The organism is Minwuia sp. (genome assembly GCF_048007105.1).
In the GTDB taxonomy this organism is placed as follows: Bacteria; Pseudomonadota; Alphaproteobacteria; order Minwuiales; family Minwuiaceae; genus Minwuia.
In genome coordinates this window covers 390,982-446,654 of sequence record NZ_CP180352.1, presented here as the reverse complement: position 1 = coordinate 446,654, position 55,673 = coordinate 390,982, and the positions used below count along the sequence as shown (strand labels likewise).

Annotated in this window: 53 protein-coding genes, 1 tRNA gene and 3 pseudogenes (2 of these 57 only partly in view); 16 read left to right on the top strand and 41 right to left on the bottom strand. The window is 67.2% G+C overall.

The genetic code is table 11. The features are described 5' to 3' along the window. The 5 genes from pyrC to ACMVY4_RS02135 all read right to left on the bottom strand — a co-directional run. On the bottom strand, window positions 1-574 hold the 5' portion of the coding sequence (gene pyrC / locus ACMVY4_RS02155) for a dihydroorotase (protein WP_416898562.1). The gene continues 482 nt to the left of window position 1, outside the view; 574 of the gene's 1,056 nt are visible here — the first part of the coding sequence; the start codon lies at window positions 572-574; the stop codon falls past the left edge of the window. Beyond that, complete coding sequence (locus ACMVY4_RS02150) at window positions 459-797, bottom strand: hypothetical protein (protein ID WP_416898561.1); 339 nt, start codon at window positions 795-797, stop codon at window positions 459-461. Before ACMVY4_RS02150 ends, pyrC begins: the two co-directional genes overlap by 116 nt. A 31-nt stretch (window positions 798-828) precedes the next feature. Next, window positions 829-1,788: an aspartate carbamoyltransferase catalytic subunit gene (locus ACMVY4_RS02145; RefSeq protein WP_416898560.1), complete on the bottom strand. Its 960-nt coding sequence runs from the start codon at window positions 1,786-1,788 to the stop codon at window positions 829-831. A gap of 72 nt (window positions 1,789-1,860) precedes the next feature. Further along, entirely contained in the window at window positions 1,861-3,069 is a 1,209-nt protein-coding gene (locus tag ACMVY4_RS02140) for a serine hydrolase domain-containing protein (protein ID WP_416898559.1), read from the bottom strand. After that, a complete protein-coding gene (locus ACMVY4_RS02135) occupies window positions 3,066-3,281 on the bottom strand; it encodes a YdcH family protein (RefSeq protein WP_416898558.1) in 216 nt (71 codons plus the stop codon). The genes ACMVY4_RS02140 and ACMVY4_RS02135 overlap by 4 nt, the downstream gene beginning before the upstream one ends. 131 nt (window positions 3,282-3,412) lie before the next feature. Between ACMVY4_RS02135 and ACMVY4_RS02130 the strand changes: the two genes are divergently transcribed. The 4 genes and pseudogenes from ACMVY4_RS02130 (at window position 3,413) to ACMVY4_RS02115 (ending at window position 5,445) form a co-directional block, all read left to right on the top strand. Then, the gene (locus tag ACMVY4_RS02130) at window positions 3,413-4,027 is read left to right on the top strand and encodes a TIGR02444 family protein (protein ID WP_416898557.1); all 615 of its coding nucleotides are present in this window, start codon (window positions 3,413-3,415) and stop codon (window positions 4,025-4,027) included. 117 nt (window positions 4,028-4,144) lie between these two features. Continuing rightward, complete coding sequence (locus tag ACMVY4_RS02125) at window positions 4,145-4,318, top strand: DUF465 domain-containing protein (RefSeq protein ID WP_416898556.1); 174 nt, start codon at window positions 4,145-4,147, stop codon at window positions 4,316-4,318. A gap of 112 nt (window positions 4,319-4,430) precedes the next feature. Continuing rightward, a pseudogene (locus tag ACMVY4_RS02120) lies at window positions 4,431-4,973 on the top strand (phosphotransferase); the annotation flags it as partial. After that, window positions 4,882-5,445 (top strand): phosphotransferase, encoded by a 564-nt coding sequence (locus ACMVY4_RS02115; RefSeq protein WP_416898555.1) that lies wholly within the window; start codon window positions 4,882-4,884, stop codon window positions 5,443-5,445. The pseudogene ACMVY4_RS02120 and the gene ACMVY4_RS02115, both read left to right, overlap by 92 nt. Before the next feature lie 26 nt (window positions 5,446-5,471). Here ACMVY4_RS02115 and ACMVY4_RS02110 read toward each other — a convergent pair. The 7 genes from ACMVY4_RS02110 to ACMVY4_RS02080 form a co-directional block, all read right to left on the bottom strand. After that, window positions 5,472-5,547, bottom strand: a tRNA-Ala gene (locus tag ACMVY4_RS02110). Between the two features lie 122 nt (window positions 5,548-5,669). Next, window positions 5,670-6,140, bottom strand: a complete 471-nt coding sequence (locus tag ACMVY4_RS02105; protein ID WP_416898554.1) for a TIGR02300 family protein — start codon at window positions 6,138-6,140, stop codon at window positions 5,670-5,672. Between the two features lie 98 nt (window positions 6,141-6,238). Continuing rightward, window positions 6,239-7,005, bottom strand: a protein-coding gene (locus tag ACMVY4_RS02100; RefSeq protein WP_416898553.1) for an IS5 family transposase whose coding sequence is annotated in 2 segments (ribosomal slippage) — window positions 6,239-6,681 and window positions 6,681-7,005 — 768 coding nt in all. Because the reading frame shifts where the segments join, the coding sequence is not laid out codon by codon here. Between the two features lie 78 nt (window positions 7,006-7,083). Then, window positions 7,084-8,142 carry a sulfotransferase family protein gene (locus ACMVY4_RS02095; RefSeq protein ID WP_416898552.1) on the bottom strand — a complete coding sequence of 353 codons (1,059 nt, stop codon included), beginning with the start codon at window positions 8,140-8,142 and terminating at the stop codon, window positions 7,084-7,086. Further along, complete coding sequence (locus ACMVY4_RS02090; RefSeq protein WP_416900238.1) at window positions 8,139-9,407, bottom strand: lipopolysaccharide biosynthesis protein; 1,269 nt, start codon at window positions 9,405-9,407, stop codon at window positions 8,139-8,141. The genes ACMVY4_RS02095 and ACMVY4_RS02090 overlap by 4 nt, the downstream gene beginning before the upstream one ends. Before the next feature lie 131 nt (window positions 9,408-9,538). Next, entirely contained in the window at window positions 9,539-10,336 is a 798-nt protein-coding gene (locus ACMVY4_RS02085) for an ABC transporter permease (RefSeq protein WP_416898551.1), read from the bottom strand. Then, complete coding sequence (locus ACMVY4_RS02080; protein WP_416898550.1) at window positions 10,333-11,004, bottom strand: ABC transporter ATP-binding protein; 672 nt, start codon at window positions 11,002-11,004, stop codon at window positions 10,333-10,335. Before ACMVY4_RS02080 ends, ACMVY4_RS02085 begins: the two co-directional genes overlap by 4 nt. A gap of 88 nt (window positions 11,005-11,092) precedes the next feature. Here ACMVY4_RS02080 and ACMVY4_RS02075 point away from each other — a divergent pair, with 88 nt between their 5' ends. Further along, window positions 11,093-12,304 carry an argininosuccinate synthase gene (locus ACMVY4_RS02075; protein ID WP_416898549.1) on the top strand — a complete coding sequence of 404 codons (1,212 nt, stop codon included), beginning with the start codon at window positions 11,093-11,095 and terminating at the stop codon, window positions 12,302-12,304. A gap of 3 nt (window positions 12,305-12,307) precedes the next feature. On the opposite strand, the gene ACMVY4_RS02070 is transcribed toward ACMVY4_RS02075, so the two are convergent. Further along, window positions 12,308-12,991, bottom strand: coding sequence for an SDR family NAD(P)-dependent oxidoreductase (locus ACMVY4_RS02070; RefSeq protein WP_416898548.1), 684 nt, complete (start codon window positions 12,989-12,991; stop codon window positions 12,308-12,310). Window positions 12,992-13,112: 121 nt separating this feature from the next. Between ACMVY4_RS02070 and ACMVY4_RS02065 the strand changes: the two genes are divergently transcribed. Then, window positions 13,113-13,496: a PaaI family thioesterase gene (locus tag ACMVY4_RS02065; RefSeq protein ID WP_416898547.1), complete on the top strand. Its 384-nt coding sequence runs from the start codon at window positions 13,113-13,115 to the stop codon at window positions 13,494-13,496. A gap of 4 nt (window positions 13,497-13,500) precedes the next feature. On the opposite strand, the gene ACMVY4_RS02060 is transcribed toward ACMVY4_RS02065, so the two are convergent. After that, a complete protein-coding gene (locus ACMVY4_RS02060) occupies window positions 13,501-14,703 on the bottom strand; it encodes an acyl-CoA dehydrogenase family protein (RefSeq protein ID WP_416898546.1) in 1,203 nt (400 codons plus the stop codon). 98 nt (window positions 14,704-14,801) lie between these two features. Between ACMVY4_RS02060 and ACMVY4_RS02055 the strand changes: the two genes are divergently transcribed. Both ACMVY4_RS02055 and ACMVY4_RS02050 read left to right on the top strand, forming a co-directional pair. After that, window positions 14,802-15,767: a LysR family transcriptional regulator gene (locus ACMVY4_RS02055; protein WP_416898545.1), complete on the top strand. Its 966-nt coding sequence runs from the start codon at window positions 14,802-14,804 to the stop codon at window positions 15,765-15,767. Window positions 15,768-15,860: 93 nt separating this feature from the next. Further along, window positions 15,861-17,288, top strand: a complete 1,428-nt coding sequence (locus tag ACMVY4_RS02050) for an FAD/NAD(P)-binding protein (protein WP_416898544.1) — start codon at window positions 15,861-15,863, stop codon at window positions 17,286-17,288. 7 nt (window positions 17,289-17,295) lie between these two features. Here ACMVY4_RS02050 and ACMVY4_RS02045 read toward each other — a convergent pair whose 3' ends face one another. The 7 genes and pseudogenes from ACMVY4_RS02045 to mutY form a co-directional block, all read right to left on the bottom strand. After that, window positions 17,296-18,210, bottom strand: a complete 915-nt coding sequence (locus ACMVY4_RS02045) for a phosphorylase (RefSeq protein ID WP_416898543.1) — start codon at window positions 18,208-18,210, stop codon at window positions 17,296-17,298. 233 nt (window positions 18,211-18,443) lie between these two features. Then, entirely contained in the window at window positions 18,444-19,163 is a 720-nt protein-coding gene (locus ACMVY4_RS02040) for an alpha/beta fold hydrolase (RefSeq protein ID WP_416898542.1), read from the bottom strand. 231 nt (window positions 19,164-19,394) lie between these two features. Continuing rightward, the gene (locus tag ACMVY4_RS02035; protein WP_416898541.1) at window positions 19,395-20,117 is read right to left on the bottom strand and encodes a hypothetical protein; all 723 of its coding nucleotides are present in this window, start codon (window positions 20,115-20,117) and stop codon (window positions 19,395-19,397) included. Window positions 20,118-20,460: 343 nt separating this feature from the next. Then, on the bottom strand, window positions 20,461-21,018 hold the full coding sequence (locus ACMVY4_RS02030) for a pyridoxal-phosphate dependent enzyme (protein WP_416898540.1): 558 nt from the start codon (window positions 21,016-21,018) through the stop codon (window positions 20,461-20,463). Between the two features lie 61 nt (window positions 21,019-21,079). Next, window positions 21,080-21,478, bottom strand: a pseudogene (locus ACMVY4_RS02025) (pyridoxal-phosphate dependent enzyme); the annotation flags it as partial. After that, window positions 21,475-22,788: an alkyl sulfatase dimerization domain-containing protein gene (locus ACMVY4_RS02020; protein WP_416898539.1), complete on the bottom strand. Its 1,314-nt coding sequence runs from the start codon at window positions 22,786-22,788 to the stop codon at window positions 21,475-21,477. The gene ACMVY4_RS02020 and the pseudogene ACMVY4_RS02025, both read right to left, overlap by 4 nt. A gap of 162 nt (window positions 22,789-22,950) precedes the next feature. Then, the gene (mutY, locus tag ACMVY4_RS02015) at window positions 22,951-24,018 is read right to left on the bottom strand and encodes an A/G-specific adenine glycosylase (protein WP_416898538.1); all 1,068 of its coding nucleotides are present in this window, start codon (window positions 24,016-24,018) and stop codon (window positions 22,951-22,953) included. Here mutY and ACMVY4_RS02010 point away from each other — a divergent pair. From ACMVY4_RS02010 to ACMVY4_RS02000, 3 genes are all read left to right on the top strand, one after another. Beyond that, a complete protein-coding gene (locus ACMVY4_RS02010) occupies window positions 24,017-24,535 on the top strand; it encodes a DUF721 domain-containing protein (RefSeq protein WP_416898537.1) in 519 nt (172 codons plus the stop codon). The two genes, mutY and ACMVY4_RS02010, sit on opposite strands and share 2 nt — an antisense overlap. A 24-nt stretch (window positions 24,536-24,559) precedes the next feature. Beyond that, entirely contained in the window at window positions 24,560-25,345 is a 786-nt protein-coding gene (locus ACMVY4_RS02005) for a 2-keto-4-pentenoate hydratase (RefSeq protein WP_416898536.1), read from the top strand. A gap of 87 nt (window positions 25,346-25,432) precedes the next feature. Beyond that, entirely contained in the window at window positions 25,433-26,824 is a 1,392-nt protein-coding gene (locus ACMVY4_RS02000) for an adenylate/guanylate cyclase domain-containing protein (RefSeq protein ID WP_416898535.1), read from the top strand. Between the two features lie 8 nt (window positions 26,825-26,832). On the opposite strand, the gene ACMVY4_RS01995 is transcribed toward ACMVY4_RS02000, so the two are convergent. Both ACMVY4_RS01995 and ACMVY4_RS01990 read right to left on the bottom strand, forming a co-directional pair. After that, a complete protein-coding gene (locus ACMVY4_RS01995) occupies window positions 26,833-27,444 on the bottom strand; it encodes a LysE family translocator (protein WP_416898534.1) in 612 nt (203 codons plus the stop codon). 10 nt (window positions 27,445-27,454) lie between these two features. After that, window positions 27,455-28,714: a thiolase family protein gene (locus ACMVY4_RS01990; protein WP_416898533.1), complete on the bottom strand. Its 1,260-nt coding sequence runs from the start codon at window positions 28,712-28,714 to the stop codon at window positions 27,455-27,457. 164 nt (window positions 28,715-28,878) lie between these two features. On the opposite strand from ACMVY4_RS01990, the gene ACMVY4_RS01985 reads away from it, so the two are divergent. After that, window positions 28,879-29,448, top strand: a complete 570-nt coding sequence (locus ACMVY4_RS01985) for a bactofilin family protein (protein WP_416898532.1) — start codon at window positions 28,879-28,881, stop codon at window positions 29,446-29,448. 85 nt (window positions 29,449-29,533) lie between these two features. Then, complete coding sequence (locus ACMVY4_RS01980; RefSeq protein WP_416898531.1) at window positions 29,534-30,814, top strand: MFS transporter; 1,281 nt, start codon at window positions 29,534-29,536, stop codon at window positions 30,812-30,814. A 47-nt stretch (window positions 30,815-30,861) separates the two neighbouring features. Here ACMVY4_RS01980 and ACMVY4_RS01975 read toward each other — a convergent pair whose 3' ends face one another. The 12 genes and pseudogenes from ACMVY4_RS01975 to ACMVY4_RS01920 all read right to left on the bottom strand — a co-directional run bounded on the left by ACMVY4_RS01975 (window position 30,862) and on the right by ACMVY4_RS01920 (window position 45,786). After that, the gene (locus tag ACMVY4_RS01975; protein WP_416898530.1) at window positions 30,862-31,722 is read right to left on the bottom strand and encodes a M48 family metalloprotease; all 861 of its coding nucleotides are present in this window, start codon (window positions 31,720-31,722) and stop codon (window positions 30,862-30,864) included. Continuing rightward, window positions 31,719-32,225: an FG-GAP repeat domain-containing protein gene (locus tag ACMVY4_RS01970; RefSeq protein ID WP_416898529.1), complete on the bottom strand. Its 507-nt coding sequence runs from the start codon at window positions 32,223-32,225 to the stop codon at window positions 31,719-31,721. Before ACMVY4_RS01970 ends, ACMVY4_RS01975 begins: the two co-directional genes overlap by 4 nt. A gap of 318 nt (window positions 32,226-32,543) precedes the next feature. Further along, window positions 32,544-33,929: a leucyl aminopeptidase family protein gene (locus ACMVY4_RS01965; protein ID WP_416898528.1), complete on the bottom strand. Its 1,386-nt coding sequence runs from the start codon at window positions 33,927-33,929 to the stop codon at window positions 32,544-32,546. Further along, window positions 33,926-34,936 carry a TAXI family TRAP transporter solute-binding subunit gene (locus tag ACMVY4_RS01960; RefSeq protein ID WP_416898527.1) on the bottom strand — a complete coding sequence of 337 codons (1,011 nt, stop codon included), beginning with the start codon at window positions 34,934-34,936 and terminating at the stop codon, window positions 33,926-33,928. The genes ACMVY4_RS01965 and ACMVY4_RS01960 overlap by 4 nt, the downstream gene beginning before the upstream one ends. A gap of 79 nt (window positions 34,937-35,015) precedes the next feature. Next, complete coding sequence (locus tag ACMVY4_RS01955) at window positions 35,016-36,290, bottom strand: tetratricopeptide repeat protein (protein ID WP_416898526.1); 1,275 nt, start codon at window positions 36,288-36,290, stop codon at window positions 35,016-35,018. Window positions 36,291-36,371: 81 nt separating this feature from the next. Continuing rightward, the gene (locus tag ACMVY4_RS01950; RefSeq protein WP_416898525.1) at window positions 36,372-36,878 is read right to left on the bottom strand and encodes a hypothetical protein; all 507 of its coding nucleotides are present in this window, start codon (window positions 36,876-36,878) and stop codon (window positions 36,372-36,374) included. Then, window positions 36,875-38,542, bottom strand: a complete 1,668-nt coding sequence (locus ACMVY4_RS01945) for a hypothetical protein (RefSeq protein ID WP_416898524.1) — start codon at window positions 38,540-38,542, stop codon at window positions 36,875-36,877. The genes ACMVY4_RS01950 and ACMVY4_RS01945 overlap by 4 nt, the downstream gene beginning before the upstream one ends. Window positions 38,543-38,544: 2 nt before the next feature. After that, window positions 38,545-39,535: pseudogene (locus ACMVY4_RS01940) on the bottom strand (membrane dipeptidase). Between the two features lie 80 nt (window positions 39,536-39,615). Then, window positions 39,616-41,709, bottom strand: a complete 2,094-nt coding sequence (locus tag ACMVY4_RS01935; protein ID WP_416898523.1) for a dipeptide ABC transporter ATP-binding protein — start codon at window positions 41,707-41,709, stop codon at window positions 39,616-39,618. 9 nt (window positions 41,710-41,718) lie between these two features. After that, window positions 41,719-42,873, bottom strand: a complete 1,155-nt coding sequence (locus tag ACMVY4_RS01930) for an ABC transporter permease (protein WP_416898522.1) — start codon at window positions 42,871-42,873, stop codon at window positions 41,719-41,721. A 10-nt stretch (window positions 42,874-42,883) separates the two neighbouring features. Continuing rightward, on the bottom strand, window positions 42,884-43,930 hold the full coding sequence (locus tag ACMVY4_RS01925; protein WP_416898521.1) for an ABC transporter permease: 1,047 nt from the start codon (window positions 43,928-43,930) through the stop codon (window positions 42,884-42,886). Between the two features lie 179 nt (window positions 43,931-44,109). After that, entirely contained in the window at window positions 44,110-45,786 is a 1,677-nt protein-coding gene (locus ACMVY4_RS01920; RefSeq protein WP_416898520.1) for an ABC transporter substrate-binding protein, read from the bottom strand. A 343-nt stretch (window positions 45,787-46,129) separates the two neighbouring features. Here ACMVY4_RS01920 and ACMVY4_RS01915 point away from each other — a divergent pair, with 343 nt between their 5' ends. Next, window positions 46,130-47,998: a sensor histidine kinase gene (locus tag ACMVY4_RS01915; protein ID WP_416898519.1), complete on the top strand. Its 1,869-nt coding sequence runs from the start codon at window positions 46,130-46,132 to the stop codon at window positions 47,996-47,998. 9 nt (window positions 47,999-48,007) lie between these two features. Here ACMVY4_RS01915 and ACMVY4_RS01910 read toward each other — a convergent pair whose 3' ends face one another. Both ACMVY4_RS01910 and ACMVY4_RS01905 read right to left on the bottom strand, forming a co-directional pair. Further along, window positions 48,008-48,718 carry a glutamine amidotransferase-related protein gene (locus ACMVY4_RS01910; protein WP_416898518.1) on the bottom strand — a complete coding sequence of 237 codons (711 nt, stop codon included), beginning with the start codon at window positions 48,716-48,718 and terminating at the stop codon, window positions 48,008-48,010. Window positions 48,719-48,734: 16 nt separating this feature from the next. Further along, window positions 48,735-49,952: a pyridoxal-phosphate-dependent aminotransferase family protein gene (locus tag ACMVY4_RS01905; protein WP_416898517.1), complete on the bottom strand. Its 1,218-nt coding sequence runs from the start codon at window positions 49,950-49,952 to the stop codon at window positions 48,735-48,737. 201 nt (window positions 49,953-50,153) lie between these two features. Here ACMVY4_RS01905 and ACMVY4_RS01900 point away from each other — a divergent pair, with 201 nt between their 5' ends. Both ACMVY4_RS01900 and ACMVY4_RS01895 read left to right on the top strand, forming a co-directional pair. Beyond that, complete coding sequence (locus ACMVY4_RS01900; RefSeq protein ID WP_416898516.1) at window positions 50,154-50,519, top strand: hypothetical protein; 366 nt, start codon at window positions 50,154-50,156, stop codon at window positions 50,517-50,519. After that, a complete protein-coding gene (locus ACMVY4_RS01895; RefSeq protein ID WP_416898515.1) occupies window positions 50,519-52,039 on the top strand; it encodes a methyl-accepting chemotaxis protein in 1,521 nt (506 codons plus the stop codon). The genes ACMVY4_RS01900 and ACMVY4_RS01895 overlap by 1 nt, the downstream gene beginning before the upstream one ends. Window positions 52,040-52,045: 6 nt before the next feature. Here the strand turns inward: ACMVY4_RS01895 and ACMVY4_RS01890 are convergent, their stop codons facing one another. The 4 genes in view from ACMVY4_RS01890 to ACMVY4_RS01875 are tightly spaced (at most 5 nt apart) and all read right to left on the bottom strand, a layout consistent with a single transcriptional unit that may run on beyond the window. Next, window positions 52,046-53,032, bottom strand: a complete 987-nt coding sequence (locus ACMVY4_RS01890; protein ID WP_416898514.1) for a 4Fe-4S dicluster domain-containing protein — start codon at window positions 53,030-53,032, stop codon at window positions 52,046-52,048. Further along, a complete protein-coding gene (locus ACMVY4_RS01885) occupies window positions 53,029-53,961 on the bottom strand; it encodes an isopenicillin N synthase family dioxygenase (RefSeq protein WP_416898513.1) in 933 nt (310 codons plus the stop codon). Before ACMVY4_RS01885 ends, ACMVY4_RS01890 begins: the two co-directional genes overlap by 4 nt. Beyond that, complete coding sequence (locus ACMVY4_RS01880; protein WP_416898512.1) at window positions 53,958-55,010, bottom strand: alcohol dehydrogenase; 1,053 nt, start codon at window positions 55,008-55,010, stop codon at window positions 53,958-53,960. The genes ACMVY4_RS01885 and ACMVY4_RS01880 overlap by 4 nt, the downstream gene beginning before the upstream one ends. 5 nt (window positions 55,011-55,015) lie before the next feature. Beyond that, window positions 55,016-55,673, bottom strand: the 3' portion of a protein-coding gene (locus ACMVY4_RS01875; RefSeq protein ID WP_416898511.1) for an acyl-CoA dehydrogenase family protein. 581 nt of this gene lie beyond the right edge of the window; the window shows 658 of its 1,239 coding nt (coding positions 582-1,239); its start codon lies beyond the right edge, outside the window; it ends in the stop codon at window positions 55,016-55,018.

The window sequence follows — 55,673 nt, the reverse complement described above, 5'->3', positions numbered from 1 at the left end:
CCTCGTGCTCGTTCAGGGTGAAGTAGTGCGGGGCGGTCCCGCAGCTGACCTTCAGACCCATCTGCTTGGCGCGCCGCACGGCGTTGAGCGATTCGGCGGTGGTCAGGTGCGCGGCGTGGTAGCGCCCGCCGGTCAGCTCGACGAGCCTTATGTCCCGCTCGACCATGATGGTCTCGGCCGCCGACGGGATGCCGGTCAGCCCCAGCCGTGTGGCCAGCGCGCCGGCATTCATGACGCCGCCGGCCAGCGACGGCTCCTCGGCATGCTGGACGATCAGGGCGTCGAAGGCCGTGGCGTAGCTGAGCGCGCGGCGCATGACGTTGGCGTCGGCGATCGCACGGTCACCATCGGTGAAAGCGACGGCGCCTGCGGCCTTCAGCAGGCCGAACTCGGTGATCTGCCGCCCTTCCATATCCTGCGTCGCCGCCGCGAAGGGGCGGATATGAACGTCGGAGCCCTCATTGGCGCGGCGCAGCACGTATTCGACCAGGGCGACATTGTCGATCACCGGATCGGTGTTCGGCATGGTGCAGAGTGTTGTGACGCCGCCGGCCCGCGCGGCGGCGGCCGGCACTCTCGAAGCTTTCCTTGTGCTCCGCCCCGGGCTCGCCGATCACGGCGTGCATGTCGATAAGGCCGGGGGAAATGCAGAAACCGGCGATGTCGACCACCTCGGTGCGGTCCGGCGCGCCCTTGGGGAAGATGTTCGGCCCGACGGCGGCGATGCGGTCGTCCTCGATCAGTACGTGTCCGGTCTCGTCCCGGCCCGACTGCGGGTCCAGAACGCGGCCGTTCATGTATGCGATGCGGTGTTGCGGCATCTTCCGGCTACCCGTTGCCCTGTTGCGGCGTCAGCAGCTGCAGCACAGCCATGCGGACGGCAACGCCCATCTCGACCTGTTCGCGGATGACGCTGCGGTGGATGTCGTCGGCGACATCGGTGTCGATCTCGACGCCCCGGTTCATGGGGCCGGGATGCATGATCAGCGCATCCGGCTTGGCGCAGGCCAGCTTCTCGTGGTCCAGGCCGTAGTAGTGATAGTACTCGCGCACCGACGGCAGGAAGGCACCGGACATCCGCTCCCGTTGCAGCCGGAGCATCATCACGACATCGACGTCCTCGAGCCCTGCCCGCATGTCGGTATAGGCCTCGACGCCAAGCTGCGCGACGGCGGTCGGCAGCAGCGTCGGCGGCGCGATCACGCGCACACGGGCGCCCATCGTGTTCAGCAAATGGATATTCGACCGGGCCACGCGGCTGTGGGCGACATCGCCGCAGATCGCCACGGTCAGGCCCTCCAGCCGGTTCAGGCGGCGGCGGATGGTCAGCGCGTCCAGCAGTGCCTGGGTCGGGTGTTCGTGCTTGCCGTCGCCGGCATTGACCACGGCGCAGTCGACCTTCTGCGACAGCAGCGCCACCGCGCCGGAGTCCGGATGCCGCACCACCAGGATGTCGGGGTGCATGGCGTTCAGGGTCATCGCCGTGTCGATCAGGGTCTCGCCCTTCTTGGTCGACGAGACCTCGGTGTTCATGTTGATCACGTCGGCGCCGAGGCGCTTGCCGGCCAGCTCGAAGGAGGTCAGCGTCCGGGTCGAGTTCTCGAAGAAGAGGTTGATCTGCGTCCGCCCGGACAGCGCGTCGCGGCGCGGCCCGCCCTTGCGGTTGAAATCGACATAGCCTTCGGAGAGATCGAGGATGCGCTCGATGTCGCCACGGGAAAGAGACTGCATTCCCAGCAGATGCCGGTGCGGGAACGGCAGGTCATTGGACAGCGCGGCTTCGGTCATTAAAGCCGGCACAATAGGCAGCAGCGGCGGCAGTGCAAGCGCGTAAATGACGCGCCCGGCAAGCGGTCCGGATCAGGCCGCCGGACGCCAGCCGCCGCCCCGGATTTCCATGCCGCCGAGGCTCTTGTAGACCGCATCGACCAGCGCCTGTCCGCGGTCGTTCAGCAGCAGGCCGTCGCCCATCCGGTTCATCGTGTAGCCGAAGCTGATTCGATTCGCGGGATCGGCGAAACCGAGCGAGCCGCCGGCGCCGACATGGCCGAACGCCTCCGCGCCCATGATCGCGCCTTCCACGTTCAGCGCGCGATGGTCCATCGACTTCATGAAGCCCGGCCCGAAGCGGACCGGGATCTGAAGGGTGGCGTCGCGGTTGCTGGCGGCAGAGACCTCGGACATCGTGGCCAGCGTGTCCGCGCCGACCAGTTCGACGCCGTTCCAGGCGCCGCCATTGGCGAAGGGCCGGTACATCAGCGCCAGTCCCCGGCCATTGGTGATGCCGCCCGCCCCGCCCAGTTCGGCCGCATGGCCTTCCCGGGTGTTGCAGCCATGGGCCAGGAAACCGCCGGAATTGAACAGGAAGAGGTGCGGGATCGAACCCGGCTGGTTCATGCCGACTTCCAGAAAGAGCGGCTGCGGATCGCCCGGCTGATGGCGGCGGAAGATCATCGGCGCCACACGCGGCTCGATCTCCTCGGGCAGGCCGATCCAGAAATCGATACCCAGCGGCCCCGCGATCTCGTCGCGGAAATACGCGCCGAGCGACTTGCCGGAGGCCCGCCGAACCAGTTCGCCAACGGTCCAGCCGAAGGTCAGGCCGTGATAGCCGCCGCGTTCGCCCGGCTGCCAGAACGGTTCCTCGTCCGCCAGCCGCTGGCACATGTAGTCCCAGTCATAGATGCCGCCGGACTTCAGCTTCTCGCGGATCACCGGCACGCCGACGGTGTGATCCAGCATCATCCGCACCGTCGCTGACGCCTTGGCGCCCCGGCCGAATTCCGGCCAGATCTCCGATACCGGGGTGGCGAGGCTGAACGCGCCCTTCTCGATCAGGTGATGGGCGCAGATCGCCGTGGCGCCCTTGGTGGCGGAGAAGACGATGGAGACCGTGTCCTCGTCCCAGTCCCGGCCCGTCTTCTGGTCGGCCACGCCGCCCCAGAGATCGGCAACCACCTCTCCATCGACCGTGACGCAGCAACTGGCGCCGATCTCGCCGCGGCTCTCGAAATTCTCCCGGAACGCCTTCTCGACCGCCTCGAAGCCGGAACTGACCTGCCCCTTCACGCGATGATGTCCGGCGACAGCATGGCTTCCAGGCGGCAGATCTCGTCCTTCAACTGCAGTTTTCGCCGCTTCATGCGCTGCATCTGGAGATCGTCATAGGAACCCTTTTGTCCGAGGGCTTCGATGGCGGCATCCAGATCGTTGTGCGTCAGCTTGAGTTCCGCCACCCGTTGTTCAACGGCGTGCCGGCTCTCGCCCGAGACCTCGGTCATGCCCACTCTCCCGCTTTGCGTCATCCGGACCTTCTGGCATAGTCCCGCAACGCAATCCCGTCCGGCCGTCATGGTAGCACGGTGCGGGGGCGCATCAAATCGAACGACCGACGAAGGGCTGATCCCGTTCCATGGCCGTCTTTTCCGCCGGCGTGTTTCCCCCGAACGATCTCTGGGACTTTGCGACCCGGCTCTATGCCAGGGGGCGGGCCAAGGACGCCTGCCTGTCGTTGCAGGATCGCAACGGCCTCGACGTCAATGTCGTCCTGTTCTGCTGCTGGGTCGCCTCAAGCGGGCGCGGCACCTTCAGAAGCGGCGAACTGGAGGCGGCGCTGGAGGCCGTGAACCGCTGGCGCGGGCATGTCATCCAGGTCCTTCGCGACCTGCGTCATGAACTGAAGGACGGCGTTCCGCCGGCGCCGAAGCCATTGTCGGACGATCTCCGCCGCGTGGTCGTCGAGTGCGAACTGCATGCGGAGCATGTCGAGGTCCTGATGCTGCACAAGTCGATGGCGCGCTCGGGCACGGGCACCTTCGATCCCGTCCAGCAGCTGGAAGACAATGTCGCCAATCTGCTGCGGTATCTGACCCTGGTCGGCGTCAAGCCGGAAGCCGACGTGCTTGCCGATCTCTCCGCAGTCCTTGCGGCGGGCTTTCCGGACGAATCGATGCAGCGGATCGAGACCACGGCGGCCGGCATGGCCTTCCGTCTGGGCGCCGGAGATGCAGGCGTTCTGGGCGGCTGAAGGCTCGTTCCGCTTTCACCCTTGAAGTGACCCTGCGACAGGCGCAGGATTACAACTTGATGACAGCCTTCTCATGGCTGCCACGTCACCCGAAACCTATCTCAAGGGGAGAAAGACGTGAGTTCACAACCTTCACTGGAACAGCTGCAACGGAAACACGCCGACCTGGATGACAGGCTGCATCGCGAAGAGACGCGGCCCATGCCGGACGACGCACTGATTACCCGTTTGAAGAAGGAAAAGCTGCTGTTGAAGGACGCGATGGCCGAATTGATGCGTAAGGCTGCGTGACCGTCTGTCTGCGTAACGCGTGAAATCACGCCGGGAGGTCCAGGAGGCGCCCCGGCACAAGAAACGGCGAAGGCCCTGTCCCAATGGCGGGGCCTTCTGTATTTTCGGAACCATGATGGGGGAGGAAGAACTGGCCGCGGCTCTGGCGCGGGCGCTGTCGCGCCGCCGGAACGCGTATATTTCCGTCGAGGGGCTGACGCGGCTGTCCGCCGGCGCCTCGCGTGAGGCCTATGCGTTCGATGCGGTGGACGAGGATGGCGGTAGACGGCCGCTGATCCTGAAGCGCGACCCGCCGGGCGCCGAGGTGCCGGAGGATCCTGACGACAACCGGTTCGGCGCGAACCGGCCGACCGAGGCGGCGATACTCGACATCGCCTGGCACGCCGGCGTGCCCGCGCCGGAAATGATCTTCCTGGCCGATGAAGAAGACGGTATCGGCGCGGCCTTCGTTATGGAGGCCCTGAGCGGCGAGACCCTGCCGCAGAAGATACTCCGCGATCCGGAACTGGAGGCGGGGCGTGAGGCGCTGCCCCGGGATCTCGGCGCGGCCCTGGCGCGCCTGCATGCCATCCCGCTGGAGAAGGCCCCGTTTCTCAGGACCTTCACGCTGGACGATCACCTGGACGCCTTCCGCAAGGTGCTGGACGAATACGGCCATCCGCAGCCCGGATTCGAATACGGGCTGCGGTGGCTGGAGGCGCGCCGGCCTGGCCGACGAACCGCCGGTCTTCGCCCATGGCGACTACCGGATGGGCAACATCATGGTCGATGGGCGGGGCCTCGTGGGCATTCTGGACTGGGAGGTCGGCCACCGCGGCGACCGCTATGTCGATCTGTCATGGCCTTCGGTCCGGGCCTGGCGCTTCGGCCGCGACGCCACGCCGCTCGCGGGCGTCGGCCAGCGTGAGGACTTCTACCGCGCCTACGAGGAAGCCGGCGGTGCGCCGGTCGACCGCGCGGCCGTGCACTACTGGGAGGTTCTGGGCACGCTGCGCTGGGGAATCATGTGCATGACCATCGGCCAGCAGTTCACGTCAGGCCGCGAACGCTCGGTCGAGAAGGCCGTGATCGGGCGCCGGGTCGCCGAGACGGAGCTCGACTTCCTGTCGATGCTGGACCCGCTCTAGGGGATTTCCGGAACGTCCGGGGAAGGTGGTGGAGCCAGGCGGAATCGAACCGCCGACCTCTTGAATGCCATTCAAGCGCTCTCCCAACTGAGCTATGGCCCCGTCACCTTGTGCGATGACGCCGGACTTCTGAACGGGGCGTTGGGCCGCCCGTCCGGCTGCGGAGGCGGTTTGTATTCAAGCCTCCGGACGATTGCAAGTCCGCAATTCAGAGCGCCGCGAAACTACTTGTCGTCGTCCTCGTCGTCGTCTTCGTCATCATCGTCGTTGCTGTCGTCATCATCATCGTCGTCGTCTTCCGCGCCGGCCTTCCGCTTGTCGAGGATCTCGGCGTCGCCCTCGGAGAGGTCCATGGGCTCGTCATCGTCGTCCTCGTCGACGTCGGGCGTGCCGGTGTCGTCGTCATCATCATCATCGTCGTCATCGTCGTCGGCGAGCAGCGCATCATCGTCGTCGTCATCGTCGAGGAGCACGTCGTCGTCATCGTCGTCGACTTCGTCCTCCTTCTCCTCCTTCTTCTTCGGCGCGGCCTTCTTCACCTTCTCGTCCGGCGTCGGACGGCGCTGCTTGAAGACGACAACGGGCTCGTTCTCCTCGCCGCATTTCGGGCAGATGAGCTCAGACTTGCCCATGTCGTAGAACTTGATCCCGCAACTGGTGCAGGTGTGCTTGGTGCCCCATTCGGGTTTGGCCATGACCATCTGGCTCCGCAGAAAATGTGTCCCGGGTCGGGAGAACGTCGAAGGCGGGTGAATAGCCAAGGCCGCCCCTGCCTGTCAAAGCCTCTTTCGGCCTAGGACGCGGACTCATAAGCGCGCAGCCATATTCGGGTTGAAGCGATGAGGACGGCTGCGAGGTAGTTTCGGGCGGATTTCTCGTAGCGTGTTGCGATCTTCCGGAAGTGTTTGAGTTTGTTGAAGAAGCGCTCGACGACATTGCGTCGGCGGTAGAGCGCCGGATCGACGCTGCGCTGGACCTTGCGGTCGCGCTGGGTGGGAATGTGGCCGCGACCGCCCTGCGCCGCGATCAGGTCCAGCACGGCCCGGGCGTCATAGCCCCGGTCGGCCACCACGTCGCCCGTCGCCGGATGGGCGGCAAGGAGTTCCGCAACAGCCGCCTTGTCGGAGGCCTGGCCCGGGCTGAGCACCAGCGCGACCGGCAGGCCGCGCTCGTCGACCATGGCGTTGATCTTGGTGCTCAGTCCTCCACGAGAACGGCCAATGGCGTGATCCGCGCCCCCTTTTTGCCGGAGGCGGCGTGCTGGTGGGCGCGGATGATGGAGCTGTCGATGAACTGCATCGAATCCGGCGATTTCCTGGCCAGCGCTTCGAAGACCCGCACCCAGACGCCCGCCTTCGCCCAGCGGTTGAAGCGGTTGTAGACCGTGGTGTGCGGGCCATAGCGCTCCGGCAGGTCGCGCCAGGGCGAGCCGGTGCGCAGCACCCAGAAAATGCCGTTGAGAACCCTGCGGTCATCCACCCGGGGAACGCCCCGCGGCTTGTTCGGGAGCAGCGGCTCGATCAGCTCCCATTCGAAATCGGTCAGATCAAAGCGCGCCATTCCGGACCTCCTGCGATTCACCCACCAGAGTGAATCACCCAAAGAACCGAAACAGAATCCCCTTTATGGGTTCAGAACCTAGGCGCGCCATCGATAGAGCACGACGCGGATCCGCCAGAACAGCTTGCCCGAGCGTGCGTAGCGTACCACGTTGCCCAGCCGGCGGCCGGCGGTGCGCAAAGCCAGCCCGGCCCGCGCCATCGCGACGGCCATCCGCCCGGCCCGGCGGACCGCTTCACGGTCGGCGGCATATCCCTTCTTCTCCAGCATGTCGCCGGCGCCCTGCTGGGTCAGCGCGATCTCGATATCCGAGAGTTCCTCGCGCCACGCCTCGATACGGTCGGCTCGCGGCTTCTTCAGCAGGTTCTGGTGCAGGTGGCGCTGATCCTCGGGGATCTTCGAGAGATAGGCTTCGCCGTCGAGTTCACCCGGATCGGTCAGCGGCGGCAGATCCTTGCGCCTGACGAAGTCCCGGATCGACTGCATGGTGGCGTCGTGGTCGGTAATCAGGTCCTCGTAGCGGACTTCCATCAGATCGTCACCGGCCACACGGTCGACGCGCCCGGCATTCGCCGCCCAGCGCTTCGCGGCGTCATAGGGGTCCTCGTTCATCGCGCGGGCGGTGTAGCTGCCGATCGACTGCTTCTGGCTGCCGAAGACGCCCCGCGGGTCGCGGATGATGTGGAGATACTTCGCCGAGGGGATCTCCCGGCGCAGCCGCGCGATGTGATGGGTCAGCCGCGTGCCCTTGACCAGGTAGTAGGGCACATCCAGCCCGTCGAAATGCAGGTCGAGGACCTTGCGCAGGATCATCTCGAACTTCGCCGGGCGGGTGAGCACCTCCAGTCCGAAACGCAGCGTCTTCCGGTCGATGTTCCACCGAGCGAACTTGTCGTCGCCGAAGAAGGTGTCGACCACGCGGTCGATATCGGCTTCCTCCCGGATTTCCGGCCCGGTCTCCAGCAGATCGGCAAAGGCCTCGGTCTCGATGGTGACGGCGACTTCCTCGTGCAGGTCCAGCCGGCTGGCAAGGAAGGTCGAGCCCGAGCGGTTCTCGTACATCAGGAACACGATCTGCCGCTCGCCGAGCGGCAGCGGGAAGCTGTCGATCTTCTCGTTCGTGACGGGGTCCCTCATCGGCGGCGGAGCATAGCCATCAAAGCGCGCGGCGTCAGCGTCCGCGGGTCCGGCAGCGACAACGCGCCCGTCAGGCGCCAGGCCAGCAGCGTGTGCAGCGCCATGCGGCCGGTGATGGTCAGCGCGGTGACCATCGCCACGCCTGTCGCCCCGTGGTCCTCCACCACCAGGATATTGGCGACGACATTGATCACGACGGCACCGATGGTCAGCGCGCTCATCAGGTTCTGGTGCCCGGTCATCTGCAGCATCATGCCCGGACTGCCGACCACGGCGCTGACGGTCTGCCCGGCGGCGAGGATGATCAGGATCAGCGCGGCCTCGCCATAGGGCGCGCCGAACAGCAGGTCCAGCAGCGGCTCGGCGAACAGAAGGATCAGGATGAAGACCGGCACCGAGACGACGGTCGACCAGGTCGCCGCGGTGCGCGCCATGCGTTCGAAATCGGCCAGCCGGCCCTCGGCGTGCAGTGCGGCGAGCAGCTGCGGCAGCGCCAGATTGATCACCGACAGTGCAAAGATGACCAGGTTGGTCACCCGCATCGCCGCGCCGTAGAGCGCGACTTCCGTGGCCTCGCGGTAGGCCGACAGGACCCAGACATCGGTCGCCTTCAGCACCAGCGCGCCGGACGAATGCAGCAGCATCGGCGCAGACAGGATGGCGAGATGCTTTGGTCCGAAATCCTCGGTGTCCGGCGGTCCGCCGGCATTGTTCCGCACGAAGCGCAGGCAGATCGCCATTGCGACCAGCGCCATGAAGGCCGAGGCCGCGGCGTAGATCTCGACCACCGCCCAGGGCCCCGTATTGATCCCGGCGAGCAGGGCGCCGAACAGCGCGGCGAAGGCGAGGCCCTCGCGCGGCGCGCTGAGCAGCAACGCGCCGGCCCTGATGCGTCCGACGCCGCGCAGGAAGGCCGAGGCGATTTCCTCGGCCGAGCGGGTGAAGACGATCAGCAGGATCAGCCCCGCCATCAGCCAGCCCAGTTCGCGGCGGAACAGATCGGCTTCCATCCAGGACCAGAGCCCGAAGAAGACCGCCGCCATCACCAGCGCGACCAGGACGAAGATCAGCGCCGTCGCCTTCAGGATCGCGCGCGCCCGGTCCCATGCCCCCGCACCGCCGGCGATGCCGGCCAGCTTGGTAACGCCGGTCTGCATCCCGAAGCTCTGGATCATGGCGCCGACGGCGACGATCTGGGCGAAGACGGTGTAGAAGCCGAAATCCGCCGGGCTCAGCAGCCGCGTCAGCACCATGGCGACGGCGATGTTCAGAATCCCCAGCGATGCCCGGTTGATCAGGCCGAACAGGGCACCCAGTCTGAGGCGCCGGCCGTGACGGTCCGGAGGGGCTATGGCTGTGTCTCCCTGAACAGGCGTTGGCCGAAAGGCTTAAACCTTCAGTCCCCGCGCTTCAATCGGTCCAGGCGGATGCGGTGGCGGCTGTCCGTCAGCCGAAGCGCCGCGCCCATCAGTGCGATGACGAGGCCGATGCCGGTGGCGCCGCTGATCAGGAACATGACCAGCAACTGGTAGCGGACGGCCTGCGAGGGGTCGGCGCCGGCCAGGATCTGCCCCGTCATCATGCCGGGCAGGGAAACGACGCCGGTCGCGGCCATGGCGTTGATGATCGGGATCAGCCCGGCATTGGCGGACCGGCGCAGCGTCGCGGCCAGCGCCTGCCAGCGGGTCGCACCGGTCAGCAGATGCGCCTCGATGGCGGCACGGCGGGTCAGCAGGTCGTTCGACAGCGCGTTCAGGCCGACGGCGATGCCGGTCATCGCATTGCCCAGCATCATGCCGAACATCGGGATGGCGTAGCGCGGGTCGTACCAGGGGTCCTGCCGGATGACGACATTCAGCGCAAACATCATCACCAGCGCCGCGCCGAAAAGCATGGTCCCTGCGCCCAGCCCATAGCCCCAGATGCCGCGGATCGCATGTTCCTGGCGGGACATGATCTCGTAGCCCGCCACCGCGACCATCACCGTCGCGGCCAGCGCGGTCAGGCCCGGCGACTGGCTGGTGATCAGCACCTCCAGAACAAGACCGACAAGCGAGAGCTGGATGACCATGCGGATGGCGGCGATCGACATCTGACGCACGAATCCGAGGTCCAGCAGCAGCGACAGCACGGCGTTGGCGATCAGGAAGACCGCCGCAAGCGCGACCTCCCAGTTGGCGGGATCGATGGTCATGGCGTCGCATCCGGCGGCGTTATGCGCCCTTCGGCGATCCGCATGACCGGGAAGCCGAGCCGTTCGATCTGCTTCGGATCGTGGCTGGTCATCAGCACGCTGGCGCCCCGGTCCAGCCGCTCGCGGATCAGGGCCTCGACCCGGTCGCGGTTCTCCTCGTCCAGCGCCGAGGTCGGTTCGTCGAGCAGCAGCACCTGCGGTTCGCGGGCAAAGGTCATCGCCATGGCCAGCCGCTGGCGTTCACCCGTCGACAGCGTGTTCGAGGGCTTGCGGAACAGCTTCGCGTCCAGTCCCAGCCTGCCGGCCCCGGCGCGGCCGGCCTCGTCCAGATGATCGCCCGCATGCGGCAGCCACCAGGCAGGCTCGGCCGGGACGTAGGCGACGCGCCGCCGCCAGTCGCCGGGCTTCATGCTCTCGCGGCTCTGTCCATCGAGGGTCACGTCGCCCTCGTTCGGGTCGAGGTCGGCCAGCGCCCGGAACAGGCTGGTCTTGCCGCTGCCGGACGGGCCGGATAGCGCGATCCCCGTGCCGGGCGGCAGCGAGAAGGAGCAGCCGCGCACGACGCCTGACGTGAGGCCGCGGACCTCCAGGCCGGCCGCTGCCCCGTCGCGATCCCCATGGTTCATGGACCGACGATAGGCGCGCCCCGCGGCGCCATCAATCGGCACGGAAGGGACTCGCGGCAACGTGCGCCGCTTGACGGCTCCGCCCGGCGGCGATACGCGACGGGCTCGAACCTATCGAAGGGATCGCGACATGGCGAAAGACAAGATCAACAAGGTCGTGCTGGCCTTTTCCGGCGGCCTGGACACGTCCGTCATCCTGAAATGGCTGCAGACGACCTATGAGTGCGAGGTCGTCACCTTCACCGCCGACCTGGGACAGGGCGAGGAGCTGGAGCCGGCCCGCGCCAAGGCCGAACTGCTGGGCGTGAAGCAGATCTACATCGACGACCTGCGCGAGGAATTCGTCCGCGACTACGTCTTCCCGATGTTCCGCGCCAACGCGATCTACGAGGGCACCTATCTGCTGGGCACCTCGATCGCGCGGCCGCTGATCGCCAAGCGCCAGATCGAGATTGCGAAGGAAGTGGGCGCCGACGCCGTCGCCCATGGCGCGACCGGCAAGGGCAACGATCAGGTCCGCTTCGAGCTCGGCTACTACGCGCTGAAGCCGGACATCCATGTCATCAGCCCCTGGCGCGAGTGGGACCTGACCAGCCGGACCCGGCTGATCGAATTCGCCGAGCAGCACCAGATTCCGATCCCCCGCGACAAGCGCGGCGAGGCCCCGTTCAGCCAGGACGCCAACCTGCTGCACATCTCTTCGGAAGGAAACATCCTCGAGGACCCGTGGCAGGAGGCCGATCTGGACCTGATCCTGACCCGGATCGTGAAGCCGGAGGCCGCGCCCGACACGCCGACCGAGATCACCATCGCCTTCGAGAAGGGCGACCCGGTGGCCATCGACGGCAAGCGCATGAAGGCCGCCGAGATGCTGACCGAACTGAACCGCCTCGGCGGCGAGAACGGCATCGGCATCCTCGACATCGTCGAGAACCGCTTCATCGGCATGAAGTCGCGCGGCGTTTACGAGACGCCGGGCGGCACGGTGCTGTTCCATGCCCGCCGGGCGATGGAGTTGATCACCCTTGACCGCGGTGCGATGCACCAGAAGGACGAGTTGATGCCGCGCTACGCGGAACTGCTCTACAACGGCTTCTGGTTCAGCCCGGAGCGGGAGATGCTGCAGGCCGCCATCGACAAGGCCTCGGAGCGGGTCAATGGCGAGGTCCGGCTGAAGCTCTACAAGGGCAATGTCATGATCACCGGCCGCCGCTCGCCCAACAGCCTCTACGACGAGGCCATCGTCACCTTCGAGGACGACGCCGGCGCCTACGATCAGCGCGACGCGGAAGGCTTCATCAAGCTGAACGCCCTGCGCCTGCGCCTGCTCGGGCGGCAGTAGCGCCTACCAGGGGATCGTCTTCCCCGCATGGTCGAAGAAGCCGCCGCTCATCTCCGGGGTGGCGGCTTCCATGACGTCCAGCAGCTTCAACGTGCACTGTTCCGGCGTGAAGGTGTCGCGTCCGTCCGTGAAGCCGGCGGAGAGCCGGGTCTCGACCGTGCCCGGATGCAGCGCGAGCACCACGGTCTGTTTCCGCTTGCGGCCGATCTCGATCGCCGCGCCGCGCCAGAACTGGTTCAGCGCCGCCTTCGATGCGCGGTAGCCGTACCAGCCGCCCAGCCCGTTGTCGCCGATGGACCCGACACGTGCGGACAGCGCGGCGAGGACGCCTCTGTCGTCGCGAGGCAGCAGGCCGTGGAAGTGCTTGGCGACCAGCGCCGGACCGATGGCGTTGAGCGCGATCAGATCGGACAGCCGTTGCGGATGGAGCTGGCTGAGCGCCTTCTCCGGCCCCCTGTCGTCCGGCGCGAGTGCCCCGGTCGCGACGAAAATCAGGTCGTAGGGGCCGCCATCGCGCACCGCCTCCGCCGCCGCCTCGATGGCGGCTTCGTCGGTCACGTCGATGGCTGGATCCGTCGAGCGGGCGAGACGTGTCACGGCCGCGCCCCGATCCTCAAGTACTTCGGCCATGGCCGACCCGATGCCGCCCGTGGCGCCGATGACGATGGTGTTGCTGAACGCAGTCATGGCCTTGTCTACGCCCGCGCCGCCTGAGCGGTTCGCTGGCGTCGCTGTTGCGACGGACTTGGCCTTCTCCGGCATTTGACGCAGGCTGCCGCGGCAATGAGGGGCGAGCGGGAGGAAACAGGTGCGGCATCCCTACGCCGAACTGATCGGCTTCGAGGTCACCGGGCGTGACGCCGGCGAGAGCACGCTGACGCTGAAGATCCGGCCGGAGCACATGAACCCGCATGGCGTCGCCCATGGCGCAGTGCTCTATGCGCTGGCGGATACCGGCATGGGTGCGGCGCTCTACAGCCTGCTGGAAGAGGGGCAGGCCTGCGCCACGGTGACCTGCGCCATCAACTATTTCCGCCCGGTCGGCGGCGGCACGGTTACCTGCCGCACTTTCGTCAGAAACAAGGGCCGCACCATCGCGGCGCTGGAATCCGAGATCTGGAACGGGGAGAAACTGGCCGCCACGGCGCAGGGCCAGTTCTCCATCTTCGCCGTCCGTCCGCCGAAAGGCTGACCGCTCAGCCGTACTTTCTCAGTTCCAGCCGCCCGATCTGGTTGCGGTGCACCTCGTCGGGACCGTCGAAGATGCGCATCGCCCGCGCGTTTGCCGCCGCCTGGCCATGGCCGAAATCGTCGGTCATGCCGGCGCCGCCATGGGCCTGGATCGAATAGTCGATCACCCGCTGCAGCATGTTCGGCGCGGCGACCTTGATCATGGCGATCTCGGCGGCAGCAGCCTTGTTGCCGACCTTGTCCATGCGGTCGGCCGCCTTCAGCACCAGCAGGCGCGCCTGATCGATGGCGATGCGCGATTCCGCGATCCGCTCCAGCGTCACCGACTGCTCGGCCAGCGGGCGGCCGAAGGCGACGCGGGACTTCACGCGGCGGCACATGTTCTCCAGCGCGACCTCCGCCTGGCCGATGGCCCGCATGCAATGATGGATGCGGCCCGGGCCGAGGCGGCCCTGGGCGATCTCGAAACCGCGGCCCTCGCCCAGAAGGATGTTGTCGGCCGGCACGGTGACGTTCTCGAACGCGACCTCGGCATGGCCGTGCGGGGCGTCGTCATAGCCGAAGACCGGCAGCCAGCGGACGATGCGGACACCGGGCGTGTCCCGCGGCACCAGGATCATCGACTGCTGACGGTGCCGCTCGGCGTGATCCGGGTCGGTCTTGCCCATGACGATGAACAACTTGCAGCGCGGGTCCGTCGCGCCGGTCGACCACCACTTGCGGCCGTTGATCACGTAGTTGTCGCCCTGCCGCTCGATCCGGCACTCGATATTGGTCGCATCCGACGAGGCGACGGCGGGTTCGGTCATGGCGAAGCAGGACCGGATGTCGCCGGCAAGCAGCGGTTCCAGCCATGCCCGCTTCTGGGCCTCGGTGCCGTATTTCTCCAGCGTCTCCATGTTGCCGGTATCGGGCGCGGAGCAGTTGAAGACCTCCGGCGCCCAGCCGATGCGCCCCATGATCTCGCAGAGCGGCGCATATTCCATGTTGGTCAGGCCGGCCCCGGCCTCGCCCGGCAGGAACAGGTTCCAGAGACCCTGGGCCTTGGCCTTCGCCTTCAGTTCCTCCATCACGGGGATCGTCTTGAACCGCTCGCCGGTCTCGACCTCGGCGCGGTAGCGCTCGCTCGCGGGCTCCACCTCGGCGGCCATGAAGCCCTGCAGCCGCTCCATCAGCGCCACCACTTTCAGCGTGTGTTCGAAATCCATGATCCGCATCCTTTCGCAGCAGACTGTTCTGCCGCGAAAAATGCGGGCACCAAGACCATGTGACAAATGCATTGATAGGATGATATTGTATTCATCTAATGAATTTATCCCGCATCGATCTCAACCTGTTCGTCGTCATGGAGGCGATCTACGCCGAGGGCGGCGTCACGGCAGCCAGCCGGCGGCTGAACCTGTCGCAGCCGGCCGTGTCCCATGCGCTGGCGCGGCTCCGCGATCTGTTCGGAGACCCGTTGTTCCAGCGCAACGGTCACGTCATGTCGCCGACGCCGCTGGCGCGCCGCATCATCGAACAGGTGCGCGCCTCGCTGGACGGGTTCGAGGCGGCGCTGGGCGTGCCCGAGGCCTTCGACCCCGGCACCGCCACACGGCGGATCACCCTGGCGATGCGGGATGCGATGCAGGCCGCCGTGCTGCCGGAACTGATGGAGGATCTGGCGGTGCATGCGCCAGGGATCGACCTGATCGTCGTGCGCATCGACCGGCGCGACATCGAGCGCGAACTGAGTGCCGGCCGGATCGATCTCGCCGTTGACGTGCCGCTGCCGCTGACCGACGCGGTACGGCGCGAAAGGCTGGGCCGGGAGTGGATGTCGGTGGTGGTGCGGGCCGGGCATCCCGCCGCCGGCGCACCTCTGGATCTCGAGACCTATCTGGCGCAGGAACACATCGTCGTCTCCTCCCGCAGCCGCGGGCTCAGCGCCGAGGAGTACGAGCTCTCCCGCCGCAATCTGCGCCGGCGGGTCCGGATGCGGTGCCAGAACTACTGGGGCGCCTGCGCCGCGGTGGGGCGGACCGACCTGATGCTGACCATGCCGCAGAGCCATGCGCGGACCCTGAACGTCCATTTCGGTAACGTGCTGCTGCCGTTCCCGATCGAGACGCCGGCTCACGACACCTGTCTCTACTGGCATGCGGGCGCCGATCAGGACGCGGTCAACCTCTGGTTCCGCAACCGGCTGCGCGACGCGGTGGGCAGGGCCGGCATATGGTCCGCCGATCCGCCAGCCGTGCCGACCGGCGACTGGCGCGAACTGCCGGATTGACGGCGCAAGGCTGCCCCGCATTGCATTGGGGCGAGTGTCTGTCGGAAGATGCGCTCCCTTCCGGGCCGCCCGGCCCAAATTCTGGAGTCCCTGATGCCCCGTCGCATCGTCATCGCCGGCGGCGGCTATTCCGGCGCCGCGGCCGCCATCCGCCTCGCCAACAGCGCCACCGCGCCGCTCGAGATCACGGTGGTCGAGCCGCGCGCGCGGGCCGGCTGCGGCACGGCCTATGACGTGAGCGACCCGGCGGTCCGCCTGAACGTCGAGGACAGCCTGATGGTCGTCGACCGCGAGGACATCGGGAAGTTCGCCCGCTGGCTGGACGAAAGCGGGACCCGCGCCGCCGACCCGGACGGCGTCACCGACGAGGGCGAGTTCTTCGCGCAGCGCCAGGCCTTCGGCCGCTTCATGGCGGCGGCCTTCGCCGAGGCGCAGAAGGAGAACAGGTCGCTGTCGGCGATCCGGCATTACTGCGACGGCGTCTCGGCGCTGGTGCCAGCGGGCAGCGGATACCGCGTCCAACTCGGCAAGGGAGGCGCGATGGAGGCCGATCTGGTCATTCTCGCCTGCGGCAACGAGCGGCCGGCCAGCCTGCCGGTGCTGTCGGAGGCGTTCCGCCGGCATTCGGGCTATGCCGCAGACCCGTGGGGGCCGGGTACTCTGGATGCCATCGGCCCGGGTGAGCGGGTGCTGCTGGTCGGCAGCGGGCTGACGGCCGTCGACATGATCGCCTCGCTGACCCTGCGCGGTCACACCGGCCGGATCGACTCCGTCTCCCGGCGCGGACTTCTGCCGCGTCAGCAGGGCGAGTTTCCGGGCGTCGCCGAACTGCTCCGCCGCATCGCCGCGCCTGTCCCGGCGCTTGTCGAGAAGCACGGCCGCCCGTCGAGCGTGCTGGAGGTGCTGCGCTGGATTCGTGCCGATATGCGCGAGGACGCCGCCCGCGGCGTCGGCTGGCGCGAGGGCTTCGATTCCATCCGCGACGCCGCGCGGCACATCTGGCCGCACCTGCCGGTCGAGGAGAAGCGGAGGTTCTTCCGGCATCTGAAGCCCTGGTACGACTGCCACCGCTTCCGGGTCGCGCCGCAGATCAACCGCATTGTCCGGACCCGCCTCGACGACGGGTCGCTGACCGTCTCCGCCGCGCGCATCGTCGATGCCGCAGCCGGCGAACAGGGCCTCACGGTGACGCTACAGGACCGCGGACAGGCCGAAGTGCGGAAAGCAGTCTATGACCGGGTCATCAACTGCACGGGGCCGAATCCCGATCCCGCCCGTTCCGGGATCGGTTTCCTGCGCGAAGCCATGCAGTCCGGCCTGCTCGCGGGCGACCCGAGCGGCGTCGGGCTGGCGGTGAACGACCGCTACGAGACGCTGGCTCCGGACGGATCGGCCAACCCGGCGCTGATCGCCATCGGACCCATGACCAAGGGACGCTTCGGGGAATCGGTGGCGGTGCCGCAGATCACGCTGCAGCTGGCCACGCTGACCGCCCGGCTGACGGAAGAGGGGCTGCTCTAGCGGCCCTTCAACGGTCCGGCGGCAGGTTGCGGACCAGGGCCTCGACGGTGCGGGCAGCGTTTTCGGCGGCGATGGCGAAGAAGACGCCGATGGCGTTCATGTCCGGCTCCCCGCCCGCCAGATCGGAGAGGCTGCGGACGGCGACGAAGGGCGTCCCGTTGGCCATGGCGACCATGGCGACGGCCGCGGATTCCATGTCCAGCGCGTCGGCCTGGAAGGTCTGCTGCACGTAATCCCGGAAGTCCGCATTGTCGACGAAGACGGAACCCGAGACCCCGCGCCCGCCGATCTTCAGCGACGGCGCGGCCTCCAGGCAGTTGCCGTCATCGCCGCAGCGGCGCAGGTCGACCGAGGCGGCGGCCGACCGCGCGGCGGCCAGCATCGCGGGGTCGGCATCGAACCAGTAGGTCTTCGTCTCGCCCAGATCGCCGCGCCAGACCGCGATCCCCTGCGGGAAGATCATGCCGTAGTTCGGCACGTCCCGGCTCAGGAAGGGCGGCAGGTGCCATTCGCCGTCGGCGCCCTTCCGCGCGAAGGCCGAGTCCAGATACTGGCTCCACTGCGCGGGGACCGTCACATCGCCGACCTTGAGCGCCGGATCGACGCCGCCCGCGATACCGGAGACGACGATGGATTTCGGCGCGTGCAGGTCGATCAGCAGCTGCGTGTTCATCGCCGCGTTGACCATGGAGATGCCGGTCTGCCCGACGATCACGGCCCGCCCGCCCAGAGTGCCGGTCAGGTATTCCGCGCCGCGTTCCGTCACCACCTCGACATCCGACATCCGCGCCCGGATGGCTTCGTATTCCGGCGCGAAGGCGGTCAGGACGGCGGTCCGCGGCGCGTCGGCCGAAGCGGCTGCGGCGGCGAGGAGCGCGGCGGCCATGGCGGCCGCGTGAAGGATGAACCGGACGTGCTGCATGATTTCTCTCCCCGGCGTGTGGTGCGGCGTCTGAAGGGCCAGCGGCGACGAGTACTCTTGCTGCGTTGCGGCGGCTCCGCGGTGGAAGGTCTGGCGCTATCACGTTACCCCGGCGTCCCGATCAAGTCGGGGACAGGCACCGAGCCGGGGTCCGGAGCGGCTTCGCCGCAAGGCTGATGATTGTCCGGATGCCGGATCGGAGTCGGGCATGACGGTGGAGGGCGCCGCCATTGTCAGCTGTGCCCCTTCAGGAAGGCCTCGATCTCGGCGCTGGCGGCCTCGATGTGTTCGGGCTCCTTCCAGTTCTCGATCAGGCGGGCGTTGGGCGCCAGTTCGGCCATGCGCCGTGAGGTCGCCTGCGGGTGGTGGGCGTCGTTGCCCATCATCACCAGGATCGGCGTCTGGCACTGCGCCGCGAAATCCTCGCCGACATTGAAGGTGAACTCGCCGCTGCCGAAGAGGTTCTGGTTGAAGGCGTCGAAATCGGCGTCGCTCGCTTCCGGGTGATCGGGTTTCACGTCGGCGGCCCAGCTGTCGAACATGTCGAGGAAGAGCTGCCGGTCGCCGTCATAGCCGATGGGCTGCAGCGCCACGGCCGCGGCCATGCGCTCGGGCGCGGTCTTCGCGATCTCCATGATGAAGCTGCCGCCGATGCACATGCCGACGACGTGGAAGCGCTCGTGCCCCAGATGGTCCATCAGGCCGAGCTGGTCGGCGCAGTAATCGGCCCAGCCGTCCGAGGCGCTGACCGGCGCGACCGACTGCCCCGCATTGCGCTGGTCCATGACCACGACCTGGAAGTCCCCGGCCAGCCGCGCCATCGGGTCCCAGACCATGCGCGGCCAGAAATCGATAGCCGACCGCATCCCGCCCGGCGCCAGCGCCAGCACAGGAAAGCCCTCGCCATGCACCTCGTAATGAATCTTCGCGTCCCCGCGCGTGTATGTCGGCATTGATGCGTCTCCCCCTGTTCCCCGTCGATGGTGGGGAGGGCGGGCGAAGGGGTCAAGGTAGCTAGGTCGCGTATCCGAGAAATGAAGGTTTCTCGGAACATGTGAATGGCAGCTATGAGCCCAAAGTGTCGGATGCTGAGCGTTGCGCAAACGTCGGCTATGCGCGTGGAAAGCTGACTTAGCAAAGTTGCTGCCGTTAGGTTCGCCCGTTCTGAAGAGCCTTAACGCCTGCTAATCTCTTGCAACATTCAGGAAGGGACAGGCACTTAACAAGGCGTCCGCCACGGCTTCGACGAACTTATCTAAAGTATGGGAACGGTGCCTCGTTCTTGAAGCCCATTCATTTGCTGATTTGCGATAGTGAGATTGATAGTCTCGCTTGCGCAGTTCACGGTCGTCGGAAGTATCCGTGAGTTCGAGCAGTGCGATTCTAGAAATTGCCACTTCATCGAACGCCTCACGGTGATGAACGCCATGCCTTGCTCTAATTTCTTGATCGAATTCCTTGTCGAAAATCTTGATAAACTTGCCAAAATCCAATCCATGATCGGAATTTGCGCTATTGACCGCCTTAGAGAGGTTTTTTAGCCGCTCTCGAAATTGATAGAACCGTCCAAAATACATTTCGCAGCAGTATCTTAAATGACTTTCGCGCGAAACAGGTGCGCGGGAAAATGGGTAGCGTCGAAAATACCATTCGACATCACGTAGCGCATTGACAGTGCTTAAAAGCTCCATGTACGAAGTCACAACTGCGTGCTCCATCTCAATTTCAGGTGAAAACTTGAACTCTTCAGAGTTTTTTTCGAGAGGTATGAATTCGTCGTCAAAATAGAGCGTGTAGACGATTTGTGAACGCTTCCATTCTCGCCAACCAGGATACTCTTGCAATTTTTGTATCCAATCCCGAATCGCGCCAGAAATTCGTTCTTGAGCAGTAATATTGGGGGTCATCGCTTTTGAAGCTCCTTCATTATTCGCGGGAAGAATGCCAAATTCACATCCCTCAACCGACCCAAAAAGACAATCCAAGTAAGTTCAAGTGTTGCTTCAGGGCGGGAAGCGGCCATTGACAGAGACCGCGCTAGTGGCAGTTTTGTCCGCATTATTACCATTGGTAGCTCGCCGGATTGTAGGTCGAGATTGGTATGTTTGCTATTCGCGACAAATGGATGATGCTGGCCAAGCATTGTTCCGAATAACCTGCGCTTCTGGGCGCTTGCCGGGTTCCGGCATGGTGGCAGGGGGATGAACCGTCTGCAGTTCCGGCACGGGATCGATGAAGGTCATGCGCGGGTCACCCGCCCTCCACCCGACCCTCCGAAATAATCACCAGCGGGTTCGGCGGCGGGGCGGTCTCCTGCATCAGGCCGGCGAGGCCCGCCGCGCCGGAGGGGGTGGTGGCGATGCCGAGCGTTGCGGCGGCGTCGACCGCGGCGGCGGCCTCGGCCTCCGAGACCGTGACGAAGCGGTCGGCGGCGTCGGTCAGGATATCCAGCGCCAGCATGGACGGCGTCTTGCAGTCCAGCCGGCCCATCTCCGAGACCGGGCCCTCGACGGTGACGATGCGGCCCGCCTCGACGCTCGCCTTCAGGCAGGGCGCGGCGTCGGGTTCGACCACGACGATCTCCGGCTGCACCGCCCAGTTGCGGCGGATCATGGCGGCGATGGCGGCGGCCAGCCCGCCGACCCCGGCCTGCAGGAAGACATGCGAGGGCCAGCCGCCCGAGGCCTCGAACGCGGCCCGCATCTCCTCGGCCATCACGGTGTAGCCCTCCATCACCAGCCGGGGCGGTTCGGTGTAGCCGGGCCAGGAGCCGTCGGCGAGATGGATCGCGCCGCTCGAACTCGGCATCGGCGATGGCGGCCTGCACGCTGGCCTCGTAATCCGCGCCCGAGCGCACGACCTCCGCCCCCTTCCCGCGCAACCGCAGGGCGAAATCCTCCGGCACCGTCTCGGCCAGATGGATGCGGCAGTTCGCGCCGAACAGCCGCGCGCCGGCGGCGACGGCCATGCCGTGATTGCCCGCGCTGGCGCAGACGAAGGTCATGCCGGCGGCCACGGCCTTCACTGCGTCGGCGGTCATGTCGGCAGGGGCGGGCGGCGTCTCCATTTCGGCGGCGATCAGCTGCGCCACGGCATAGACCCCGCCGAGCGCCTTGAACGCGCCGAGCCCCATGCGGCCGGTCTCGTCCTTGATCCAGAGCGTCTGCCCGCCGAGCGCCGCCTGCCTCAGCGGCGTCGCCTCATGGGCCGGGCAATGCGCCAGCAGCCGGCGCGGGCCTTCGGGGTCGAGCAGGGGGCGGTCGGTCATTCCGCCGCCTTGTCGGTCATGTCCTCCAGCTTCTGCACGCTCTCCGCCGCGGCGGCGCCGTAGATGCCCTTCGACATCAGGCTGAGTTCGGCGTCGCGGCGGGCGGCATAGACCTTCGCGCGGGCCTTGTGGACGGCGGTCGAATCCGGTGCGCCCTGGGCGGCGATCTCGGCCAGGTGGCAGGCAAGGCGGTGCTGTCCGGCCTCGGAAAGTTCCCGCGCCCGGAAGCTGAGCGCCGGGGCCCCGCCGGCCAGGCGGCAGAGCTCGTCGGCCAGCTCGGCGTCCTTCGCCGGTTTCAGGTTGGCCGGGTTGCCGTCATGCCAGCCGCCATAGAGCCGCCAGATGTTGCGGACGACGAATTCCGGCTCGTCGTACATGGGCCGCAGATAGGGCTTCTCCAGCAGGTCGGCGGGCACGCGGACGGAATGGATGATGTCGTTCAGCTTCGCGCCCTGGTTCATCAGGGTCAGCGTTTCCTCGACAAGGCCTTCCAGCGCGCGGGCCATGTTGTCCAGCACCTCCGAGATCCGCTGCTTGCCCCCGATGGGCAGACCGTGGGCGGGGATCAGCAGCTCCGCGCCCATCGCCTGCATCTGGCGCAGCGCGTGCGCCCATTCCAGCGGATAGCGCTGCACCTTCTGCGGGTTGCCGGCATTGGGGAACATCCAGATCAGGAAGTCGCCGGCGCAGATCGCCTTGCGCTCGGGCAGCCAGGCCCAGAGGTGGTCGTCGGTCTCGCCCTTGTCGTGGCGCATCTCGATCCGGTCGTCGCCGACGCGGACGGTCATGCGCTCGTCGAAGGTGGTGTCGGGGCGGACCCACTCGCTGGGACCGAAGGGGGCGTCGTCCATGTCGGACATGCGCTTGCCCCGGCTCAGCGCGAACTGCCGCCAGTTGATGATCTTGTTGTAGCCCGAGGTCATCTCGTAGCGGTCGATGCGCGGGGTGACGTTGCTGTGGGCGACGAAGCGCGGGCGGCGGTCGCCCCGGTCCGCCGAATGATCGACGAAGGCCTTCGCGCCGCCGACGTGATCGACATGGCCGTGGGTGAAGGCGATGGTGTCGATGGGGTCCGTCGACCACTTGCGCAGGCTCTCGATGATCGGGCGCGCGTGACCTTCCAGCGAGGTATCGAACAGCACCAGCCCGTCGCCGGTGTCGAAGGCGACGACATGGCTGAAGGCCTCGACCAGCGCCACGCCTTCGCCAAGTTCGGAGAGTTCGCGGGTCCGCCGGTCCATCATCCCCGGTGCGCCGTCGGGCGCCCCCTCGTCGATGATCCTCGCGCTCATCGCCAGCAGATCGGTCATCGGTTTCTCTCCCCTCTCAGAGCAGCGTGCCGCCTGACACATCATGTCATGCCCGCTTCATGCGGGCATCCGGTCATTCGGATACTCGCGGCGAAGCCGCACGGGACCCCCGCATGAAGCGGGGGTGACGGGTTGAGTTCCGGGCGACCGCCCGGACGACACCTACAACAGCGTGCCGCCGTCCAGCGCATGGCGGCAGAGCTTCTTGGCCACCGTCGGCAGCGCCAGCGCGCCGAACTCATCCGGCCGCGCCCAGACGCCGTCCGGGCCGCCGCCGACAGCCTGACCCGTCCAGACCGTCATGTCGAAGTGGAAATGGGTGAAGCCATGACGGACGGTGCCGTTCAGCTCCCGCCATTCGGTGTGGGCCGGCACATGGGACAATGCCTCGCCCTCGTCCCAGGGCCCTTCCTCGCGCCAGGGGGTCGAGGGCGGCATCACCATGCCGCCCAGCAGGCCCTCGTCCGGGCGGCGCTGGAACAGCACGGCGCCGTCGTCGCGGACCAGCCAGAAGAAGACCGCGTGACGCGTCGGCTTCGCCTTCTTCGGCGCCCGGCGGGGCAGTTGTGCGGCGATGCCCTTCGCCGCGGCCTCGCAATGGGGGCCAAGCGGGCAGCGCGTGCAGGCGGGCGATTTGGGCGTGCAGATGGTTGCGCCCAGATCCATCAGCGCCTGCGCGAAGTCGCCGGGCCGCCGCTCCGGCGTCAGCGTGGCGGCGAGGCGGCGAAGCTCCGGCTTCGACCCCGGCATCTCGGCCTCGATCGCGAACAGCCGCGCCGTCACCCGCTCGATATTGCCGTCCACGGGCATGGCGGGGCGGTCGAAGGCGATGGCGGCGATGGCGGCGGCGGTGTAGGGGCCGATGCCCGGCAGCTCCAGCAGCCCGGCCTCGGTCTCGGGGAAGCGGCCGCCATGCTCGGCGACGACCGTCTTTGCGCATTTCAGCAGGTTCCGCGCCCGGCTGTAGTAGCCCAGCCCCTGCCAGGCGTGCATGACCTCGTCCTGGTCGGCGGCGGCAAGCGCCTCGACGGTCGGCCAACGCTCGGTGAAGGCCCGGAAATAGGGCCCGACCGTGGCGACCGTTGTCTGCTGCAGCATGATCTCGCTCAGCCAGACGCGGTAGGGATCGGGCGTCTCGCCGGGCAGCGCGCGCCAGGGCAGCACGCGCCGGTGGATGTCGTAGTGGGCCAGCAGATCGGCTACGATCCGGTCTCTTTCGATCGTGGGCATGGGCGGCACCGTGGCGGCAAAGGACGACAACGGCAAGAGACGCGGCGGCGGCTTCCGTGCGGCGGGGGCCGAGGCGGCGGGTATCCTCTCGCCGATCATGCGCAAGCGCGGCTTCGCCCATGTCGAGGTGATCCAGCGCTGGCCCGAGATCGTCGGCCCGACGCTGGCCGACAACTGCCGCCCCGAACGCCTGCAATGGCCGCGCGACGAGAGCGCGGGCGAGGGCGCGACGCTGCACATGCTGGTCGCCTCCGGCTGGGCGGTCGAGGTGCAGCATCTGGAGCCGGTGATCGTGGAGCGGATCAACCGTTTCTTCGGCTGGCGCGCTGTGACCCGGCTGAAGCTGCGTCAGGGACCGGTCCGGGCGCGGCCCAAGCGAGTGCTGCCGAAACAGCGCCCGTTGACCGAGGCCGAACAGGCCGAACTCGACCGCCTTGTCGCTGGCGTCGCCGATCCGGACGTGAAGGCAACGCTCCGCCGGCTCGGCGCCAGTATCATGGCCCGCGAATCATCCTGATCGTTTGCGCGGGGAGGGCGGAACATGGACATCTCGAAGCAGAAGGAACTGGCGCGGCTGCTGGCCGGATTCCGGCGCTACGGCACCGCTCAGAGCGGCCTCGACCCCGCGTTGGTGCCGCCCGATCCGGCGACGGCCTACCGCATCGCGGCGATGGTTGAGGAAGAGTTGGGCTGGGAGGTCGCGGGCTGGAAGATCGCCGCCTTCAAGCAGGAAATGCAGCGGCAGCTGCGCACCGACGCGCCGATCTACGGCCGGGTCTATGCGCCGCTGGTCATGGCCGAGCCGGTGACGCGCGTTCACGCCGACTGCCACGGCCCGATCCCCGAGGTCGAGTTCGAGGTGAAGCTGGGCCGGGATCTGCCGCCGCGCGACGCGCCCTATTCGACGGACGAGGTGATGGACGCGGTGGAGAGCATCCATCCGGGTTTCGAGCTTGCCGAATGCCGTTTTGTCCATGACGACAATTTCCCGCCCCTGCCGGCCATCCTGGCCGACGGCGCCGGCAGCGGCGTCATCGCCTACGGGCCGGCCATCGAGAACTGGCGCGACGCCGATATCGCAGGGCAGGAGGTGAAGCTGTTCCGGAACGGCGAGCTCTGCCGCAGCGGCACGGCAGCCGAGCATATCGACCACCCGGTCGTGCCCGTGACCTGGCTGGCGAACGAGCTGTCACGGACCGGCGTCGGCATGAAGGCCGGGCAGATGGTCAGCTCGGGCACCCTGACGGGCATGCTGCAGCCGAAGCCCGGCGACACGTTCGTTGCGGACTTCGGACCGTTCGGCACGGTGACTGCGAACTACGTCTGAAGCGACCACCGTTTCCGGAAGCCGGCAGGTCTTTGCGCCGCGACGGAAGCACCGCATTCTGCGGGCAGCCGCCGAAGGAGACCGCCCATGACGATCCGCCTCCGCCTCGCCGACCTCAGGGAACTGCTCTATTCCCGGCCCGACGCGATCCCGGAAGGTCCGGCTGCGCGGTTCGCCGTGGAGGCCATCGAACAGCACAAGCGCGAAGGCATGGAGCTGGCGTTCAGGGCGCGGATGACGGCGCTTGCCGTGTTCGCGGTGATGATGCCGTTCCTGGGCGGAAGGCTTGAGGACGTCATCTATTACGAGACGCTGATGGCCTTGCTGGCGGTCGTTGGCTGGCTGCAGCGGCGCATGGCGCAGGTCGGCCGCTCGCAGGTCGAGATGGCGCTGATCTTCGCCGATATCCTGATCATGGCGCTGGCGATCGCCGTGCCGAACCCGCTGGCGCCCGCCGACTGGCCGGCCGCGATGCAGTTCCGCTCCGAAGGCTTCAAGTATTTCTATATCTTCCTGGCCTTCGGCACGCTGGCCTATTCATGGCGCACCGTGCGCGGCATCGGCAGCATCACGGCCACGGTATGGCTGGCGACGGTCGCTCTCGTCTGGCTGCTCTCGACGCCGGACGCCGAGCTGGGCGCGGCGGCTGCGGCGGCGTTCGGCCACTCCTATTACCTGATCGACCATCTCGACCCCAACAGCCTGCTGCTCTGGATCCGGGCGCAGGAAATCGTGGTCTTCCTGGTGGTCGCGTGGGTGCTTTCCACCACGGTCCGGCGGTACTCGCGGCTGCTGTTGCAGCAGGCGGGCCTGGAGCGTGAGCGGACCAATCTGGCGCGCTACTTCTCCCCCAATGTCGTCGAGGACCTGTCACAGAACGACGAGCCCCTCAAGCAGGTCCGCAATCAGGATGTCGCGGTGCTGTTCGTCGATATCGTCGGCTTCACCACCTTCGCCGCCGAAAGGCCGGCAGGCGAGGTGATCGAGACCCTGCGCGCCTTCCACGCCCGGATGGAGACGCAGGTGTTCGCCCATCGCGGCACGCTCGACAAGTATCTGGGCGACGGGCTGATGGCGACTTTCGGGACGCCCACCGCCGGGCTGTCCGACGCGGCGAACGCGCTCGCCTGTGCGCGGGGAATGGCCGAAACTGTTGCCGAATGGAACGCCGAGCGAACCGCTTCGGGCGAGGCGCCGGTCCGGATCGGCGTTGGCGTCCACTACGGTCCGGCCGTGCTCGGCAATATCGGCGTCAACCGTCTCGAATTCGCGGTGATCGGCGACACCGTCAACACGGCCAGCCGCGTCGAGGCCCTGACCCGAGGGCTCGAGGTGACGATTGCCGCGACCGGCGAAGCCGTGACGCAGGCTCGGGCCGAGACCGGCGGCGGCGCGGACCCGGCCGAGGGTTTCGAGCCGCTCGGCCCGCAACAGGTCCGGGGCCGCGAGCAGCCGGTCGAGATCTGGGGACTCGCCTGAGCCCGGGGCTACCGCTCCGACAGCGCCAGCTTCAGGCCGAGAAAGGCGAAGGCGGCGGCGAAGATACGGCGGAACCAGTCCATGATCGCGGGCCGGGAGATCACGTAGCGCCGCACGAAGCTGGCGAAGATCCCGTACCCGATGAAGACGATGAAGGTCATGGCCATGAAGACCGCGGCCAGCCCGCTCATCTGCCAGACCGGGGATGTTGCGTCCGGGCTGACGAACTGCGGCAGGAAGGCCAGCGCGAACACCGAGAGCTTCGGGTTCAGCAGGTTGATCAGGATGGCGTTGACGATCACTTCCCGCGCCGGGACATTCTTCGCATCTGCCTCGACGACAAGGCTCCCGCGCTCCTTCAGCGTCTTCCAGGCCATGTAGAGCAGGTAGGCGACGCCCAGATACTTGAAGATGACGAAGGCCAGCACGCTGGTGTGCAGCAGCGCCGCAAGACCCGTCACCGCCGCAACAAGGTGCGGGATCGTCCCCAGCGTGCAGCCGAAGGCGGCGACGATGCTGGCCCAGGCCCCGCGCGACAGCCCGGCGGCGAGCGTGTAGAGCACGCCCGTGCCGGGCGCCACGCAGACGATCAGGGCGGTCAGCAGGAATTCGGCGCTCAAACCGGCCTCCTCAGTCGCGGGCGCGTTCCAGGATGGTGACCGAACAGGCCGCCTCCTCGAAGCCCATCACGCCGCCGCCATTCTCGGCCAGCGCGATGCGGGCGTCGTCGACCTGCCGTTCGCCGGCCTCGCCGCGGAGCTGCGTGGTCAGTTCGTAGATCATCGACAGGCCCGTTGCGCCAACCGGATGGCCCTTGGAGACGAGACCGCCGGAGGTGTTGACCGGCACCTTGCCGCCCGGGCCGGTCTCGCCGGCCTCGATGAAGCGGCCGCCCTCGCCGATGTCGCAGAAGCCCATCATCTCGACCTGCAGCACCTCGCAGAAGCTGGTGGCGTCGTGCACCTCGGCCACCTGCACGTCCTTCGGCTCCAGCCCGGCCTGGGCATAGGCCTTCTTCGCCGCGGTCATGGACAGCGACGGCTCGTCGAGGCGTTTGTACTTGCCGCCCGACAGCGCGTTGGCGCGGATCTTCACAGCCCGGTCCCTCACCGCCTGCGGCAGGCTCTGGTAGTAGTCTTCGGAGCAGACGATGGCTGCCGCGGCGCCGTCGCCGATCGGCGCGCACATGGCCCGTGTCAACGGGAAGCTGACCGGCCGGTCTTCCATGACCATGTCGGTGGTCATCTCGAACTGGTACTGCGCGTTCGGGTTCTTGGCCCCGTAATTGTGGTTCTTGGCTGCGCCCGCCGCGATCTGGCGCTGCGTCGTGCCGTGCTTCTTCATGTGGTAGCAGGCCTGCATGGAGTAGGTGTCCATGAAGACGGTGCGGTCCGGCCCGGTGGTGAACTCCTTGCCGGCTTCCTCGCCCGCGGCGGTGTAGTAGTTCTTCCACTCGTCGGGATCGAAATTGTCGATGCCGGCATAGAAGCTGCGCTGGATCTTCTCCGGCTCGTCGGGAATCCAGATCTTCTCGACGCCCATCGCCAGGCTGACATCGGTCTGGCCGGACAGGATGTCCTTCCAGGCGCCATGCAGCGCCATCGACGCGGTCGCGCAGGCGCCCTCGACATTCACCATCGGCACGCGCGCCGGGAAGCGGCCCTCGTTCACCAGCGGGGTGAAGCAGACCTGCCCGCGGATCGAGCCCTGGTCGTTGTGCAGCCACATGCCGCAATTGCCGAACCAGCCGAACTCGATGTCGTCGCCATTCTCCATCCCGGCGTCGGCCAGCACGCCCTCATAGGCGTCGCGCGTCAGGTCCTTGAAGCTCTTGTCCGGCCATTTCTGGAACCGCGTGGAATAGCTCCCGATGATGTAGACGTCCTGCATCCGATCCTCCCCGATCATGCTGCGCCGGGACGGGGCGCCCCGGTCTCCGCCACAGAATTATCACCGGATATACCGCATTTTCACGGTGTCGCCCAATTGTCGCCGCCTTCGACGGGGACTATGGATAGATCAGTCGAACGCCAGACACGGGGGCGGAAAGCAACATGTTTACCAGGAAGCAGGACGGCCAGCAGGGCGGTGAAAACGCCAACGCCGAGGAAAACGAAGTGCGCCAGCCGCGCACCAGCACGCCGCGGCCGACCGAAGACCTGATCGCGAAGAAGCCGCGGGTCGACATTCCGCGCACGCCGACGAGCTATCCAACCTCCGAGCCGCGGCAGTCGCAGCCGGAGAGGCGCGACGACGACAGCAAGCTTCTGGTCGGCGACGGCATCAAGCTCAAGGGCGAGATCACCAACTGCGCCGAGCTCGTCGTCGAAGGCACTGTCGACGCCAAGGTCGAGGCGACCCGGTTCCAGATCTCGCAGAGCGGCGTCTACTCGGGCGAGTGCAATGTCCAGGATGCCGATATCGCCGGCCAGTTCGACGGCGTGCTCAACTGCCGCGGCAAGCTGATCGTGCGCGGCTCCGGCAAGGTGAAGGGCACGCTGCGTTATGGCGATGTCGAGATCGAGGCCGGCGGCCGCATTTCCGGCGAGATCCAGGTCTTCGGCGAGGACGAGCCTGCGGCCAAGCCGGTCGCGGTGCAGGACCTCAAGGCCGCCGGCGAGTAACCGCCGAAAGGATCCGGGCGCTCCAAATGGCGGGGTTGCAGAGATCGGCCTCCTGAAAGGGCCGACGCCAACGTAGTCTGCCGCCATGCTGCGCCGCGTGCCATTCTTCTACGGCTGGGTCATCGTCGCCATCGCCTTCGTGACGATGGCGGTATCGGTGAGCGCCCGCACGTCCTTCTCGCTGCTGCTGCCGCCGATCATCGACGAATATGGCTGGCAGCGCGGTGTCGTGGCCGGGGCGTTCTCCGCGGGTTTCCTGCTTTCGGCCGTGCTCGGTCCCGTCGCCGGCAAGCTGGTGGACCGGCGCGGCCCGGCCTTCGTCATCGAGATCGGCGTCGTCCTGATGGGCTCGGGGATGATCCTCGCGAGCCTGGTCGCCGAGCCCTGGCATCTCTATGTCACGCTGGGCCTGCTGGTCGGTGCCGGCGCGAATTTCATGAGCTACACCGTCCAGTCGATGTACCTGCCCAACTGGTTCCAGCGGCGGCGCGGTCTGGCCATCAGTCTCGCGTTCAGCGGGGTCGGCATGGGCGCCATCGTCCTGCTGCCTTACTTCCAGCTTGTAATCGTCCGCGACGGATGGCGCGACGCCTGCCTGATGCTCGGCATCCTGGCGCTGGTGCTGCTGGCGCCGCTCAACCTGCTGGTGCGCAAACGGCCGTCCGACCTCGGCCTGCAGCCGGACGGGCGGCCCGCAGACGCCCCCGAAGAGACCGGCGGACGCCGTTATCGTGTGGTGGACCCGGAATGGGCGGCGGTGGAATGGACGCTGGGCCGGGCGCTGCGGACGCGGCGGTTCTGGTGGATCGCCGCCGGCTTGTTCACGGCGATGGTCGCCTGGTATTCGGTTCAGATTCACCAGACGCAATACCTGATCGAAGTCGGCTTCAGCGCCATCGACGCCGCCTGGGCGCTGGGCTTCGTCGCTGCGGTCGCCATTCCGGGGCAGATCCTGCTGGGTGCGCTGTCGGACCGGATCGGGCGGGAAGCGGTCTGGGCGCTCGCCAGCCTGGGTTTCGTGATCAGCTATGCCGCACTGCTGGGGCTTAAGGTCTGGCCGACCGAATGGCTGCTCTACGCCATGGTCGTGAGCCAGGGGTTCCTGGGCTACGCCTATGCCACGGTGATGGGGCCGATACTGGCGGAGCTGTATGACGGGCCGCATTTCGGCACCATCGTCGGCGCCTCCACGGTCGCATCCATCGGTGGCGGCGCGGGCGGCCCGTGGCTCGCCGGCATCATCCACGACATGACCGGCAGCTATGACCTGGCCTGGTATTTCGCGATCTTCTGCTGCTTCTTCAGCACCTTCGCCATCTGGCAGGCGGCCCCGAGGAAGGTGCGCGCCGTCAGCCTGGGCGATTGACGCAGGCGGTCACGGCCCCTCGAAGATCAGAAGCCCGGGAACACACTTCAGCCCGGGGTCGAGGCCTGACGCGCCGCGGTGCGCTGCAGGCGGTCGATGCGGTCTTCCATCGCCGGATGCGTCCGCCACCAGCCGCGGCCACGGATCCCTGCATATTCCTCGATGGTGTGCCGAAGGGTCTGAACCGACGTCACGAAGTGAATGCGCCCCAGCGCCTGGCTGAGCGCGGCTGCATCGCCGGTCAGGCGCGCGGCTTCGGCGTCGGCCCGGAACTCCGCCCGGCGCGATGTGGCGTGATGCAGCGCCGAGAGCGCCGTCGGACCCAGCGCAAGGGTCCACCATGCCCAGTCGGGGGCCAGGCTGGCGCCGAAGAAGAGGAAGGCGACGGTTCCACCCAGCAGCGCCACGAGCGCCGCCGCGAAACTGAGCCGGCCCAGCGTCTGCCCCAGCGCCATGCGCCGCCCGTCGCCGGCGCGGACATGCGCAAGTTCGTGCGCCAGCACGGCCAGAAGCTGCCGCTCCGTCAGCAGGTCGTGCAGGCTCTCCGAGACCACCAGATGGATCATGCCGGGCGGGCCGGGATGCCAGACATAGGCGTTGGGCGGACCCTCGACGAAGCCGAGCGGCGGGTCGATCTTGAAGCCGGCCTTCTCGACCAGAGTCGAGAGCCGGTCGCGGAAGCCCGCCGACAGGCGCTTCCGGCGCGGTTCCCGGGCGATCTGGCGAAGCGGATGGTGAAAGGGCGTGGCGCCGCCAGTCGAAACCAGCATGCCCAGCGCGGCAACCGTCGCCAGCCCGCCCAGCATGCCGGCCATGGTCCAGCCGGCCAGGATGACGATCCCGGCCATGCCGGCGACCGGCATGAAACCGATCATCAGGTCCAGCAGGCGCCGGGACGCGACCCTCAACGGTCCGGCCCGAATTCGGCGCCGCCGCCGCCGGCCAGCGGCACGCGGATGCGCCCCGAAGCCATAGTGAAGTTGCCGTCCACCGCAGCCGTCAGCGGAAACCGGGCCAACTCGCGGATGATGCCGCCGGGAAACCCGACGACAACCACTTCGCGCCGCGCCGCATCGGGCAGCGCCAGATCGGGAAGACCGTCGCCGTCCCAGTCGAGGACCGCGCTCAGGTCCTGATCGCGGCTGCCGATGGCGTGATTGGAGAAGCCGTGGGCCTCGGCGACCCGGGTCATTCGCGTGCCACCGGCAGGGCGCAGCAGGCGCAGCGTACCGCCGATATGCGGGGTCACGACCACGGCGATCTCCAGCACGCCGTCGCCGTCGAAATCGGCGATGCCGGCGGGGTTCAGCCAGCGGTTCGGGCAGGCCGATCCAGTCGTCGCGGGCGACCAGCTGCAGCCGGCCTTCGCGGATGCCGTAGACCGCCAGCGCCGCGCCCCGCTCCAGATCACTCTCGACCACGACCATCTCGGGGACGCCGTCGCCGCTCAGGTCCGCGAGGCGGACCTGCCGGTCCTCGAAGACGGACGATTTCGGCAGTCTCAGCCCGAGGACGCGGCCGCCCTCCAGTTCGGCCATGATCGCCCCGGCCTCGATGGCGTCGCCCAGGATGCCGTGACGATAGCGGTCCGTCGGTTCGGCCAGCCAGGCCCGCACAATCGGTCCGTTGCCGCTCGCCACCACGGCGTCGGGCAGGGCGTCCGGCGGCAGTTCGTCCGCCGCCGCGCCGCCCGTCAGGACCAGCCACGCCAGCAGGACGAAGGCCGTCCTCATCCGAATCTGTCCATGATCAGGCGGTGCACGGCGCGCAGGCCCATCGCCTCGCCGCCCTTGGGTCGTCCCGGCCGCGCCCGGCTGTTCCAGGCCATGATGTCGAAATGCAGCCAGTTCTTCGGTTCGGCGACGAATTCCTTCAGGAACAACGCCGCCGTCGTTGCGCCGGCGAAACGGCCGCTGCCGGCATTGTTGATGTCGGCGAAGGGCGAGTTGAGCAGATGCCGGTAGCCGTCATGCATGGGCAGCCGCCAGACGTCCTCCCCTGCGGACCGGCCGGCGTGCATCATCTCGTCGCCCAGTTCGTCGCTGGCCGTGAAATAGGCCGCGATTTCGGTGCCGACAGCGACACGCGCCGCACCGGTCAGGGTTGCGAAATCGATCAGCAGGGCCGGGTTTTCCTCCGACGCCAGTGTCAGCGCGTCGCCGAGGATCAGCCGTCCTTCGGCGTCGGTGTTGCCGATCTCGACGGTCAGGCCCTTGCGGGTCTTGAGGATGTCACCGGGGCGGTAGGCGTTGCCCGAGACGGCGTTCTCGACCATGGGCAGCAACACGCGCAGGCGGATCGGGGCGCCTGTCGCCAGCAGCACATGCGCCAGACCCAGCGCCGTGCCCGCCCCGCCCATGTCCTTGCGCATCAGTTCCATGCCCGATGCGGGCTTCAGATCCAGGCCGCCGGTATCGAAGCAGACGCCCTTGCCGACCAGTGTCACCTTGGGAAGCGCCTCGTCGCCGAAGGTCAGGTCGACCAGGCGCGGCGGATCGTCGGAGGCGCGGCCGACGGCGTGGATCATCGGGAAATTGCCGGTCAGCAGCTCGTCGCCGACGACGCTGCGGGCGGTTCCGCCGAAACGTTCGGCCAGCGCCAGCGCGGCGGCTTCCAGCTCGGACGGCCCCATGTCGTCGGCCGGGGTGTTGATCAGGTTGCGCGACAGCATGATGCCCTCGGCCATCGCCCCGGTCATGTCGCGGTCGGCGCCTTCAGGCCAGACCAGCTTCGCCGTCGGGATCTTGTCGTCCGGCTTCAGGTAACGGTCGAACCGGTAGGTGCCCAACGCCCAGCCGGTGGCCAGCGCGGTCGGGTCCGGATCCTTCACAGCCGACAGGTCGAGGTGATGGACGCCATCCTTCAGCTTGGCCTGCAGACCGGCGATCGACCACATGTCGGGCGTATCGGAGACGACGTGCAGGGTGCCGGTGCTGCGGCCTGCCGCGTCTGGCAGCCGGGCCCAGGCGCCGGCCGTCATCGCGGAAGTCCGGCCGTCCAGCCAGTTCCGGACCGTCTCCGGCTGTTCCGCCAGCCAGTCCGCCAGTCCGGACGCCGGCACCAGATGCACCGGAAGGCTGCCGTCAGCCGCATCGACCAGATCGAAATCGCTCATTTCAGGAGCCCCTTCTCCTCGTAGTAGAGGCGCGCGCCCGGATGGAACGGTATGGTGACGCCCTTGACCGCGCGTTCCGCCGACATGCGCCGCGCCTGCACATGACCTGATCCCAGAAGGGACCGGTTGTTCTCCCGCCAGAGCGCTTCGGTGATGTCGCGCACCAGATCGACGGACATGTCGGCATGGGTGACCAGCTGCGCGCCGACCGTCACGGTCTCGATATCCGTCTCCGTGCCGTAGGCGGCGGCCGGAATGACGTCGGTCTCGAAATAGGGGTTGGCGATCTCGAGCTGCGCGGCGGGCACGCCGCCGATCGGCACCAGATCGAATTTCCCCGTCTCCATCAGCTCCGTCACTGCGGTCGAGGGATAGCCGACGACGAAGAACGCCGCGTCGATATCGCCGTCCAGCAGACCGGTGATGCTGCCCTCCGGACCGGCACTGATCGCGAGGATCGAATTCCGGTCGACGCCATAGGCGTGCAGGATCAACAGCGCGTTGATGCGCGTCCCGGACCCTTCGCGGTCGATGGCGACCCAGCGGCCGTCCAGATCGGCGACCGACTTCACGCCGAGTTCCTTCCGCGCCACCAGATGAACATGCTCCGGATAGAGGTTGGCGATGACGCGGAGGTTCGGGAAGGCGGACTTGCCGGTGAAGACCTGTTCGCCGTGATAGGCCCAGGCGACGATATCGGCCTGCGCGAGACCCGAATCGAAGCGTCCCTCGGCGATGCCCTCGATATTGTCGAAGGATCCCAGTGTGGTCACCGCGGTGGCGATCAGCCCGTCGACGCCGCAGGCGCCGCCCTGGTCGCAGGGCGAACTGCCGACAGGCCGTGATATCGCCGCGGCGATCAGGGACCCGACCGGGAAGTAGGTGCCGGCGGTGGAGCCGGTGGCGATCGTGAAGTAGCGGGTGTCCTGCGCGGACGCGGTCATGCCCAGAACGAACAGCGCGCATAGCACCGGAACGGTTCGTGTGACGGCTTTCCACATCGGCATGAGGTACTTATACGCGCTTGCGAAGCATGAACAAACGGCTTTGCCGCCGGTCCGCCTTTCGTGATCGGCAGGGCGGGTTTCAGAGACCGGCGATCACCGCCCCCGGCGTGTGGATCGGCCGGCGCATCAGGATCGTGCGGCGGGCTTCCCCGGCCCGGTCCTGCTGTTTCAGGGTCTCCGCCAGGGCGAATTCGACCAGGTCCCGCTGCGCCCTGCTGCCGCCCAGGCGCTCGTGCTCGGCCATGACCGAAACGAGCCTGTCTGCGGCAGGCGCCCAGCGTCCGGTCGCCATGTCGCCGAAGGCCTCGGCCAGGGTCTTCACGAGATCGCCGGCAGGCCCGCGCGCGTTCTCGACGATGCGGGACAGTTCCGCCGTGTCGCCGGCCATGGCGAAGGCCAGGGCCGCGTGCGCGTCGACAAAGCCGATGCCGGTTCTGGGGAAGGTCTTCGACCCGTACTCGGCGATCCGGCGCCAGCGGTCCGGCGGCACGTCCACGCCTGCGAGATGCGCGCGGTAGAGCAGGGCGGCGGCATCCGTGATGACATTGATCGACGGACCCCATGTCCCGTCCGGCGAGACGCCCTCGTCGTAGGCCTGCCACATGCCTTCGACATCGCCGGCGGCGAGCCGCCAGAGCGCGATATGCCAGCTGATGTGGCAATGCATGATTGCGGTCCGGTCCAACCCCGGAATCCAGTCCTCCAGCCGTTTCAGGCCGATTTCGGCGCCGCCGGCCTCGTAGTCGACATGGGCGCGGATATGGACGTTGTGGGCACTGGCACGGTTGCCCTCCAGCGCCCTGTCGATGGAGCGGTCGGCCAGGGAGGTCTGTCCGGCCTCGACCTGGGAGAAGGCGTGCTGGCCCAGAAACCACCAGTCGTCGCCGTAATGCGGCACGAGGGTGGTGGTGAAGGCCAGCTGTTCGGCCTCTCGTCCGTGCTGCCCGCTGAAGCCGATCAGGCCGAAGACGCCGCAGCACGTCTGCGCGATGACCGCGTCGCGCGGATGGTCCAGCAGGTGTGCCCGGATGGCGGCATAGGCGCCGGGCATGTCGCCCGAGACCAACATTGCCATGGCCTCGAGATGCGACGCCTCGCGGGCGGTCATGCCGCCGCCGGCCTGCCGCGCCGCCTCGATGGCGCCGCGCGCCGCGCGGCCGTCGCCGAGGAACTGATGCGCGCGAGCAAGCGCGACATGCGCCAGCACGAACGCCGGATCGGCCTCGATGGCCTGCCGGTGGAATTTCTCGGCGTCCGCAGCGCCTGCGAGCATGCGGTCGACACCTTCGACATAGGCGTCGCGCGCTTCCGGCGATCTCGTCGACAGCGCCTCGTCGTAGCGGTCTTTAAGCATGGCCCGTCCCTCCCGGCGGGAAGCGTAGCGGGCCGCCGTCAGGGAAGGAAGCGCGCGCCTTCGCCGCGCCCGACTCCGGTCTCAGTCGTCGTCTCTCAACCCGGCCCCGGCGCCTGTTGTACGGGAGGCGTCGGTCGATGGGACCAGACAGCGGTCGAAGAAGCGCCCGACCGTCCGCCAGGCGGTCTCATCGACCCGGACGCCGTCTTCCGGAGGCGCGGGCAAGACGCCGGTGCGGATGGCCGAGGCGATGGCGGCGGCCAGGCCGCGGTCGTCGAGCGATCCGGCTTCGGCGGTCAGGTTCAGGTCGGCCAGCGCCGGTCCGGCGAACAGGCAGGAGAGGGGCTTGCCGTCCAGATCGGTCAGGCCATCGTCGACGAGTGCGGGCCGCATTCCGGCCTCGGCGCGGTGGAGCCGTTCCAGCGCCGCGGCGAGCGCTGGGATGGGATCCTCGCCGCCGGCCGCCATCGACGCGACGGCCTGTGCAACCGGCTCGGCAACGGCGAAGGGTGCGCCGGCGCCGACGATGGCCCGCGTGACACGGAAGCGGATCTCGCCGAGTGAGAGCGGACCGGTGCTGCCGCTCATGCCGCCACGCCTGGCCGGACCGGAAGCGACCAGTGCTCGTCCCAGTCTCCGGCGAAGTCGTCGGGTAGGGGCGCGCCATTGTACATGCCGATCCGGGTCCAGAGATCGGACTTCGGGTCGAAGCGGCAGGCGCCGAAGAAGGCCAGCTTGAAGCGCAGGATGTCGATGGGCCGGACACCCTCGGCGATCAGGTTGGCGCGGATCTCCGAATACATGTGGCGGGCGTTCAGCTGCACCCGCAGCGCCGCACTGCGATGCGCCGGATGGTCTAGCAGGAACATCCCGAGGGGCCGGTCCGGATCCGCCCGTTCCAGATCGTGCGCCAGCCCGGCGACATCGCGTGCGGTGGCGAGCGGCATCTCCCGCGCCGGGGTCGCGAAATCGTCGCGCGGCCCCAGGCGGGGCTCCAGCTTCTCCTCGGAGTAGTACCAGTAGCGGGCGGACTCGGCCGGATCGTCGAAGTCGAAGGCAAGCGCCCAAGCGTAGTTCGTCTTCACCAGATCCAGCAGCCGTCCGCAGTTCATCGCGGCATCCAGCGGTTCGTCGCCGGCAGTGAACATGGCGTCGGCCAGATCGTCGACCAGATCGCCATGACATTCGATCAGCAGGGTCACCAGCAGTTCCTGGCCTTCGGTCGAGAGCGCCAGCATGGCGTGGCGGCACATGCGGTCCCAGGGCGCGGGCTCGTCCGGCAGCATGTGGCCCGCGAGCGGGCGCAGGGCGCGGAGATCCGCGGCCAGATCCTCGATCCGCCGCATCTGCCCGGGATCGTCGACCTTCCAGTCCGCGACATGCTGCTCGGCGCGGTCGAGCAGGCGCATGAAGGTGCGGGCCGCTTCGGGATCGGCGGTCGGCTGGTGCCGCACGCGCGCCAACGCTGTCTCGCGCGTGGTGACCCAGCGGTCGATCAGTTGCGGGTGGCTGACCAGAAAAGGCGCCATGCCGAGGCCGGTGGCGTTGCCAATTCCGAGATAGCGGGCGATGGCCGGGTCGAGACTTGCCGCCGAAGCGCCGCCCTTCAGCCGCGCCAGATGCTGCACCATTTCCAGCGTGAACCAGCGGAAGAGCCAGACCGCCAGCATCTCGGCCTGGAAGGCGCCCATGGTCTCCGGCAGGTCCGCGATCCGGCCGCGGTCGGCGATGCCGAACTTGCCGTTGCCGTAGACCGCCGTCGTCCGCATCAGGTAGCCGACCTCGACCACCGGATCGATCTCGGGCTGCCGGCCCGCGGCCAGACTGTCGACCACATGGCCGAACAGGCGCACGGAGCGGTTGGCGCGGGCCAGCACGAGTTCCTTCGGGCTGTAGCGCCCGGCCTCCTGCGTCGGAGTGTTCCGCGACAGCCGCTCGATATCGGCTTCAGAGGGCAGGCCGTCGATCAGGTTGAAGGTCGCGTCCCAGGCCTCGGCGATGACGCGGTCGGTGCGCTGCTCCGGCGGCAGGTCGTGGCCGAAGACCAGCACGGAGTAGGTGCGCTCCGGCGTGTGCGCGGCCAGCACGGCGGTGCCGACGCCGCGTTCGTCGATATCGAAGCGGACGATCTCGAAGCGCCAGCGCTCCCGCGCCATGCGGCGGACGAGGCTGCGCATGAAGCTGAGCCGTGTCGGGAAGGCGGCGCCCATCCGCTCGAGGTTCATCACACGCGAGGGCGGGCGCAGATCCATGGTCAGCCGCCGGACCCGAAGGACCGTTCGAAGAAGCCGAGCCAGTTGCGGCCGGCGATCTTCGCCACTTCCGCCTCCGAAAATCCGGTCTTCCGGAGCGCGGGCAGGATGTTGGCGAAGCCGGTCGAAATCCCGGAACCAGTCCGGCTGGTCGGGGAAGCCGGCATTGGCGGCCGAGCCTTCGCCATAGTCGGTCTCGCGGGTCCAGGTGCCGTTGCGCATCCATTCGACAACGCTGTCCGGCTGGTCCAGGCAGAGGTCGCTGCCGAAGCCGATATGGTCGACGCCCATCAGCTCGGCGGCGCGGGCGATCATGGCGCAGAAGTCGTCGAGCGCGCAGTCCGTGCCGCCCTTCAGGTGATGCGGATACATCGAGAAGCCCAGCATGCCGCCGCTGTCGCCCAGCGCCTTGAGCACATCGTCGGACTTGTTGCGCAGCGCCGGATGCCAGCTCGCCGGGTTGGCGTGGGTGATGGCGATGGGCCGCTCGCTCAGCTCGATGGCATCAAGGGTGGAGCGCTCGGCCGAATGGCTCATGTCGACCACCAGTCCGACCCGGTTCATCTCCCGGATCACCTGGCGGCCCATGCGCGTGACCCCCGGATCCTCGGCCTCGTAGCACCCGGTCGCGAGCAGGCTCTGGTTGTTGTAGCTGAGCTGCATGAAGCGCGCGCCGAGCCGGTGCACGACCTCGACCAGCCCGATGTCGTCCTCGATGGGGGAGGGGTTCTGGAAGCCGTAGATGATCGCCGTCCGCCCGCTCGCATGGGCGCGCCGGACATCCTCGGCGGTGAAGGCCTGCACGATCATATCGGCATGCCGCTCGAGACGGCGGTTCCAGGCGATGACCTGCTCCACCGTCTCCCGGAAGTCCTCGTGATAGGCGATGGTGACATGCACCGCCGCCAGCCCCGTCCGGTTCATGTCCCGGAACATCGCCTCCGACCAGTTGCTGTATTGCAGCCCGTCAATGATGAAGGGGCGGTCGGTCATCCAGTGCTCCGGTGTACGGTTTCTCGGTCAGGATAGGCCGGGATGTTGCCGCCTTGTAGCCCGCTGTTCCGCGCGGCTGCCTACGACGCCTGCTTTTCCTTCGCCTCGAAGCTGATCACCGGCTCCATGCGGGCGAGGATGTCGTCGGCGAGGTGGCACTTGGAAAAGTGGCCCGGTCCGACTTCCTTGGTTGGCGGCACCTCGGTTTCGCAGAGATTGCCCGGCACCTGGTCCTTGTAACGGCAGCGGGTCTGGAACGGGCAGCCGGGCGGCGGGTTCATCGCCGAGGGGATGTCGCCGTCCAGGATGATGTGCTTCTTCTCGACCGACGTGTCCGCGATCGGGATCGCCGAGAGCAGCGCCTCGGTATAGGGGTGATAGGGCGGCGCGAAGATCTGGTCGGTCGTGCCCTGCTCGACGATGTGGCCGAGATACATGACCACCACGCGGTCGGCGATGTAGCGCACCACCGACAGGTCGTGGCTGATGAACAGCATCGTGGTCTTGGCCTCGCGCTGGATGTCCATCAGCAGTTCGGTCACCGCGGCCTGCACCGAGACGTCCAGCGCGGAGACGGGCTCGTCGGCGACGACGACCTGCGGCTGGCCGGCGAAGGCGCGGGCGACGCCGATGCGCTGCTTCTGGCCGCCCGATAGCTGGCGCGGCATGCGCTCGGCGAAGGCGCGGGGCAGCTTCACCAGATCGAGCAGTTCCAGCATCCGTTCGCGGCGTTCGTTGTCGTTGCTGCCGACCTTGAACTTCTCCAGCGTCCGCATGATCTGCGAGCCGACCGAATGGCTGGGGTTCAGCGTGTCGAAGGGGTTCTGGAACACCATCTGCACGCTGGCGACGGTCTTGGCGTTGCGCGCGTTTACCTCGGTATTGTGGATGGCGACCTCGCCCAGCATCACCTCGCCGTCGGTCGCGGTCTCCAGTCCGAGCAGCACCTTGGCCAGGGTGGACTTGCCACAGCCGGACTCGCCGACAATGGCGACGGTCTCCGACTCTCGGGCCTGGAAGGTGATGGATTCATTGGCCTTCACCGTCCGTGTGTCGCCGCCGCCGAATATCTTGTTGGCCGCGACGTCGTAGTATTTCTTCAGGTCGCGAATATCGAGGACCACATCGCCGGGCTTGGTCGGATCCTCGACCAGCCGCCGCTCGGGCTCCGCCGCCCAGTCGATTTCGCCGATGCGGGCGCAGCGGGAGCGGTGATCCGGCTCGCCGTCGACCGCCCGCATCGAGATCGCTCCCGCGTTGCAGATCTCCTCGACATAGTGGTAGCAGCGCGGCCCGAAATTGCAGCCCAACGGCCGCTCCATCGGCAGCGGCAGCTGGCCCGGAATGGCGACCAGCGGCCGGGTGTTCTTGTCGGCGCCCGGCAGCGGGATCGAGTTGAACAGCCCCTGGGTGTAGGGGTGGCGCATGCGGTCGAAGACTTCTTCGACCGTGCCGGTTTCCACCGCCTCGCCCGAATACATCACCGTGATCCGGTCGCAGGTCTCCAGGATCAGCCCGAGGTTGTGGGAGATGAACAGCATCGAGGTGCCGGTGTTCTCGGCCAGCTCCTTGATCAGCTCGACGATGCCGGCCTCGACCGTCACGTCCAGCGCCGTCGTCGGTTCGTCCAGCAGAAGCAGGTCCGGCTTCGACAGCAGCGCCATTGCGATGACGATGCGCTGCTGCTGGCCGCCCGAGATCTGGTGCGGATAGGCCTCCATGACGCGCGCCGGGTCCGGCAGCTTCACGGATTGCAGCATCTCCAGCGAGCGCTGGTAGGCCTCCTGCTTCGAGACCTTTTCATGGATCAGCGGCACTTCCATCAGTTGCTGCCCGATCTTCATGGCCGGGTTCAGGGACGCCATGGGCTCCTGATAGATCATGGCGATCTTGGAGCCTCGGATGTCGCGAAGTTCCTCCTCCGACATCTCCCCCATGTCGCGGCCCTTGAACCTGATGGTGCCCCCGGTGATCTTCCCGCGGTTGCCCATGTCGCGCATGATCCCCAGCGCCACGGTGGATTTGCCGCAGCCGGATTCGCCGACCAGTCCCATGGCCTCCCCCGGCATCACCTTGCAGGAGAAGTCCATCACCGCCGGGATCTCGCCCGCGCGCACGAAGAAGGAGATGTTGAGATCCTCGATCTCGAGGATGGGCTGCACGTCGTCTGTCATGGCGGCCTCCTAGTCCTTCAGCGATTCTTCGCGCAGGCCGTCGGCCAGCAGGTTGAGTCCCAGCACCAGCGACATCAGCGCGATCGCGGGCGGCAGGGCAAGGTGCGGATAGATCGAGAGCAGCTTGCGGCCCTCGTTGATGGTCAGGCCCCAGTCCGGGCTCTCCGGACTGACGCCCAGGCCGAAGAAGCCGAGGGTGCCGAGCAGGATGGTCGTGTAGCCGATGCGCAGGCAGAAATCGACGATCAGCGGCCCGCGCGCATTGGGCAGGATCTCCCAGAGCATGATGTACCAGGGCCGCTCGCCGCGGGTCTGCGCGGCGGCGACATAGTCGCGGGTCTGGATGTCGATGGTCAGGCCCCGGACAATGCGGAACACGGTCGGCGAGTTCACGAACACCACCGAGACGAAGATGTTCAGCAGGTTCGGGTCCATGTAGAACACGCCCAGCGGATCGGCGTTGAAGGCCAGGCCCGAATAGGCCCAGAAGCCGAGCACGAAGGTGAAGGCCAGATAGATCACCAGCTTCTGTTTCTGCTCGGAGAATTTCGACCAGAACAGCATGGTGAAGAAGATGATCGGGAACAGGAACAGTGTCCCGGCCAGCCAGAGCGGCACGCCGGTCGAGCGGATCTCCGGCGTCACCAGCAGGTAGAACAGCAGGATCACCGGGAAGGCGAGTACAAGGTTGGCGACGAAGCTCAGCGCCGTGTCCAGCTTGCCGCCGTAATAGCCGGCGGGCAGGCCCAGGGTGATGCCGACCATGAAGGCGAAGACGGTCGCGGCGGGCGCAATCGACAGCACCGTCCGGCTGCCCTGGACCAGGCGGCTGAAGATGTCGCGGGCCAGGTTGTCCCCGCCCAGCAGGTACCAGGCGTCCTCCAGCCCGCGGACGGGCGTGCCCGGCACCTTGTTCTTCATGCCGGAGACCTGATCCAGCGCGTCGAAGGGGGCAATCACGTCGGCGAAGATCGCGGTCAGCAGCCAGAACAGGCAGATGACCAGGCCGACTGTGCCGATGCGGCTGCCCAGCAGCTTGCCGTAGAGACCCAGCCTGCTCCTCAAGCCGTAGGACAGGCCCATGATGACCGCGAGGCCGAGCCAGACGGGCCAGAAGCGGTAGATGATGGTTCCGAAGATCTCGAGACCGGAAAGCGGTTCCATGCCGGCCTCCTCAGTTCACGCGGACTCGGGGATTCAGGAACACGTAGCCGATATCCGAAATCAGCTGCGTCACGAGAACGACCAGAACGGCGACGACCGATGCGCCCATCAGCAATTCGATGTCGTTGTTGCCGGCGGCCAGCACCAGCGTCCAGCCGAAGCCCTTGTAGTTGAACAGGGTCTCGACGATGACGACGCCGGTCAGCAGCCACGGGAACTGCAGCATGATGACGGTGAAGGGCGCGATCAGCGCGTTCCTGAGCGCGTGCTTGAGCACCACGTTTCGGAAGGTGACGCCCTTGAGGCGCGCCGTCCGGATGTACTGCGCCGTCATCACTTCGGCCATCGAGGCCCGGGTCATGCGCGCGATGTAGCCGAGGCCGTAGAGCGCCATGGTGGCGACCGGCAGGGTGAAGTTGGCGAAGGTCAGGCTCTCCATCGCCGAGGCCGAGGTGCCCTTGAACCATTGCAGGCCGCCCATCCGGCTGGCGAAGACCACGATCAGGATGACGCCGGAGACGTATTCGGGTGTCGATGTCGACAGGATCGAGAAGGTGGAAAGGGTCCGGTCGGTCCGTGTGCCCTCCCGCATGCCGGCCAGCACGCCGATCAGCAGCGCCAGCGGCACCATCACGATCATCACCCAGAACATCAGCTGTCCGGTCAGCGCCAGCTTCTTGCCCAGGATGTCGGCGACGGGCTCCTTGAACACCGTCGAACTGCCCCAGTCGCCCTGCAGCACGCCGCAGAAGGAGGGCGCATCGGCCGGCTCCATGCCCGGCTTGACGCAGCGCCCGGCGACCATCTCGCCGTTATCCTCGCGGGTCCAGCCCGGTACGACGCCCAGCCATTCGCCATAGCGGACCAGCAGCGGCTGACGATAGCCATTGCGGGTCAGCCACGCATCGACCTGCTCGTCGGTCATCCGCTGGTTGCCCTCACTCTTGGTGAGTTTCTCCAGGTTCGGTTCCAGGTTGGTCAGAAAGAAGACCACGAATGTCAGGCAGAGCGCGGTCAGAATCATGACCCCGATTCGCCTCAGCAAGAAACTTCCCATGCCACTCCCCGAATGGCTGCCCCATCGATGCGCCCGGTCTCAGGCGCCGGTCCCTGTTTCCGGCATTTTTTCTGTCGGTTGCCGTTTCGGGATCCGGCAGGTGGTGCGGCCGGATTGCGGAACGGCAGCGCGAGGAGAAAGGGGCCGCCGGGCGGCGGCCCCTTCACCTGCCTCGTGCGTCAGGCCTTCCAGTACATTTCCTGGGGCCAGAACTCGAACTGGATGTGATGGCCGGTGCCCATCAGATCGGTCTTCGAGAAGTTGGTCAGCGTCCGCCAGTAGGGCTGAATGATCACGCCCTCGTCCTGCATGATCTTCTCGACCTTCGCCATGATCTTGGCGCGCTTGCCGGCGTCGGCGACGGCAAGGGCCTCGTTCAGGGTCTTGTCGAACTCCTCGCTCGCGAAGCCGGCCTCGTTCCACGCTTCACCCGAGCGATAGGCGAGGGCCAGAACCTGGACGCCCAGCGGACGGTGGTTCCAGTTGGTCGAGGAGAACGGGTACTTCGCCCAGTCGTTCCAGAAGGTCGAGCCCGGCAGCACCACGCGATTCACCTTCAGGCCGGCGTTCCGCATCATGTCGGCCACGGCGTCGGTGGTGTCCTTGCGGTAGCCCGAATCGATCGAGATCAGTTCGTGTTCGTAGTCGGCCATGCCGGCTTCTTCCATCAGCGCCCTGGCGCCGTCCGGATCGTACTTGGTGCCACCGATGTCGGCATATTCCGGATGCATCGGACCGACATGGTGGTTCTGGGCGGTGATACCCTGGCCGGCAATGCCGAGCTCCAGGCAGACCGCGTTGTCGACAGCCATCTGGATCGCCTTGCGGACGCGGACGTCGGCATAGGGCTTCTTGCCGTCCACCAGGGCCTGCTGGTTCGGCCGGATGACGATGGTCGCCGCGGTGACGATGTCGTCGCGGCGCCAGCCGTCCAGGGTCTCGAAGATGTCGATGAACTCACCCTCAATCGAGTAGGTCGCATCGACTTCCTCGGACTCCGCCGCGGCCACCCAGGCGGCCGGCTCGGTGCCGTAGTCGATGTATTCGATGCGGTCCATCCAGGCGCCGGAGCCTTCGCCCCACCACTTGTGGTCCGGATTGCGGACCAGCACGCTCTTGACGCCGACTTCCAGCGATTCCGGAAGGTAAGGGCCGGTGCCCAGCGGGTTGGCGAGCACGTTGGCCGGATCGTAGTCCTTGTGGACGATGGCGGCCGGGTAGTCGGCCATGCCCGGAATGATCGAGATGTCGGACTGCAGCAGGTTCAGCTTGACCGTGTGGCTGTCCACCACCTCGATGGCGCCGGCGCGGGCCTTCTCGGTCTCCGGATCGATCAGTGTGTTCATGCGGCCGGCCATCGAGTTGCCCTCGACCGACTTGTCGCACCAGCCCTCGATGTTGCGGGCCACGTCCTCGGCGGTGAAGTCATCGCCGTTGTTCCACTTCACGCCCTTGCGGACATTCAGGATGTAGGTCTTGGCGTCCTCGGAGACTTCCCAGCTTTCCAGAAGCTTGCCCTCGAAGGTGGCGTCGTTGTTGTACTTCACCAGATATTCCAGGAAGCCGCGGGAGAAGTTGGCGATCTGCGACCAGTCATAGGTCCGCGGGTCCTTCAGCGCGCGCACTTCCATCTGGATGCGCACCGTGCCGCCCATCTTGGCGTGGGCCGCCGCGGCCGCCTGCTTCGGCGCGGCGAGGCCGAGCATGCCGTAGGCGCCGGCAGCCGTTGCACCGAAGGCGCTGGCCAGCGCGACGAACTCGCGGCGGCTGACATCGGTGCCGTGCGCGCGCTCATGCGCGGCCTGTTCGAGAATATGCGCGGGTACGTCGCCGCGATCGGATTTGAAGAACTTCATGAATGCCTCCTGTTGGCCCTCTGTTCGGTGCGGCCTTCGGCCACTTGTTACATTCCCCGACGACCGGACCCGATTTCCTCCCTCGGGGCCGGCCCGCCGCATGCATACATTCTGGCCCTCCGGCGGGGCCCGCCTGTTCCCAGAACGACATGTGCAGCGGTGATGACGCCAACAGACTAGCCCGCGGGGCCGCCGCTCGGCCACCCATTAGGTTTGGGTAGTGCCGGGATACTCTGCTTTCTAGAGTGGACGTCGGATCGTGACCGCAATCCGGTTTCCGCGGTCACACCGATGTCTTAGGCTGACGAAATCGAGCGCTGCTGCAACAGAGAGGGCATGCGGCATGGACAGGGCAGTTGAAGGGGAGGAAAGGCGGAGACGGCGCGGCGCCTCGCTGCGGCACACGCTTTTCGTCGCCTTCCTGCTGATCGCCCTGATCCCGGTCGGACTGCTGGCGCTGTGGACCCAGCGCGAGGCCTATCAGAAGGAACTCGACGAGGTGAGCGAGCGGCATCTGCTGCTCGCCCGCAATCTTTCCTATGCGCTGAACCGCTACGCCCGCGACGTCGAGGCCGTTTTCGAACTGTCCATCGTCGCCATGCAGGCGGGGACGAACATCGAGGGCGGAATCAGGCCGCTGCTCGTCGAGATGGGGTTCGAGCACGACTGCATTATCGACAGCAACGGCCTGCCGGTGAGCATCATCCTCAATATCGAGGAGCGTAAGGGCTACTACACGCCCGACGAGATGGGAAAGCTCGTCGAACTGGCGAAGCAGGCGAAGGGCAAGGTCGCCTTCAGCGGGGTGATCGGCAACTGGGCCGGCGTCCCGAAGCTGGTTGTGGTCAAGCAACTGGCCGACGGGCACGTGGCGCTGGGGGCGCTGAACACCGACTATCTGGTCCGCCTGCAGAAGGCGATCGCCTTCGGCGAGCGTGGCCACTCGGCCATCGTCGACCAGTTCGGCCGCGTTCTGGCGCACCCGAACGAGAACTGGCGGCTGGAGATGAAGGACATCTCCAAGATCTCGTCGGTGCAGCGGATGATGGCCGGTGAGACCGGTGTCGAGACCTTCTATTCTCCGGCGATGGACGCCGACATGATCGCCGGCTTCACCAGCGTCCAGCGGACCGGGTGGGGGGTGATGGTGCCGCAGCCGCTGGCGGAGCTGTCCCGCCATGCCAACGAGGTGCAGGCGGTTTCCGTCCTGATCGGTCTGCTGGGGCTGCTGGTGGCGCTCGCGCTGGCCTGGGTCCTGGCGCGATACCTCGCCCGTCCGATCGAGGATGTGGCGGCTGTCGCCCGTTCGGTCCGCGGCGGCGACGTCTCGGCCCGCGTCGGCGCCCTGCCCGAACCGTCGCCACGGGAGATCACCGCCCTGGCCGAGGCCTTCAACATGATGCTGGGCGAGCTTCAGAAGACCAACGCCGAATTGCGGAAGAAGGCGGCTGAGGCGGATGAGGCGAACGAGGCGAAGAGCCGCTTCCTGGCCAACATGAGCCACGAGCTCCGGACCCCTCTGACCGCCGTGATCGGCTATTCAGACATCATGGTCGAGCGGATTCTCGGCGATTTCGGTCCGGACGGTCACTACGACGAGTACGCGCTGTCGATCAACGAGGCCGGTCAGCATCTGTTGCAGATCGTCGAGGAGATCCTGTTGCTGACCCGCTCCGAGGCCGGACGGCTGGAGGTCCATCCCGCGCCGACCGATGTCGGGGACTGCGTCGATTTCACGATGTCGATGGTGCGGTCCCAGGCGCAGGAGAAGCGGATCCGGCTGGAGAAGGACATCGCGCCGGATGTGCCGTCGCTTCAGACCGACGAGGCCAAGCTGCGTCAGGTTCTGATCAATCTGGTGACGAACTCGGTCAAGTTCACCGATCCGGGCGGCGAGATCCGTATCACGGCAAGAGCGGACCAGCGCTGGGGCGCGGTCATCACGGTTGCGGACACCGGCATCGGCATCGCGGCCTCGGACATGGCGACGGTGCTGGAGCCCTTCGGCCAGGTGGCCAACGCCTACGACCGCAGCCACGGCGGCATCGGTCTGGGCCTGCCGCTGACGAAGGAGCTTGTGGCGCTGCTTGGCGGCGAGTTCGAACTCACATCCGAACCGGGGCGGGGCACCGAGGCGACGATCCGGATGCCGTTCAGATCGCCGGCAAGCTTCGCGCCGCCGCAGGAGAGCGACGGTCTGGCGGCCGAATAGCGACCCGCGTCAGGCCCGTTCCGGCGCGCCGAACAGCCTGTCCAGAAATCCGTGGAACCAGCCGGCCTGATCGCGGTCATGGGCGAGCATCAGCCGGTCCTGCTCCTCGCGCGTCTGCACGCCCGGCTGGCCATACGTGGCCCAGGGTGCGTCCTGCCAGCGCCGGAAGCCCTCTATCGTGACCTCCGGGTGAAACTGCACGCCGTAGGCCTTCTCACCGTAGCGGAACGCCTGGTTCTCGAAGACCTCGCTGGTCGCCAGCCGTTCGGCGCCCCGCGGGATCGAGAACATGTGGAAATGCGCCTGGGTGAACCAGCGTGGCCGGTCGAGAAAGGTCTCCGCCCCGGGCACGGGGTCGACGCGGTAGTAGCCGAACTCGTAGGGATTGCCGTCGACAGGCCCGGCGGTGCCGCCCAGATGGCAGGCGATCTGCTGCGCGCCCTGGCAGATGCCCAGCACGGGCACGTCCGCCTTCATGCAGGCCCCGATCCAGCGGTCCTCCTCGCGCATGAAGGGGTGTTCCGCCAAGGAAGCGGCATCGGTTGTGTAGGGGCCGCCATGAAGCACCGTCCCGGCAAGCCGCTCGTCCGGCGCGTCCAGCGTCTCTCCGGCAAACGGCTTCCGCAGATCGATCTCGAAGCCCTTCGAGGTCAGATGGACATAGACCCGGTCGTCGGGCGGGTCGTCGCCATGGCGGATGACGACGATGCGGTTGCGCAAGGCAGCCTCCTTCGTCTCAGACCACGCGGCGGCCATCCGGCTGGCGCTCCGGCGCCGCTGCGGTGCGGGACAGGAACTGTACCGCATCGGCCAGGCCGCTCTCATAAGGGATGTCCAGACGGGCAAGCGTCGCCTCGATCCCGGCCAGCGCACCGAGGATCATCGGGTCGTTCAGATCGCCCATGTGGCCGATGCGGAAGACCTTGCCTGCGACCTGTCCCAGACCGCCGCCGACCGCGACGTCGAACATCTCCCGTGCGGTGAAGCGGACCGCGTCCGGATCGACACCGTCGCCGGCGCGGATCACGGTCAGGGCGTTGGCCCGCTGCTCCGGATGGACCGCGTTGAACTCCAGCGCGCCGGCTTCGGTCCACCGGCTCACGCAGAGTCTGACGGCATCCGCAAGTCGGGCGTGGCGGGCAAAGATCGCCTCCATGCCCCATTCGTTGATCATGGTGATCGATTCCTGCAGCGCGAAGAACAGATGCTCCGGCGCCGTGCCCGCGAAGCGGTGATACTGCTCCCGGCCCATGCGGTCGATCCAGGACCAGTAGTTGCGGTGCGTCCGGCAGGCGCGTGAGGCCTCGATCGCCTTATCGCTGACCGCGTTGAAGGACAGACCCGGGGGCATCATCAGGCCCTTCTGGCAGGCCGCGATGACGACATCGACGCCAAGCTCGTCCATCGGCAGCGGCATGGTCATGAAGGAGGCGATGGCGTCGACCACCAGCAGCGCCGGATGGCCGGCATTGTCGATCGCCTTGCGGATCGGCGCGACCTGCGAGAGCACGCCCGTGGCGGTCTCGACATGCACGGCCAGCACCGCCTTGATGTTGTGCGCCTTGTCCTGCCGCAGAAGTTCCTCGACCTGGTCCGGGTCGATGGCGCTGCGCCAGTCGTTGGGGATGGTCTCGACCGACAGGCCGAGTTCCGCCGCCATCTCGCCCCAGGTCTTCGAGAAGCGTCCCGTCTCCGGCATCAGGATGGTGTCGCCGGCCTCGAACAGGTTGGCGAAGGCGGCTTCCCAGGCGCCGTGCCCGGACGCCGTATAGAAGAAGACCTCGGAGCTCGTGCCGAACAGCGGCTTGATGCGCTCCAGGCATTCCACGCCGATGTCCATGAAGCCGGGGCTGGAAAAATCCAGCGCCGGGCGGTGCATCGCCCTGAGAATGCGGTCGGGGATGTTGGTGGGACCGGGAACCTGAAGGAACTGGCGGCCGGGTCTGTCGGGCATGGCTCGGATCCGTCGAAGGCTGACGACTGACGCCAAATGACCCGGAACCTCGCCGCTGTCAAACGGGCAAAGCTAATCCGCTGCGTGAGATTCCTCGAACCGGTCCGGCGCGATGCGCTCGGTCATCTCGACGCCGTGACATTTCCGCTGGCGTTAAGACAACGTCAGTAAAAATCCGGCTTTGGTGATCGCATGCGCGCCATGCTTCGCCAGCGACCGGTCTTTTCTTCGTGCCTTGTAGCAACAGGGCACCTTTTTCTGGCTTCGGTTCTTGCCGTCGCCAGTGCTGGCGCCGTTGCGCTGGCCGCCGATCTGCCGGAATCCGGCGGTGGACGCGTGGTCGTGATCTTCGAACCGGGGACCGACCCGGTTTCCGCCTACCGCACCGTCGTGACCGCCGGCGGCATTCCGCTTCGCGGCGGCCTGGCCGACAACGTGATGCTCGTCGAGGGACCGGAAGACGGCTTCGCCGGCCGGCTCCGCAACGCTGGCGCGTGGCTGGTGGTCGACGCCTCGTCGTTTCCGGGATGCGGCAACGAACCTGCAAAATCCAGGGATAGGATCTGATGGACGCTCACTCGAACAATCTCAATGTTCCCACGATCGCCGATCTCCGCAGGTTCGCGCGCGGACCGTTCCTGGCGGTGCTTTGGATCATGGCGGCGCTGACGGCGGCGACCGCCTACATGAACGGCAATCCGGTCCTGGTGCCGACGCTCGTCGCGGGCGCAGCAGCGCTGCTGGCGCACGGCTCGGCGGCCCTGCTGGGTATCGGGCATGTGGCCACGCGCCAGGTGCTCGCGGTCGCCGTGATCGTGGAGACCTCCTGCATGGTCCTCGCCGCCGCGGGGCCGTGGCAGATCGACTTTCACATGATCTATTTCGCGGTTCTGGCCATGCTCGTCGCCTTCTGCGACTGGCGCATGATCATGACCGCCGCGGCGGTGACCGCCGTGCATCATCTCAGCTTCTCGTTCCTGCTGCCCTGGGCAGTCTTTCCTTCGGGTGGCGACATCTACCGTGTGCTCTTCCATGCGGCGATCGTCGTGGTCGAGGTTGGCGCGCTGCTGGTGATCAATGTCCGTCTGCGTTCCCTGATCTTCCAGGCGCATGACGCCCTTGCCGACAGCGCCGACCGCAACCGCGAGATCGAGGCGCTGATGGGTCAGCAGCAGTCGCTGGCCGCGGACAGCGAATCCCAGAAGGAAGCGCTGATGCGCGAGGTGGCCGACCAGCTGCAGAATCGCGTCGGCGCCATTGTCGGGCAGATCGGCTCCGCCGTCGGCCGACTGAACTCGGACGCCGGCAATCTCTCCCGGTCGATGCAGACCGCCGGCTCGGCCGTTGACGAGTTCGGGCAGGGCGCGCTCTCGGCGCGTGACAAGGCCGCGTTGCTGCAGACTGCTGCCGACGAGCTGCAGACCGCCATTCGGCGCGTCTCTTCCATGGCGACGGATTCCAGTGAACGCGCCCGCGCCTCTGCCGACCGCGCCGGCTCGGTCCGCAGCGCCATGGCCGATCTCCAGACCAGTATCGAGGGCGTCGGAGACATCGTCCGCTCGATCGGCGAGATCGCCTCCCAGACCAATCTGCTGGCGCTGAACGCCACCATCGAATCCGCCCGGGCCGGTGAGGCCGGCAAGGGCTTCGCGGTCGTCGCCCATGAGGTGAAGACGCTCGCCGACCAGACCCAGAAGATGACCGACGCGGTCTTCAACCAGATCGCCGGGGTCAAGGCCACGGCGGAGCGCGCCATCGGCTCGGCGGTCGAATCGACCGAGGCCATCGAGGCCATCGACCAGTTGCTGAACGATATCCGCGACACCGCCGTCGAGAATGCGCGCCGCACCGAGGTCGTGCTGGCCGACATCCGCGAAGTCTCGTCGGTCACCGACCGCGTCTCCGGCGCCATCGACAGCGCCGAGGGCGCGATTCGCGATGCGGGCGATGTCTCGGCCAGCGTGGTCGGCGCCACCGGCAGCATCTCCGACGGCGCCCGCGATCTCGATGAGGCTGTCGCCGGGTTCCTGGACGGCATCCGCCGAAGCTCCGGTGGTGCGCGGACAGCTCCCCGCCTGGTCGCCTGACGGCGGTCAGGCGCGGTCCAGCCGCCTCAGCATCTTCTGCAGCAGTTTCGGGCCGACCTCGGGGCGGCTCCACGGACAGACCGCAATGCAGATGCCGCAGCCATAGGTCTGGTTGAAGTACGGCACGCACTTGTCGAAGTCGACATACCACTTCTCGACGCCGCGCACGGTCTGTTTCGCCGGCGCGATGGCGTCGGGCGGGCAGGCCTTCTCGCAGACCCTGCAGTTCATGCAGAAATCGTCGACGCCGAAACCGTCGGGCCGGTCGGCGACCAGCGGCATGTCGGTCAGCACGCCGGCCAGCCGGAACGAGGCGCCGAATTCCCGGTTGATGATCGATCCGTGCTTGCCCAGTTCGCCGAGGCCTGCCGCCAACGCCGGCGGGATCAGGGTCAGCGGCCCGGCGGTCGGGCCGCCATGCGGCTCGGCGCGGTAGCCCTGCTTGCGGATCCAGTCGGCCAGCGCGCGGGCGGCGCGGGTGCCGCGATTGTACTGGCGCATCACCTCGATGATCGACGGCGGCTCCGGCGCGGCCGCCAGATCGGCATGGTCCATCCGCACCGCCATGATCACGATCCGGGGCAGATCCTCTTCCATGCCCTCGAAGAACCATTCGGTGCGCATCTCGGCGACCGCGGCCTGGTCGGCCTCATGGGACAGGGCGAAGGCCTTCGCCGCCTCTGTCCACTCCTCCGCTGACTTCCCGGCCCGGCTTTTGGCGACCGGCGCGCGCTCCTTCGAGCCGCGGCCGCCAAGCTGATGATCCAGCGCCCGGGTCTCCGGCACCTCGTGCGCCGTCTTCTTCAGCATCCATGTCTGCAGCTCGCCCCAGGCAAGCTCGCGCGGATTGTGCCAGTAGATCGGGCTCGGCTGGCGGCGTTCCGTCTCTCCCAGCCCGTTGATCGTGTTGCCCGAGACATCGGGGATCATGGGCAGCTGCTCGGGATCGATCTCGCCGCTCAGCGGGGTTCCGTCGAAGGCATGGCCGCTCATGACGCCTTCTTCCGGTAGCCGAAGCTCTCGTTGATCCGGCCCAGGATGTGTTCGCCTGCCGTCGTCGCCTCGCCCTCTGCGCCGAAATCCGCCGGATCGACCGGCGCGGTGAAGGCCGGGTCGTAGAAGGTCGCGATGGACAGCCGGTCGTCGACATGGCGGTTGCGGGCGCGGTGCGGCGTCGAGCGGTAGCGGCCGCCGGTCCAGCGCTGCATCAGGTCGCCCGCGTTCACCACCAGCGTGCCCTCGGCCGGCGGCGCCGCGATCCAGCCGTCGTTCGGATGCAGCACTTCCAGCCCGCCGCTGCCGTCCTGCCAGAGCAGGGTGATGAGCCCGAAATCGGTATGCGGGGCGACGCCGAACTGATCCTCGCCAAGCTCCATCGGCTGGCGCGGATACCAGACCGCCTGGGTCCGCTGCAGGGGCTTGCCGTAGTGGGGCCGGAAGAAGTGCCGGTCGGTCTCCAGGCTCAGCGCGACGCCCTGCAGCAGCAGGTCGCCCGCCTCGGCAATGGCGCGGAACCAGGCTTCGAAGGCCGGGCGGAACGCGGTGGGCTCATCTGGAAAGACGTTCGGGCCGCGCAGCGGCTGCCCGGCGGCGACGTCCGGATCGTCCAGCGGCAGGTCCAGCCCGACCTGGAAGAACTCCTTGTAGTCCGGCTTCTCGGCGCCGTACATCCGCGCGTCGCCCAGCGCATTCCAGCCACGATGATGCTTCGTCACCGCGACCTTCCGCTTCTCCTCGACAGGCCGGCGGAAGAAGTCCAGCGCTGCGGCCCGGGTCCGGGCGATCAGATCGCCGGACAGCCCGTGGCCGGTGACGTAGAAGAAGCCGTGCGCTTCCATCGCCGCGCGGATGGCCGCCGGCACCTGGCCGCCGTCACCGGTCTCCCGCAGCGGCGAAAGGTCGATGACGGGTAGGGCGGTCACGGTTTCAGCACCTGCCTTCCGGACACCGCACCGTCGACCAACGCCTGCAGCGCGTCGTTTGCCTCGTCCAGCGGGCGCGTGGTGACCGGAATCGGCGGCACCTTGCCGGCGACCACCAGTTCCATCAATTCCTGCATGTCCTGCAGCGAGCCGACATAGGAACCCTGGATCGAGAGCTGGAAGATCGGCATGCGTGGCAGCGCCAGCGGCAGCGCCTCGCCGTAGAGGCCCACCAGCACCAGCTTGCCCGACTTGGCCAGGCAGTCGAGGCCGAATGCGGCGGTCTCGGGCCGGCCGACGAAATCGATGACGCCGCGTACGCCGCCGCCGCACATCTCTTTCAGCTTATCGGCCGCGCCGGGCTGGCCGTTGTCGATGGTGTCATGCGCCCCGGCCTGACGGGCCACCGAGCGCTTTTCCGGATCGGTATCGGCGACGATGATCTTCGCCTTCGTGACATGCTTCGCCAGCATCACCGCCGACAGGCCGACGCCGCCCGCGCCGACGATGACGACATGATCCTTCTCGGTCAGGTGCTCGTGCTTCTTCAGCGCGCTGTAGGCGGTCAGACCCGAACACGCATAGGTGCAGGCGAGGTCGATGCCGACATCGCCATGCTCGAACAGGTAGCGCTTGTCCGGACAGATGACATGCGTGGCGTAGCCGCCGTCGCGCCGCGTGCCGAGCGGGCGCGTGGTCAGGCAGTTGATGTCCATCCCCTCGGCGCAATGCTCGCACTCGCCGCAGCCGATCCAGGGGTAGACGACATAGGATTTGCCGATCTCGACACCCTCGACGTCCGGTCCGACCGCTTCGACCACGCCGCCGATCTCGTGGCCCATGGTCATCGGCAGCCCAACGCCCATGTCGGCGAGGCGGGCGAAGTTGCCGTTGCCCATGTTGAAGCCGCCCTCGTGCAGGTGCAGGTCGCTGTGGCAGACGCCGCAGGAGGTGATGCGGATCAGCACCTCGCCGCCCTGCGGTTCGGGCGTGTCGTATTCCCGCTCCTGCAGCGGCTCGCCCCATTCGATGATCTGCTGCGCCTTCATGGCCTTCACCTCCCCAGATAGTCTTTCGTGTAGTTCAGCCCATCCCCGTCCTTCTCTTCAAGGCGGAAGATGGTCCGGAGGTGAACCTCGTCGGGTCCGTCATAGATCCGGAAGGCCCGCGCCTGGGCCAGGGCGTCGGCGAAGGGCGTGTCGTTGGTCAGGCCCATGGCGCCGTAGATCTGGATGCCGCGCTGGCAGATGTCGTGATAGGCGCGGGCGACGGCGACCTTGATCAGGCTGATGTCCTTGCGGGCCAGCTTGTTGCCCTCCCGGTCCAGCCTCCAGGCGGTCCGCTGCACCAGCAGCCGCGCCTGTTCCAGCGCCATGCGGCTCTCGGCGATGGCGTCCTGCACGGAGCTGTAGTCGCGCAGGTCGGTGCCGAAGGTGCGGCGCTTGCCGGCCCGTTCCACCATCAGCCGGATCAGGATCTCGCAGCGGCCGATGGCCCGCATGCAGTGATGCACCCGTGCCGGGCCGAGCCGCGCCTGGCCGATCAGGAAACCCGCGCCCTCCTCGCCCAGCCGGTTCGACACGGGCACCTCGACGTCGGTCAGTTTCAGCTCGGTGTGCGGCGTGACCTGCTCGACATGGTTCATGACCGGGATCTTGCGGACGATTTCCACGCCCGGCGTGTCCTTGGGCACCAGAACCATCGAGTGCGTC

Bases quoted from the DNA above. Each gene is read 5' to 3' on its own strand.
- ACMVY4_RS02085 (WP_416898551.1), bottom strand. From the start codon at position 10,336: ATGACCATCGATCCCGCCAACTGGGAGGTCGCGCTTGCGGCGGTCTTC.
- ACMVY4_RS01890 (WP_416898514.1), bottom strand. From the start codon at position 53,032: ATGAGCGGCCATGCCTTCGACGGAACCCCGCTGAGCGGCGAGATCGAT.
- ACMVY4_RS01980 (WP_416898531.1), top strand. From the start codon at position 29,534: ATGCTGCGCCGCGTGCCATTCTTCTACGGCTGGGTCATCGTCGCCATC.
- ACMVY4_RS02145 (WP_416898560.1), bottom strand. From the start codon at position 1,788: ATGACCGAAGCCGCGCTGTCCAATGACCTGCCGTTCCCGCACCGGCAT.
- ACMVY4_RS02030 (WP_416898540.1), bottom strand. From the start codon at position 21,018: ATGCCGAGTTCGAGCGGCGCGATCCATCTCGCCGACGGCTCCTGGCCC.
- ACMVY4_RS02045 (WP_416898543.1), bottom strand. From the start codon at position 18,210: ATGCAGCACGTCCGGTTCATCCTTCACGCGGCCGCCATGGCCGCCGCG.
- ACMVY4_RS01915 (WP_416898519.1), top strand. From the start codon at position 46,130: ATGGACAGGGCAGTTGAAGGGGAGGAAAGGCGGAGACGGCGCGGCGCC.
- ACMVY4_RS02095 (WP_416898552.1), bottom strand. From the start codon at position 8,142: ATGAGGGACCCCGTCACGAACGAGAAGATCGACAGCTTCCCGCTGCCG.
- ACMVY4_RS01960 (WP_416898527.1), bottom strand. From the start codon at position 34,936: ATGCCGATGTGGAAAGCCGTCACACGAACCGTTCCGGTGCTATGCGCG.
- ACMVY4_RS01955 (WP_416898526.1), bottom strand. From the start codon at position 36,290: ATGCTTAAAGACCGCTACGACGAGGCGCTGTCGACGAGATCGCCGGAA.
- ACMVY4_RS02010 (WP_416898537.1), top strand. From the start codon at position 24,017: ATGGGCGGCACCGTGGCGGCAAAGGACGACAACGGCAAGAGACGCGGC.
- ACMVY4_RS02050 (WP_416898544.1), top strand. From the start codon at position 15,861: ATGCCCCGTCGCATCGTCATCGCCGGCGGCGGCTATTCCGGCGCCGCG.
- ACMVY4_RS01920 (WP_416898520.1), bottom strand. From the start codon at position 45,786: ATGAAGTTCTTCAAATCCGATCGCGGCGACGTACCCGCGCATATTCTC.
- ACMVY4_RS02060 (WP_416898546.1), bottom strand. From the start codon at position 14,703: ATGGATTTCGAACACACGCTGAAAGTGGTGGCGCTGATGGAGCGGCTG.
- ACMVY4_RS02105 (WP_416898554.1), bottom strand. From the start codon at position 6,140: ATGGCCAAACCCGAATGGGGCACCAAGCACACCTGCACCAGTTGCGGG.
- mutY (WP_416898538.1), bottom strand. From the start codon at position 24,018: ATGCCCACGATCGAAAGAGACCGGATCGTAGCCGATCTGCTGGCCCAC.
- ACMVY4_RS02070 (WP_416898548.1), bottom strand. From the start codon at position 12,991: ATGACTGCGTTCAGCAACACCATCGTCATCGGCGCCACGGGCGGCATC.
- ACMVY4_RS02075 (WP_416898549.1), top strand. From the start codon at position 11,093: ATGGCGAAAGACAAGATCAACAAGGTCGTGCTGGCCTTTTCCGGCGGC.
- ACMVY4_RS02115 (WP_416898555.1), top strand. From the start codon at position 4,882: ATGCCATCCCGCTGGAGAAGGCCCCGTTTCTCAGGACCTTCACGCTGG.
- ACMVY4_RS02000 (WP_416898535.1), top strand. From the start codon at position 25,433: ATGACGATCCGCCTCCGCCTCGCCGACCTCAGGGAACTGCTCTATTCC.
- ACMVY4_RS02150 (WP_416898561.1), bottom strand. From the start codon at position 797: ATGAACGGCCGCGTTCTGGACCCGCAGTCGGGCCGGGACGAGACCGGA.
- ACMVY4_RS01965 (WP_416898528.1), bottom strand. From the start codon at position 33,929: ATGAGCGATTTCGATCTGGTCGATGCGGCTGACGGCAGCCTTCCGGTG.
- ACMVY4_RS01945 (WP_416898524.1), bottom strand. From the start codon at position 38,542: ATGGATCTGCGCCCGCCCTCGCGTGTGATGAACCTCGAGCGGATGGGC.
- ACMVY4_RS01985 (WP_416898532.1), top strand. From the start codon at position 28,879: ATGTTTACCAGGAAGCAGGACGGCCAGCAGGGCGGTGAAAACGCCAAC.
- ACMVY4_RS01880 (WP_416898512.1), bottom strand. From the start codon at position 55,010: ATGAAGGCGCAGCAGATCATCGAATGGGGCGAGCCGCTGCAGGAGCGG.
- ACMVY4_RS02020 (WP_416898539.1), bottom strand. From the start codon at position 22,788: ATGACCGATCTGCTGGCGATGAGCGCGAGGATCATCGACGAGGGGGCG.
- ACMVY4_RS01895 (WP_416898515.1), top strand. From the start codon at position 50,519: ATGGACGCTCACTCGAACAATCTCAATGTTCCCACGATCGCCGATCTC.
- ACMVY4_RS01990 (WP_416898533.1), bottom strand. From the start codon at position 28,714: ATGCAGGACGTCTACATCATCGGGAGCTATTCCACGCGGTTCCAGAAA.
- ACMVY4_RS01950 (WP_416898525.1), bottom strand. From the start codon at position 36,878: ATGAGCGGCAGCACCGGTCCGCTCTCACTCGGCGAGATCCGCTTCCGT.
- ACMVY4_RS01930 (WP_416898522.1), bottom strand. From the start codon at position 42,873: ATGGAACCGCTTTCCGGTCTCGAGATCTTCGGAACCATCATCTACCGC.
- ACMVY4_RS02135 (WP_416898558.1), bottom strand. From the start codon at position 3,281: ATGACCGAGGTCTCGGGCGAGAGCCGGCACGCCGTTGAACAACGGGTG.
- ACMVY4_RS01900 (WP_416898516.1), top strand. From the start codon at position 50,154: ATGCTTCGCCAGCGACCGGTCTTTTCTTCGTGCCTTGTAGCAACAGGG.
- ACMVY4_RS02040 (WP_416898542.1), bottom strand. From the start codon at position 19,163: ATGCCGACATACACGCGCGGGGACGCGAAGATTCATTACGAGGTGCAT.
- ACMVY4_RS02055 (WP_416898545.1), top strand. From the start codon at position 14,802: ATGAATTTATCCCGCATCGATCTCAACCTGTTCGTCGTCATGGAGGCG.
- ACMVY4_RS02035 (WP_416898541.1), bottom strand. From the start codon at position 20,117: ATGACCCCCAATATTACTGCTCAAGAACGAATTTCTGGCGCGATTCGG.
- ACMVY4_RS01935 (WP_416898523.1), bottom strand. From the start codon at position 41,709: ATGACAGACGACGTGCAGCCCATCCTCGAGATCGAGGATCTCAACATC.
- ACMVY4_RS02005 (WP_416898536.1), top strand. From the start codon at position 24,560: ATGGACATCTCGAAGCAGAAGGAACTGGCGCGGCTGCTGGCCGGATTC.
- ACMVY4_RS02130 (WP_416898557.1), top strand. From the start codon at position 3,413: ATGGCCGTCTTTTCCGCCGGCGTGTTTCCCCCGAACGATCTCTGGGAC.
- ACMVY4_RS01905 (WP_416898517.1), bottom strand. From the start codon at position 49,952: ATGCCCGACAGACCCGGCCGCCAGTTCCTTCAGGTTCCCGGTCCCACC.
- ACMVY4_RS01925 (WP_416898521.1), bottom strand. From the start codon at position 43,930: ATGGGAAGTTTCTTGCTGAGGCGAATCGGGGTCATGATTCTGACCGCG.